This is a genomic window from Franconibacter daqui (assembly GCF_014644275.1).
Taxonomy (GTDB): domain Bacteria; phylum Pseudomonadota; class Gammaproteobacteria; order Enterobacterales; family Enterobacteriaceae; genus Franconibacter; species Franconibacter pulveris.
On record NZ_BMKJ01000002.1, the window covers coordinates 457284 to 514954 of the forward strand.

General features: G+C 57.2%; 44 protein-coding genes and 2 tRNA genes (1 of these 46 only partly in view). 34 read left to right on the top strand and 12 right to left on the bottom strand.

From position 1 onward, the window contains the following. Positions 1 to 75 precede the first annotated feature (75 nt). The 12 genes from rppH (at position 76) to recD (ending at position 18422) form a co-directional block, all read left to right on the top strand. Positions 76 to 606: an RNA pyrophosphohydrolase gene (rppH, locus tag IEX01_RS11470; RefSeq protein WP_024556454.1), complete on the top strand. Its 531-nt coding sequence runs from the start codon at positions 76 to 78 to the stop codon at positions 604 to 606. A 12-nt stretch (positions 607 to 618) separates the two neighbouring features. Continuing rightward, positions 619 to 2865: a phosphoenolpyruvate--protein phosphotransferase gene (ptsP, locus tag IEX01_RS11475; protein ID WP_024556453.1), complete on the top strand. Its 2247-nt coding sequence runs from the start codon at positions 619 to 621 to the stop codon at positions 2863 to 2865. Between the two features lie 151 nt (positions 2866 to 3016). Further along, complete coding sequence (gene lgt / locus IEX01_RS11480; RefSeq protein WP_024556452.1) at positions 3017 to 3892, top strand: prolipoprotein diacylglyceryl transferase; 876 nt, start codon at positions 3017 to 3019, stop codon at positions 3890 to 3892. A gap of 6 nt (positions 3893 to 3898) precedes the next feature. Next, positions 3899 to 4693, top strand: coding sequence for a thymidylate synthase (gene thyA, locus IEX01_RS11485; RefSeq protein WP_024556451.1), 795 nt, complete (start codon positions 3899 to 3901; stop codon positions 4691 to 4693). 177 nt (positions 4694 to 4870) lie between these two features. Then, a complete protein-coding gene (locus IEX01_RS11490; RefSeq protein ID WP_188723872.1) occupies positions 4871 to 5344 on the top strand; it encodes a prepilin peptidase-dependent protein in 474 nt (157 codons plus the stop codon). Beyond that, positions 5335 to 5895, top strand: a complete 561-nt coding sequence (locus IEX01_RS11495) for a prepilin peptidase-dependent protein (RefSeq protein ID WP_188723873.1) — start codon at positions 5335 to 5337, stop codon at positions 5893 to 5895. The genes IEX01_RS11490 and IEX01_RS11495 overlap by 10 nt, the downstream gene beginning before the upstream one ends. Further along, positions 5892 to 6320: a DUF2509 family protein gene (locus tag IEX01_RS11500; RefSeq protein WP_188723874.1), complete on the top strand. Its 429-nt coding sequence runs from the start codon at positions 5892 to 5894 to the stop codon at positions 6318 to 6320. Before IEX01_RS11495 ends, IEX01_RS11500 begins: the two co-directional genes overlap by 4 nt. Further along, positions 6296 to 6625 carry a prepilin-type N-terminal cleavage/methylation domain-containing protein gene (locus IEX01_RS11505; protein WP_071788445.1) on the top strand — a complete coding sequence of 110 codons (330 nt, stop codon included), beginning with the start codon at positions 6296 to 6298 and terminating at the stop codon, positions 6623 to 6625. The genes IEX01_RS11500 and IEX01_RS11505 overlap by 25 nt, the downstream gene beginning before the upstream one ends. A gap of 12 nt (positions 6626 to 6637) precedes the next feature. Further along, the gene (gene recC, locus IEX01_RS11510) at positions 6638 to 10009 is read left to right on the top strand and encodes an exodeoxyribonuclease V subunit gamma (RefSeq protein ID WP_188723875.1); all 3372 of its coding nucleotides are present in this window, start codon (positions 6638 to 6640) and stop codon (positions 10007 to 10009) included. Between the two features lie 153 nt (positions 10010 to 10162). Beyond that, the gene (gene ptrA, locus IEX01_RS11515) at positions 10163 to 13051 is read left to right on the top strand and encodes a pitrilysin (protein ID WP_188723876.1); all 2889 of its coding nucleotides are present in this window, start codon (positions 10163 to 10165) and stop codon (positions 13049 to 13051) included. Further along, positions 13048 to 16590 (top strand): exodeoxyribonuclease V subunit beta, encoded by a 3543-nt coding sequence (gene recB, locus IEX01_RS11520; RefSeq protein ID WP_188723877.1) that lies wholly within the window; start codon positions 13048 to 13050, stop codon positions 16588 to 16590. Before ptrA ends, recB begins: the two co-directional genes overlap by 4 nt. Continuing rightward, positions 16587 to 18422 carry an exodeoxyribonuclease V subunit alpha gene (recD, locus tag IEX01_RS11525; protein WP_188723878.1) on the top strand — a complete coding sequence of 612 codons (1836 nt, stop codon included), beginning with the start codon at positions 16587 to 16589 and terminating at the stop codon, positions 18420 to 18422. The genes recB and recD overlap by 4 nt, the downstream gene beginning before the upstream one ends. Positions 18423 to 18448: 26 nt before the next feature. On the opposite strand, the gene argA is transcribed toward recD, so the two are convergent. Beyond that, a complete protein-coding gene (gene argA, locus IEX01_RS11530) occupies positions 18449 to 19780 on the bottom strand; it encodes an amino-acid N-acetyltransferase (protein WP_024561575.1) in 1332 nt (443 codons plus the stop codon). Positions 19781 to 20012: 232 nt separating this feature from the next. Here argA and amiC point away from each other — a divergent pair, with 232 nt between their 5' ends. Further along, positions 20013 to 21260 (top strand): N-acetylmuramoyl-L-alanine amidase AmiC, encoded by a 1248-nt coding sequence (gene amiC / locus IEX01_RS11535; RefSeq protein WP_024561574.1) that lies wholly within the window; start codon positions 20013 to 20015, stop codon positions 21258 to 21260. A gap of 60 nt (positions 21261 to 21320) precedes the next feature. Here amiC and IEX01_RS11540 read toward each other — a convergent pair. Both IEX01_RS11540 and IEX01_RS11545 read right to left on the bottom strand, forming a co-directional pair. Beyond that, a tRNA-Met gene (locus IEX01_RS11540) sits at positions 21321 to 21397 on the bottom strand. A 40-nt stretch (positions 21398 to 21437) separates the two neighbouring features. Continuing rightward, positions 21438 to 21514, bottom strand: a tRNA-Met gene (locus IEX01_RS11545). A gap of 203 nt (positions 21515 to 21717) precedes the next feature. On the opposite strand from IEX01_RS11545, the gene mltA reads away from it, so the two are divergent. Continuing rightward, on the top strand, positions 21718 to 22815 hold the full coding sequence (gene mltA, locus IEX01_RS11550; protein ID WP_188723879.1) for a murein transglycosylase A: 1098 nt from the start codon (positions 21718 to 21720) through the stop codon (positions 22813 to 22815). Between the two features lie 57 nt (positions 22816 to 22872). Then, entirely contained in the window at positions 22873 to 23682 is an 810-nt protein-coding gene (gene tcdA / locus IEX01_RS11555; RefSeq protein ID WP_024556440.1) for a tRNA cyclic N6-threonylcarbamoyladenosine(37) synthase TcdA, read from the top strand. On the opposite strand, the gene csdE is transcribed toward tcdA, so the two are convergent. Beyond that, the gene (csdE, locus tag IEX01_RS11560; protein ID WP_024561572.1) at positions 23683 to 24126 is read right to left on the bottom strand and encodes a cysteine desulfurase sulfur acceptor subunit CsdE; all 444 of its coding nucleotides are present in this window, start codon (positions 24124 to 24126) and stop codon (positions 23683 to 23685) included. Continuing rightward, positions 24127 to 25332, bottom strand: a complete 1206-nt coding sequence (gene csdA / locus IEX01_RS11565; RefSeq protein WP_024556438.1) for a cysteine desulfurase CsdA — start codon at positions 25330 to 25332, stop codon at positions 24127 to 24129. 191 nt (positions 25333 to 25523) lie between these two features. Here csdA and IEX01_RS11570 point away from each other — a divergent pair, with 191 nt between their 5' ends. The 4 genes from IEX01_RS11570 to rlmM all read left to right on the top strand — a co-directional run bounded on the left by IEX01_RS11570 (position 25524) and on the right by rlmM (position 28545). Beyond that, complete coding sequence (locus IEX01_RS11570; RefSeq protein ID WP_024556437.1) at positions 25524 to 25751, top strand: YgdI/YgdR family lipoprotein; 228 nt, start codon at positions 25524 to 25526, stop codon at positions 25749 to 25751. Positions 25752 to 26093: 342 nt separating this feature from the next. Then, on the top strand, positions 26094 to 27011 hold the full coding sequence (gene gcvA / locus IEX01_RS11575; protein ID WP_024556436.1) for a glycine cleavage system transcriptional regulator GcvA: 918 nt from the start codon (positions 26094 to 26096) through the stop codon (positions 27009 to 27011). Between the two features lie 45 nt (positions 27012 to 27056). Next, positions 27057 to 27452 carry a DUF423 domain-containing protein gene (locus IEX01_RS11580; RefSeq protein WP_024556435.1) on the top strand — a complete coding sequence of 132 codons (396 nt, stop codon included), beginning with the start codon at positions 27057 to 27059 and terminating at the stop codon, positions 27450 to 27452. Beyond that, positions 27445 to 28545 carry a 23S rRNA (cytidine(2498)-2'-O)-methyltransferase RlmM gene (rlmM, locus tag IEX01_RS11585; RefSeq protein ID WP_024561570.1) on the top strand — a complete coding sequence of 367 codons (1101 nt, stop codon included), beginning with the start codon at positions 27445 to 27447 and terminating at the stop codon, positions 28543 to 28545. Before IEX01_RS11580 ends, rlmM begins: the two co-directional genes overlap by 8 nt. Positions 28546 to 28968: 423 nt before the next feature. Here the strand turns inward: rlmM and xni are convergent, their stop codons facing one another. The 5 genes from xni to queF form a co-directional block, all read right to left on the bottom strand. Continuing rightward, positions 28969 to 29724, bottom strand: coding sequence for a flap endonuclease Xni (gene xni, locus IEX01_RS11590; protein ID WP_024561569.1), 756 nt, complete (start codon positions 29722 to 29724; stop codon positions 28969 to 28971). Positions 29725 to 29852: 128 nt separating this feature from the next. Next, positions 29853 to 31220: an L-serine ammonia-lyase gene (locus tag IEX01_RS11595; protein ID WP_024561568.1), complete on the bottom strand. Its 1368-nt coding sequence runs from the start codon at positions 31218 to 31220 to the stop codon at positions 29853 to 29855. A 65-nt stretch (positions 31221 to 31285) separates the two neighbouring features. Further along, the gene (locus IEX01_RS11600; protein WP_188723880.1) at positions 31286 to 32572 is read right to left on the bottom strand and encodes an HAAAP family serine/threonine permease; all 1287 of its coding nucleotides are present in this window, start codon (positions 32570 to 32572) and stop codon (positions 31286 to 31288) included. Between the two features lie 468 nt (positions 32573 to 33040). Then, positions 33041 to 34405 carry a nucleotide 5'-monophosphate nucleosidase PpnN gene (gene ppnN / locus IEX01_RS11605; protein WP_188723881.1) on the bottom strand — a complete coding sequence of 455 codons (1365 nt, stop codon included), beginning with the start codon at positions 34403 to 34405 and terminating at the stop codon, positions 33041 to 33043. Between the two features lie 107 nt (positions 34406 to 34512). Further along, positions 34513 to 35355 carry an NADPH-dependent 7-cyano-7-deazaguanine reductase QueF gene (gene queF / locus IEX01_RS11610; protein WP_024556428.1) on the bottom strand — a complete coding sequence of 281 codons (843 nt, stop codon included), beginning with the start codon at positions 35353 to 35355 and terminating at the stop codon, positions 34513 to 34515. Positions 35356 to 35425: 70 nt separating this feature from the next. Here queF and syd point away from each other — a divergent pair, with 70 nt between their 5' ends. The 7 genes from syd (at position 35426) to gudD (ending at position 42652) form a co-directional block, all read left to right on the top strand. Then, a complete protein-coding gene (gene syd, locus IEX01_RS11615; RefSeq protein ID WP_024556427.1) occupies positions 35426 to 35971 on the top strand; it encodes a SecY-interacting protein in 546 nt (181 codons plus the stop codon). A 645-nt stretch (positions 35972 to 36616) separates the two neighbouring features. Further along, positions 36617 to 36946: a YqcC family protein gene (locus IEX01_RS11620; protein ID WP_024556426.1), complete on the top strand. Its 330-nt coding sequence runs from the start codon at positions 36617 to 36619 to the stop codon at positions 36944 to 36946. Then, a complete protein-coding gene (gene truC, locus IEX01_RS11625; protein WP_188723882.1) occupies positions 36943 to 37734 on the top strand; it encodes a tRNA pseudouridine(65) synthase TruC in 792 nt (263 codons plus the stop codon). Before IEX01_RS11620 ends, truC begins: the two co-directional genes overlap by 4 nt. 11 nt (positions 37735 to 37745) lie before the next feature. Further along, positions 37746 to 38195 (top strand): flavodoxin, encoded by a 450-nt coding sequence (locus tag IEX01_RS11630; protein WP_024556424.1) that lies wholly within the window; start codon positions 37746 to 37748, stop codon positions 38193 to 38195. A gap of 398 nt (positions 38196 to 38593) precedes the next feature. Continuing rightward, complete coding sequence (locus IEX01_RS11635) at positions 38594 to 39949, top strand: MFS transporter (RefSeq protein ID WP_024556423.1); 1356 nt, start codon at positions 38594 to 38596, stop codon at positions 39947 to 39949. Continuing rightward, complete coding sequence (locus IEX01_RS11640) at positions 39949 to 41289, top strand: enolase C-terminal domain-like protein (RefSeq protein ID WP_024556422.1); 1341 nt, start codon at positions 39949 to 39951, stop codon at positions 41287 to 41289. Before IEX01_RS11635 ends, IEX01_RS11640 begins: the two co-directional genes overlap by 1 nt. Positions 41290 to 41314: 25 nt before the next feature. Continuing rightward, positions 41315 to 42652, top strand: a complete 1338-nt coding sequence (gudD, locus tag IEX01_RS11645) for a glucarate dehydratase (RefSeq protein ID WP_024556421.1) — start codon at positions 41315 to 41317, stop codon at positions 42650 to 42652. A 131-nt stretch (positions 42653 to 42783) separates the two neighbouring features. Here the strand turns inward: gudD and barA are convergent, their stop codons facing one another. Further along, positions 42784 to 45546: a two-component sensor histidine kinase BarA gene (gene barA / locus IEX01_RS11650; protein ID WP_188723883.1), complete on the bottom strand. Its 2763-nt coding sequence runs from the start codon at positions 45544 to 45546 to the stop codon at positions 42784 to 42786. A 57-nt stretch (positions 45547 to 45603) separates the two neighbouring features. Between barA and rlmD the strand changes: the two genes are divergently transcribed. The 7 genes from rlmD to queE all read left to right on the top strand — a co-directional run bounded on the left by rlmD (position 45604) and on the right by queE (position 55325). Further along, positions 45604 to 46902, top strand: a complete 1299-nt coding sequence (rlmD, locus tag IEX01_RS11655; RefSeq protein WP_024560153.1) for a 23S rRNA (uracil(1939)-C(5))-methyltransferase RlmD — start codon at positions 45604 to 45606, stop codon at positions 46900 to 46902. Positions 46903 to 46950: 48 nt separating this feature from the next. Next, positions 46951 to 49179, top strand: coding sequence for a GTP diphosphokinase (gene relA / locus IEX01_RS11660; RefSeq protein WP_024556418.1), 2229 nt, complete (start codon positions 46951 to 46953; stop codon positions 49177 to 49179). Between the two features lie 143 nt (positions 49180 to 49322). Continuing rightward, entirely contained in the window at positions 49323 to 50114 is a 792-nt protein-coding gene (mazG, locus tag IEX01_RS11665) for a nucleoside triphosphate pyrophosphohydrolase (protein ID WP_024556417.1), read from the top strand. A 225-nt stretch (positions 50115 to 50339) separates the two neighbouring features. Continuing rightward, positions 50340 to 51977, top strand: coding sequence for a glutamine hydrolyzing CTP synthase (gene pyrG / locus IEX01_RS11670; protein ID WP_024556416.1), 1638 nt, complete (start codon positions 50340 to 50342; stop codon positions 51975 to 51977). An 82-nt stretch (positions 51978 to 52059) separates the two neighbouring features. Further along, complete coding sequence (eno, locus tag IEX01_RS11675; RefSeq protein ID WP_024556415.1) at positions 52060 to 53358, top strand: phosphopyruvate hydratase; 1299 nt, start codon at positions 52060 to 52062, stop codon at positions 53356 to 53358. Positions 53359 to 53517: 159 nt separating this feature from the next. Beyond that, positions 53518 to 54540 carry an alcohol dehydrogenase AdhP gene (gene adhP / locus IEX01_RS11680; RefSeq protein ID WP_024560155.1) on the top strand — a complete coding sequence of 341 codons (1023 nt, stop codon included), beginning with the start codon at positions 53518 to 53520 and terminating at the stop codon, positions 54538 to 54540. Positions 54541 to 54653: 113 nt separating this feature from the next. Next, positions 54654 to 55325 (top strand): 7-carboxy-7-deazaguanine synthase QueE, encoded by a 672-nt coding sequence (queE, locus tag IEX01_RS11685; protein WP_024560156.1) that lies wholly within the window; start codon positions 54654 to 54656, stop codon positions 55323 to 55325. Positions 55326 to 55370: 45 nt separating this feature from the next. On the opposite strand, the gene queD is transcribed toward queE, so the two are convergent. After that, entirely contained in the window at positions 55371 to 55733 is a 363-nt protein-coding gene (gene queD, locus IEX01_RS11690) for a 6-carboxytetrahydropterin synthase QueD (RefSeq protein ID WP_188723884.1), read from the bottom strand. A 303-nt stretch (positions 55734 to 56036) separates the two neighbouring features. Between queD and cysJ the strand changes: the two genes are divergently transcribed. Further along, a protein-coding gene (cysJ, locus tag IEX01_RS11695) for an NADPH-dependent assimilatory sulfite reductase flavoprotein subunit (RefSeq protein WP_024560157.1) crosses the window boundary here: on the top strand, positions 56037 to 57671 show its 5' portion. 165 nt of this gene lie beyond the right edge of the window; the window shows 1635 of its 1800 coding nt (coding positions 1-1635); the start codon lies at positions 56037 to 56039; its stop codon lies beyond the right edge, outside the window.

Consider the following 57671-nt stretch of genomic DNA (forward strand, 5'->3'; position numbering starts at 1 on the left):
CCCAACAGAGTGGTTTACCGTCACAAAGGAGTATGAAACAATCGTTACTATCCAGGTTTATTTTGAGGTAGTCCGGTGATCGATGATGATGGCTACCGCCCGAATGTTGGTATCGTGATCTGTAATCGTCAGGGGCAGGTAATGTGGGCCAGGCGTTTTGGCCAACACTCCTGGCAATTTCCGCAAGGTGGCATCAACCCTGGCGAATCGGCGGAACAGGCGATGTATCGCGAGCTTTTCGAAGAGGTAGGTTTACAACGAAAAGATGTCCGCATCCTCGCCACTACCCGCAACTGGTTGCGTTATAAATTACCAAAACGTTTGGTGCGTTGGGACACAAAGCCGGTTTGTATCGGCCAGAAGCAAAAATGGTTTCTTCTGCAGTTGGTGAGCAACGACACCGATATCAATATGCAGACCAGCAGCACACCTGAGTTCGACGGCTGGCGCTGGGTCAGTTACTGGTATCCGGTACGTCAGGTTGTCTCCTTTAAGCGCGATGTCTATCGTCGGGTGATGAAAGAGTTCGCAAGCGTAGTGATGCCCTTGCAGGAAGCGGCGCCGCCGAGAAACGCTTCTCCTGCCTGGCGACGTAAAAGAGGTTAAGCCACGCAAATTATGCTCACCCGGTTGCGAGAAATAGTCGAGAAGGTTGCCAGCGCCCCGCGCCTTAGCGAGGCGCTGAACATCCTGGTTAATGATATCTGTCTTGCGATGGACACCGAGGTGTGCTCGGTTTATTTAGCCGATCACGACAGGCGCTGTTACTACCTGATGGCGACGCGCGGCCTTAAAAAACCGCGCGGCCGCACCGTTGCGCTTGCCTTTGATGAAGGGATTGTCGGCCTGGTGGGACGTCTTGCGGAGCCCATCAACCTGGCGGACGCCCAGAAACATCCCAGCTTCAAATATATTCCTGCCGTTAAAGAAGAGCGTTATCGCGCTTTTCTCGGCGTGCCTATTATTCAGCGTCGTCAGCTGTTAGGCGTGCTGGTGGTGCAGCAACGCGAACTGCGCCAGTATGATGAAAGCGAGGAGTCCTTCCTCGTTACGCTCGCCACGCAAATGGCGGCGATCCTCTCCCAATCTCAGCTTACCGCGCTGTTTGGCCAATATCGCCAGACCCGCATTCGCGCGCTGCCCGCCTCGCCAGGGGTAGCGATAGCACAGGGGTGGATGGACACCACGCTGCCTTTGATGGAGCAGGTCTACGAAGCGTCCACGCTTGATACCTCTCTGGAGCGCGAGCGCCTCACGGCGGCGCTGGAAGAGGCCTCCGCCGAGTTTCGCCGCTACAGCAAACGTTTTGCCGCAGGCGCGCAGAAAGAGACGGCGGCTATTTTCGATCTTTACTCGCATCTTCTCTCCGACGCCCGACTTCGTCGGGAACTTTATAGCGAAATCGACAAAGGCTCGGTCGCGGAGTGGGCGGTTAAAAAGGTCATTGAAAAATTTGCCGAGCAATTCGCCGCCCTGACCGATGGCTATCTTAAAGAGCGGGCCGGTGATTTGCGAACGCTCGGGCAGCGCCTGCTGTTTCATCTTGATGACAACATTCAGGGGCCGAATACCTGGCCTGAGCGTTTCGTTCTGGTCGCTGATGAACTCTCCGCCACTACGCTTGCCGAATTGCCGCAGGACAGGCTGGTCGGCGTAGTGGTTCGCGACGGTGCGGCCAACTCGCATGCCGCTATTATGGTGCGCGCGCTTGGCATTCCAACCGTTATGGGCGCCGATATTCAGCCCTCAGTTTTGCATCATCGCATGCTGGTTGTGGATGGCTACCGCGGCGAACTGCTGGTGGACCCGGAACCCGTTCTGCTGCAGGAATATCAGCGGCTGGTCACCGAAGAGAACGAGCTGAGCCGCCTTGCGGAAGGGGATGTCGAACAGCCCGGCGAGCTGAAAAGCGGCGAGCGGGTACAGGTAATGCTCAATGCGGGCCTCAGCCCGGAGCACGAAGAGAAGCTCGGCAGCCGTATCGACGGCATCGGTCTTTACCGCACTGAAATTCCTTTCATGCTGCAAAGCGGTTTTCCCTCCGAGGAAGAACAGGTCGCGCAGTATCAAGGGATGCTGCAGATGTTTAATGACAAACCCGTCACGCTGCGCACGCTTGATGTCGGCGCCGATAAACAATTGCCTTATATGCCGATTAGCGAAGAGAACCCTTGCCTCGGCTGGCGCGGCATTCGCATCACGCTCGATCAGCCAGAGATCTTTTTGATCCAGGTGCGCGCTATGTTGCGAGCCAACGCGGCGACCGGCAATCTCAGCATTCTGCTACCGATGATCACCAGTATTGACGAGGTAGACGAAGCGCGTCGTTTGATCGACCGCGCCGGGCGGGAAGTGGAAGAGATGCTCGGGTACGCCATCCCTAAACCGCGCGTCGGCGTCATGGTGGAAGTGCCGTCCATGATCTTCATGCTGCCGCAGCTGGCGAGCCGCGTAGATTTTATCTCCGTCGGCACCAACGATTTAACCCAGTATTTACTGGCGGTGGATCGAAACAACACCCGGGTCGCCAGCCTTTATGACAGCCTGCATCCGGCCATGCTCCGGGCGCTCAATCTGATAGCCGCCGAGGCGCGGCGTAATAACATCGATCTCTGCCTGTGCGGCGAGATGGCGGGTGACCCCATGTGCGTGGCGCTGTTAGTGGGAATGGGATTCCACCATCTGTCGATGAACGGTCGTTCCGTGGCGCGTGTAAAATATCTGCTGCGTCATATTACGCTTGAGGAGGCGCAGAAGCTGGCGCAACGCAGCCTTGAGGCGCAACTGGCGGCCGAAGTGCGCCATCAGGTGGCGGCCTTTATGGAGCGTCGCGGTATGGGCGGCCTGATCCGCGGCGGCCTGTAACCCTTTTACTCTTACACATCTTTTACAACTTCCCACCGTCTCAAGGCGGGCTTTATGCTATGATTCGGCACTTTGGGAGCGCCCGGAATCAGGCGCGCAGCATATTACCGCTGTCCACTTTCAGCGGAATAACAACGACTTGTGGTGACAGATGAAGAGTGGCTATCTGCATTTTCCCGATTTTGATCCGGTAATTTTTTCCATCGGACCGATCTCGTTGCACTGGTACGGCTTGATGTACCTGGTAGGTTTTGTTTTTGCGATGTGGCTCGCTGTCCGTCGCGCCAATCGTCCGGGCAGCGGCTGGACGAAAAACGAAGTAGAGAACCTGCTTTACGCAGGTTTCCTGGGCGTGTTTCTCGGCGGCCGTATTGGTTATGTCCTCTTCTATAACCTGCCTCTGTTCCTCGACGACCCGCTTTATCTTTTCCGCGTCTGGGACGGCGGCATGTCCTTCCACGGCGGCCTTATCGGCGTCATCGTGGTGATGATTATCTTCGCGAAACGCACTAAGCGCACTTTCTTCCAGGTTTCCGATTTTATCGCGCCGCTGATCCCCTTCGGCCTCGGCGCCGGGCGTCTTGGCAACTTTATCAATGGCGAACTGTGGGGCCGGGTCGATCCGGGGTTCCCGTTCGCGATGCTTTTCCCTGGCTCCCGCGGCGAGGATATGGCGCTGCTGCCGGCGCACCCGGAATGGCAGTCGCTTTTCGATACTTACGGCGTACTGCCGCGTCATCCGTCCCAGCTTTACGAGCTGGCGCTGGAAGGCGTAGTGCTGTTTATTATTCTGAATCTCTTTATTCGTAAACCTCGCCCGACCGGCGCCGTTTCGGGATTGTTCCTGATTGGCTACGGTGCGTTTCGCATTATCGTGGAGTTCTTCCGCCAGCCTGACGCGCAGTTTACCGGCGAGTGGGTGCAATACATCAGCATGGGGCAGATTCTTTCCATCCCGATGATTATCGCCGGCATTATCATGATGGTCTGGGCTTACCGCCGCCCGCCGCAGCAGCAAATTTCGTGAGACGTAATGAAACAGTATCTTGAATTGATGAATAAGGTGCTCCACGAGGGCACCCCGAAAAACGATCGTACCGGCACCGGCACGCTCTCTATTTTTGGCCACCAGATGCGCTTTAACCTGCAGGAGGGTTTCCCGCTGGTGACGACGAAACGTTGCCATTTGCGCTCCATCATTCATGAGTTGCTCTGGTTCTTAAAAGGCGACACGAACATCGCTTACCTCCACGAAAATAACGTCACTATCTGGGACGAGTGGGCGGATGAGAACGGCGATCTGGGGCCGGTTTATGGCAAACAGTGGCGCGCCTGGGCAACGCCGGATGGTCGTCACGTCGACCAGCTCGCCACTGTGCTGAACCAGCTGAAAAACGATCCGGACTCTCGCCGCATTATCGTTTCCGCCTGGAACGTGGGTGAGCTGGATAAAATGGCGCTGGCGCCCTGCCACGCGTTTTTCCAGTTCTATGTGGCGGACGGCAAGCTCTCCTGCCAGCTCTATCAGCGCTCCTGCGACGTGTTCCTCGGCCTGCCGTTTAATATCGCCAGCTACGCTCTGCTGGTGCATATGATGGCGCAGCAGTGCGATCTTGAGCCGGGCGATTTTGTCTGGACCGGCGGCGATACGCACCTTTACAGCAACCATCTGGAGCAGGCGCGTTTGCAGCTTACCCGCGAGCCGCGCCCGCTGCCGAAGCTCATTATTAAGCGCAAGCCGGAATCGCTTTTCGATTACCGCTTTGACGATTTTGAGATAGAAGGTTACGACCCGCATCCCGCTATCAAAGCGCCTGTCGCGATTTAAACAGGCTGCCATAACCGGCGCATCTGCGCGCCGGTTTTTCTTCCTCTCGTTTCATTCTCCCGAGCTGTCTTCCACGTTACATGCAATAACCTGCAACAGGCTGAATTTCTTCCGGGACGCCTTCTGAAAAAGAAAAACGGCGCTCGTGATTTTTTCATCTGCTGGCAGACTGCCGTCATGAACAGAAACGAGCAGGGCTATAGCCTGATTGAAATGATGCTGGTGATAACAATTGTCGCGATAGTGAGCGCAGGCGGCCTTTATGGCTGGCAGCGCTGGCAGGAACAGCAGCGCCTTTGGCAAACGGCAGGTCAGCTAAGGAACTTTCTTGAGCAATTACGCGAAGACGCCAACTGGCATAACCGCGACCATAAACTCTGGCTTAAGCGAGAGGGGCAGACATGGTGCATCGGCAGCGAAGCCGCAGAGGAGAGAAGCTGCCGGGCAGGCATAAAGGGGTTGTTTATACCACGCTGGGCCGAAGTGGAGGTTGTCGAAGTGACGCCTGAGCTGGCTTTTTACGGCCTGCGTAATACCGCCTGGCCGGGCCATATCTTACTGCGCAGCCCGGCGGGGGAGTGGCGCGTCATTATCTCCGTCTGGGGGCGCATACGGCTTTGTCCGGCAGGCGGGAGCCCGTCATGTCAGTAAAAATAAAAGGCTTCTCGCTGCTGGAAACCCTGATCGCGCTCGGCATCAGCAGCGCTCTGCTGCTGGGAGCGGCGCGGATGCTGCCAGCCTTGCACCTTGGCGTTTTGCGCCAGACGCAGCAGGCGGCGATGCAGGAGGAGCTATGGCAGCTCGCATTCGCTGTAGGCAAACAGCTTCAGCGTGCAGGCTATTGCCATGGCGACTGTGCTGGAGAGCCGCTGAAAATTGCCCCTAACGGACAATGCGTCATCCTCCAGTGGGATGCCAACAGCAACGGCAGATGGGAATCCTCTTCCGCTGACCCGGAGCAGACAGGTTACCGCTTGCGGGATAAAAGCCTGGAAACTCAGCGCGGCGCCACTCAGTGTGAGGGAAAAGGTTGGGAGAAAATGACCGACCCGCAAAAAATGCGTTTTGATGCGTTCACCGTACAGAAGCAGGCGCGCAGCGGCTTGCCGCCGCTGTTAATTATTCGTTTTGCGGTCACGCCGCCTGACCAGGGCGGTTCGCTGGTCAACATTGAGCATAGCGTTGTCGGGTACAACTTATGACCAGTCAACAGAGAGGCGTCTCGTCGCTTTCGGCTGTTTTGCTGCTGCTATTACTGGGTTCCTTTATGCTGAGCGGCCTGCAACAGCAGCTCAGCGCCCGGTTTGCTTCTGTCGCCAGCGAAAGTCTGGCGCTGAAGCAGTTTTCCACCGCTGTCTCAACGCTCGCCTGGGCGGAAAAACAGCGCTGGGGGCTTAATCAGGAGTGGCAGTGCCAGGCCTTTTCGGCGTATAAGGGGCGCGCTTGCGCGAAGCGGACAGTAAAAGGCGAAGCCATCGTGGCGGCGCAGGCGGCAGTTGATAGCCACTCGCTCACGTTGTGGCGCTGGGCCGAGCCCGTAACCGCTGGAATAAAATACCGTGCTCGCGGCTGGATCGATTTTTGTCCGCTGGAGGCTTCGCAATGTCAGCTTCCCGTCGCGCCGTAAGCCAGGCGGGTTTTAGCCTGCCGGAAGTGCTGGTCGCTATGGTGCTTTTTATCATGGTTACCGTTTCTTTAAGTGGATTTTACCGGTCGTTGGCGATGGGGTTTCAGTCGCAGTGGCAAGCCCGCCAGCTGTGGCGTTTTGCGAGTCAGCAAACAGAAATCGCACCGCCAGCGCTACCGCAGGGATGGAAAGCAACGAGGTTGCAGACATCATCGGCGGGATGTGTCAGCATTTCGGTTATTGTTACCAGCCCAACAGGCAGGCAAGGGCAATTGGCCCGCTTACACTGCCCATCTGGTCAGTAGTCAGGAGATTTTATGTTACGGGTTTATCACTCCAACCGGCTGGATGTGCTGGAAGCGATCATGGAGTTCATTGTTGAACGCCAGCCGCTTGACGATCCCTTCGAGCCAGAAGTCGTACTGGTGCAAAGCACCGGTATGGCGCAGTGGTTGCAGATGACCCTCGCGCAGAAGTTCGGTATTGCCGCCAACATTACCTTTCCTCTGCCGGCAAGCTTTATCTGGGATATGTTTGTGCGCGTGCTGCGCGATATTCCGGAAGAGAGCGCTTTTACCAAACAAAACATGAGCTGGAAGTTAATGACGCTGCTTCCGGCGATGCTGTCGCGCCCCGAGTTTTCGATGCTGCGGCATTACCTCAATGATGACGACGATAAACGCAAGCTCTTCCAGCTCGCTTCCCGCGTGGCGGATCTCTACGATCAGTATCTGGTTTACCGCCCGGAATGGCTGACACGCTGGGAGGCGGGACAGGAGATCGAAGGCCTTGGCGATGCGCAGCAGTGGCAGGCGCCGCTGTGGAAAGCATTGGTAGAACATACCGCACAGCTGGGCCAGCCGCAGTGGCACCGCGCCAACCTCTATCAGCGCTTTATCGAAACGCTGGAAAACGCCCAGCAATGTCCGCCGGGGCTACCTGCACGCGTCTTTATTTGCGGAATTTCCGCCCTCCCGCCTGTTTATCTGCAGGCGTTGCAGGCGCTTGGCAGACACATCGACGTGCATTTGTTGTTCACTAACCCCTGCCGCTATTACTGGGGCGACATTAAAGATCCGGCATTTCTGGCGAGGCTGATGAGCCGCCAGCGGCAGCGTCACGCACAGAGCGGCACCTCACCGCTCTTTAAGGATAACGAAACCGCCTTTTCGCTCTTCAACGAAGAGGGCGAGCAGGAAGTGGGAAATCCGCTGCTTGCCTCCTGGGGCAAGCTGGGCCGCGACTATACCTATCTGCTTTCGGGCCTGGAGCACTTTGAAGAGCTGGATGTGTTCGTTGACGTCACGCCGGATAATTTGCTGCACAGCCTGCAATACGACCTGCTTGAACTGCGAAACAACGCGCTGGCGGGCGTGACGCTGGAGGAGTTTGAGCGCAGCGAAAATAAACGACCGTTAGATCCCGACGATCGCAGCGTGACCGTGCACGTTTGCCACAGCCCGCAGCGTGAAGTGGAAGTATTGCACGATCAACTGCTGCAGATGCTGGAGGCAGACCCGGAACTTACCCCGCGCGATATTATCGTGATGGTGGCGGATATCGATAGCTACAGCCCGTTCATCCAGGCGGTTTTCGGCAGCGCCAGTAACGAGCGCTGGCTGCCCTGGGCTATTTCTGACCGTAAAGCACGTCAGGCGCACCCGGCGTTGCAGGCTTTCATTACCTTGCTTTCCCTGCCGGACAGCCGCTTTGTTTCTGAAGATGTGCTTGCGCTGCTGGAAGTGCCGGCACTGGCCGCCCGTTTTTCTATCAATGAAGAAGGTTTGCTATACCTGCGCCAGTGGGTCAATGAGTCGGGCGTGCGCTGGGGCATCGACGATGACAATGTCCGTGAACTGGCGCTGCCGGCAACAGGCCAGCACACGTGGCAATTTGGTCTGACGCGCATGTTGCTTGGCTACGCCATGGAAAGTCACGTCGGCGAATGGCAGGAAGTGTTGCCTTATGATGAGTCCAGCGGGTTGATAGCCGAGCTGGTCGGGCATCTCGCCGAGTTGCTGATGCAGCTTAACCTCTGGCGTAAAGGGCTTTCTCAGCCGAGGCCGCTGGCCGAGTGGCTGCCCGTTTGCCGCGATATGCTGGAAAGCTTTTTCGCGCCGGATGAAGAGACGGAAGCCGCGCTGGCGCTTATTGAGCAGCAGTGGCAGGAGATGATAGAGCAGGGCATCGCAGGGTATTACGACGCCAGCGTGCCGCTGAACCTGTTGCGCGATGAACTGGCGCAGCGGCTTGACCAGGAGCGTATCAGCCAGCGTTTTCTGGCCGGGCCCGTTAACTTCTGTACGCTGATGCCAATGCGCTCTATTCCTTTCAAGGTGGTTTGTCTGCTGGGAATGAACGATGGCGTCTATCCTCGCACGCTTTCGCCGCTCGGGTTTGACCTGATGAGCCAGAAGCCGCTGCGCGGCGATCGCAGCCGCCGCGATGATGACCGCTATCTTTTTCTGGAGGCGCTCATTTCAGCGCAGCAGCGTCTTTATATCAGCTATATCGGTCGCTCTATTCAGGACAACAGCGAAAAATACCCTTCGGTACTGGTTCAGGAGCTTATCGACTACCTGGCGCAGAGCCATTATCTGCCCGGTGACGAGGCGCTTAACTGCGACGAGAGCGCCCGGCGGGTCAAAGCGCACCTGACGCGGCTGCATCCTCGCACGCCTTTCGATGCGGAGAATTTCCTGCCCGCCCGCGAGCTGCAAAGCTATGCGCGCGAGTGGCTGCCGGCAGCAAGCGATCAGGGCGAGGCGCACCCGGAATTTATCCAGGCGCTGGAGCCGGAGCCGGTTGAAGAGCTGCCTTTCGAGCAGTTGCAGCGCTTCTGGCGCCATCCGGTAAGGGCTTTTTTCCAGATGCGGCTTAAGGTGAATTTCCGTACTGAAGAGAGTGAACTGCCGGATGCCGAACCCTTCACGCTCGACAGCCTGGGACGTTATCAGCTTAACCAGCAGCTATTGAATACGCTGGTTGAGAAAGAAGACCCCGATTTGCTCTACCGTCGCTACCGGGCTGCGGGCGAATTGCCATACGGCGCGTTTGGCGAACTCTTCTGGGAAAGCCAGCTCATGGAGATGCAGACGCTGGCGGACAGGGTGACCGCCGAGCGCAGCAACAGCGAAAACCTTGAGATCGATCTTACGCTGAACAACGTGCAGCTTACCGGCTGGTTGCAGCATGTGCAGGAGGATGGGCTGCTGCGCTGGCGGCCATCCCTGTTAAGGGTTGAGCACGGCATGCAACTTTGGCTTGAGCATCTGGTCTACTGTGCGAGCGGCGGTACGGGAACCAGCCGCCTCTATGGACGAAAGGACAGTCAGTGGCGTTTTCCTCCGCTGGCGGCGGAGGAGGCGCGCGGTTATCTCGGCGAGCTGATTGAAGGGTATAAACAGGGAATGAGCAGTCCGCTGGTTCTGCTTTCTCAGAGCGGCGGCGAATGGCTTAAGGCCTGTTACGACCCGGCCAGCAATACCATCGCATGGGATGAAGAGACGCAGCAGAAAGCGCGCAACAAGCTATTGCAGGCCTGGGCTGGCAACCAGATGGTGGAAGGCGAAGGGGCGGATATCTGGTACCAGCGCCTCTGGCGCAACCTGGAGCCGGAATATTACGAGGCCATCATTCGTGAAGCGCAGCGCTATCTGCTGCCACTTTTCAGATTCAATCAAAAATAACGTTGCTGTATAAAAATTGCGCAACAGGATCCGTTTCCTTTATCATGCGCATCTTGCTCAGGGCTGATGCAAAAATACAAAACCATCCCGTAACGGGAAAGCTGTCGTTAATGATGAAAAGCTCAGGAGTTTTTGTGATTAAGAGGTTCGTAAATGCCTGATTGCCAGACCTGGTTTAAAGCGCTCTGTTTATCCGTCGCCCTTTGGGCTCCTCTCACTCAGGCAGATACAGGTTGGCAACCCATCAAGGAAACCATCCGTAAAAGCGAAAAAGATAACCGCCAGTATCAGGCCATTCGCCTGGATAACGGTATGGTGGTCTTGCTGGTCTCCGATCCGCAAGCGGTTAAGTCCTTGTCGGCGCTCGTGTTGCCCGTAGGCTCGCTGGAAGATCCAGATGCCCATCTCGGCCTTGCCCACTACCTTGAGCATATGACGCTGATGGGTTCGAAAAAGTATCCGCAGCCCGAAAGCCTTGCGGAATACCTCAAAATGCATGGCGGCAGTCACAATGCCAGCACCGCCCCTTATCGCACCGCATTTTATCTGGAAGTGGAAAACGACGCGCTCGATGGGGCAGTGGACAGACTGGCGGATGCGATTGCTGAACCCACGCTTGCGAAAATCTATGCTGAACGCGAGCGTAACGCAGTAAATGCTGAGCTGACGATGGCTCGCGCTCGCGACGGTATGCGCATGGCGCAGGTCAGCGCTGAAACGCTTAATCCGGCCCATCCCGGTTCGCGCTTCTCCGGCGGTAACCTTGAGACGCTGCGTGATAAGCCGGGCAGCCCGTTGCAGCAAGCGCTGGTGGCCTTTCGCGATAAATATTACTCCGCCAATCTGATGAAAGCGGTGATCTACAGTAACCGGCCCTTGCCGGAACTGGCGAAGCTTGCGGCACAAACTTACGGACGCGTGCCGAACAAAAATATTGAAAAGCCCGCCATAAACGTACCTGTGGTGACCGAGGCGCAGAAGGGCCTTATTATTCATTATGTGCCGGTTATGCCGCGCAAGGTTGTGCGCGTAGAGTTTCGCATTGATAACAATAGCGACCAGTTTCGCAGTAAAACCGATGAGCTTATCGGTTATCTCATTGGCAACCGCAGCCCTGACACCCTCTCCGACTGGCTGCAAAACGAGGGGCTTGCCGAAGGCGTACGCGCCGACTCCGATCCGGTGGTTAACGGCAACAGCGGCGTGCTCGCTATCTCTGTTACTCTCACGGACAAAGGGCTGGCTCAGCGCGACCGGGTTGTCGCCGCTGTCTTCAGCTATTTGAATAAGTTGCGTGAAAAAGGCATCGACAAACGCTATTTCGACGAACTGGCGAACGTGCTTGATCTCGATTTCCGTTATCCCTCAATCACCCGGGATATGGATTATGTGGAGTGGCTGGCGGACACCATGATCCGCGTGCCGGTTGAGCACACGCTGGATGTAGTCAACATTGCTGATCGCTACGATCCGCAGGCGATTAACGCGCGGCTGGCAATGATGACGCCGGAGAATGCCCGCGTCTGGTATATCAGCCCTGACGAACCGCATAACAAAATGGCCTATTTTGTCGATGCGCCTTACCAGGTGGACAAAATTCCTGCCGCCACGCTGAAAAGCTGGCGCGAACAGGCGGATAATATTTCCCTTAAATTACCCGAGTTGAACCCGTACATTCCGGATGATTTCACGCTTATCAAGCCGGAAAAAGCTTTCGCTCATCCAGAGTTGCTGGTGAATGAGCCAGGCCTGCGCGTGGTTTACAGCCCAAGCCAGTATTTCAGCAGCGAGCCGAGAGCGGACATCACGATGGTGCTGCGTAATCCCCAGGCGATGGACAGCGCTAAAAATCAGGTGCTGTTCGCGCTTAATGATTATCTGGCTGGGGTGGCGCTGGACGAATTAAGCAATCAGGCGGCGGTCGGCGGCATCAGCTTTTCCACCAATGCCAACAATGGACTGATGCTTAACGCTAACGGTTACACGCAGCGGTTGCCGCAGCTTTTCCAGGCATTGTTGAACGGTTATTTCTCCTACAGCGCAACGGAAGAGCAGCTGGCGCAGGCGAAATCCTGGTATAGCCGAATGCTGGAATCGGCAGATAAAGGCAAAGCCTACGAGCAGGCTATTATGCCCGTGCAGATGGTTTCTCAGGTGCCTTATTTTCAGCGCGAAGCGCGTCGGGCGCTGCTGGATAAGATAACCTTGCAGGAGGTCATGCGTTATCGCGACAACCTCAAAACTCAGGGGCGCCCGGAATTCCTGATGCTTGGCAATATAACGCCGGAGCAGGCCAGCAAGCTCGCCCATGATGTAAAGACATCACTTGGCGCGAATGGCAACGAGTGGTGCCGTAATAAAGACGTGGTGGTGGACAAAAAGCGGCAGGTTATTTTTAACAAAGCGGGCAGCAGCACTGATTCGGCATTAGCGGCGGTGTTCGTACCGAAGGGGTATAACGAAACCGTCAGCTCCGCTTACAGCGCGCTGCTTGGCCAGATTATTCAGCCATGGTTCTATACCCAACTGCGCACTCAGGAACAGCTAGGATATGCCGTTTTCGCTTTCCCGATGGGCATTGGCCGCCAGTGGGGGCTGGGTTTCCTGCTGCAAAGCAGCGATAAGCAGCCCGCTTTCCTGTGGGAGCGGTATAAAGCCTTCTTCGCCACGGCGGAAGAGCGCCTGCGTAAGCTCGACCCGCAGGAGTTTGCCCAAACGCAGCAGGGCGTTATCAACCAGATGCTCCAGGCTCCCCAGACGCTTTCGGAAGAAGCCTCTCGGGTAAGTAAAGATTTTGACCGGGGGAATATGGCTTTTGATTCACGTGATAAAGTAATCGCGGAAATTAAAACGCTGACGCCGCAAAAACTGGCCGATTTCTTCCATCAGGCTGTGATTGACCCTACCGGCATGGCCGTTTTGTCTCAGGTCTCCGGTATTCATAACGGCAAGGCGGAATACGCCGCGCCGCAAGGCTGGGAAGTGCAGGAGAGCGTCAGCGGTTTGCAACAATCTTTACCCCTGATGAGTGACAAAGAATGACCGATGAACGCGCAGAGTCCCTTGATCCCCTTCGCTTGCCGTTGTTGGGTGAACGGCTGATTGAAGCCTCTGCCGGGACCGGAAAAACCTTTACCATCGCCGCGCTTTATCTGCGGCTCTTGCTGGGGCTGGGCGGCGAGAACGCCCATCCCCGTCCGCTATCTGTTGAAGAGTTGTTGGTCGTTACCTTTACCGAGGCCGCGACGGAAGAACTACGCGGGCGTATCCGCAGCAATATCCACGAGCTGCGCGTCGCCTGCCTGCGCGAACGCACCGACGACCCGCTTTATCAGCGGCTGCTGGATGAAATCCCGGATAAGCGTCACGCGGCGCAAACGCTGCTGCTGGCAGAGCGGCAGATGGACGAAGCGGCTATCTTTACCATTCACGGCTTTTGTCAGCGCATGCTGAGCCTGAATGCTTTTGAGTCCGGTATGCCATTTGAACAGCAGCTGATTGAAGATGAATCTCTGCTGCGCTACCAGGCGTGCGCCGATTTCTGGCGGCGCCACTGTTACCCGCTGCCTAAAGCGGTCGCCCGCGCCATCAGCGAACTGTGGGACGGGCCGGAGTCGCTGCTGCGCGATATCAGCGGCTTTTTGCATGGCGAAGCGCCGCAAATTAAAGCGCCGCCGCAGGATGCGGAAACCCTGGAGGCGCGGCATCAACAAATTATCGACCGTATCGATCAGATTAAAAGCCAGTGGCGTTCGCTTGCGGATGAGATTGGCGCCATGATCGCCGGTTCCGGCGTCGATAAGCGAAGCTTCAGCAGTAAAAACCTGCCTGCCTGGCTTGATAAGGTCAACGCCTGGGCGCAGGAAGAAACGCAGTCTTACCAGTTGCCGGACGCGCTGGGCAAATTCGCTCAGTCCAACCTGATTGAAAAAACGAAAAAGGGCGAGCCGCCTCGCCATCCGCTATTTGAAGCGATCGACGAGCTGTTGCTGGAGCCATTAACCATCCGCGACCTGGTAATGGCGCGGGCGATGGCGGAGATCCGCGCGACCGTCGCCCAGGAAAAACGCCGTCGCGGCGAGCTTGGCTTCGACGACATGTTAAGTCGACTGGATGAAGCGCTGAATCAGCCAGGAGGCGACGCGCTGGCGCTGGCTATCCGTACCCGTTATCCAGCGGCGATGATCGATGAATTTCAGGATACGGACCCGCAACAATACCGTATCTTCCGTCGCATCTGGCTTGGCCAGCCTGATACCGCGCTGCTGCTGATTGGCGACCCGAAACAGGCGATTTACGCGTTTCGCGGCGCAGATATCTTTACTTATATGAAGGCCCGTAGCGAAGTTAGCGCTCACTATACTCTTGATACCAACTGGCGTTCCGCGCCGGGAATGGTGGAAAGCGTTAACCGACTTTTCAGCCTGCTCGATAATCCTTTTCTGTTTCAGGATATTCCTTTCCAGCCGGTAAAATCCGCGCCGCGCAATCAGTCGCTGCGTTTTACTATGCACGGCCAGACCCAGCCTTCCATGAGGTTCTGGTTAATGGAGGGCGAAGGCGCCGGAGTAAGCGATTACCAACAATATATGGCGCAGGTTTGCGCCCACCAGATCCGCGACTGGCTGGCGGCAGGGCTGCGCGGCGAAGCGCTGCTTTGCAAAGGCGATGAAGCAAGGCCGGTGCAGGCTTCCGATATTACCGTGCTGGTGCGCAACCGTATTGAAGCTTCGGTCGTGCGCGAGGCGCTGAATGCGCTGAATATTCCTTCGGTTTATCTCTCGAATCGCGACAGCGTCTTCGCCACTCAGGAGGCGCTGGAACTGCTCTGGCTGCTGCAGGCCGTACTGGCGCCGGAGGTGGAAACCCGCCTGCGCAGCGCAATGGCGGCCAGCATGCTCGGGCTGGACGCGCGGGCCATCGAAGCGCTTAACCGCGATGAAAGCGCCTGGGATGAACTGGTCGAAGAGTTTGACGGCTACCGACAAATCTGGCTTAAGCGCGGCGTAATGCCTATGCTGCGCATGCTGATGACAAAGCGTCAGGTTGCGGAAAACCTGCTGGCGACGCCAGGTGGCGAGCGGCGGTTAACGGACATTCTGCACCTGAGCGAATTATTGCAGGAGGCTTCCGCGCAAGCGGACAGCGAGTACGCGCTGGTGCGCTGGCTGGCGCAGCATATCGCCGAGCCGGATGCGAACGCCGCCAGCCAGCAACTGCGCCTTGAGAGCGATAAGCATCTGGTGCAGATAGTCACTATCCATAAATCCAAAGGGCTGGAATATCCGCTGGTCTGGCTGCCTTTTATCGCCGACTTCCGCGAACAAAAAATGGGTTTTTACCATGACCGCGAAACCTTTGCGGCAGTGCTGGATTTGAGCAACGACGCGAGCAGCGTGGAGCTTGCCGAGGCGGAGCGGCTGGCGGAGGATTTACGTCTGCTTTATGTCGCCTTAACCCGTTCGGTCTGGCATTGCAGTCTGGGCATTGCGCCGCTTTTTCGCAGCCGCGGAGCGAAGAATGGTGAAACCGATCTGCACCGTAGCGCGCTTGGGCGTCTTATTCAGCGAGGCGAGGCGCTGGATGCAAACGGCCTCAAACGCTGCCTGGAGGCTCTCTGCGATGATGCTATCGCCTTAAACGAGCCGGCAGAGCCGGACAACAGCCCCTGGACGCCGCCGCCCGGCGAAGCGTTGAGCCTCGCTGCGCGTGAGTTGCAGCGTCGTATCGTTGATGAATGGCGCGTCACCAGCTATTCCGGGTTACAGCAGCACGGCCCCACTTTTGCTCAGGACTGGGTACCGAAGCTTGATATCGACGCGGCAGGCGATCGCGAGACGCAAAGCGCGCCAGCGATGACGCCGCACACCTTTCCTCGCGGGGCTTCGCCAGGCACTTTCCTGCACGGCCTGTTTGAAAACCTGGACTTCACCCAGCCTGTGCGGGAGGAGTGGGTCAGCGAGCAGCTTTTGCTGGGCGGTTTTGACGAAAGCTGGCAGCCTGTTATGACGCAGTGGATAGAAAGCGTACTGCGCGCGCCGCTAAATGATAGCGGCGTATCGTTAAATCAGCTCGCTGCGAAGGACAAACAGGTGGAGCTGGAGTTTTATGTGCCGATTAACGCCACGCTCGCCCCGCAGGCGTTGGACGCGCTGATTCGCCGTCACGATCCGCTTTCCGCTGGCTGTCCGCCACTCGATTTCCGTCAGGTTCGCGGCATGCTGAAAGGCTTTATCGACCTGGTGTTTCGCTGGCAGGGGCGTTACTACCTGCTCGATTATAAATCGAACTGGCTTGGCGACAGCCCGGCGGCTTATACCCGCGACGCGATGGCGCAGGCGATGCAGTCGCACCGTTACGATCTGCAATATCAGCTTTATACGCTGGCGCTGCACCGCTATTTGCGCCACCGGCTGGCGGATTATGACTATGAGCGCCATTTTGGCGGCGTAATTTATCTTTTTCTGCGCGGGGTCACGGGTGATGACGCTTCGCAGGGCATTTTCACCACCCGCCCGGCGCTTGAGCTGGTAGAAGGTATGGATGCGTTGTTTGCCGGTGAGCAGGAGGTAGCGTCATGAAGATGCAGGAACTTATTCAACAGGCGGTCCGGCACAAGCTGCTGCGTCCGCTGGATGCGCAGTTCGCCATGATGGTAGCGAGCAATGAAGAGCCCGCGATGATGCTGGCCGCAGCGCTGGTCAGCCGCGACGCAGGTGAAGGGCATGTTTGCCTGCCTGTAAGCCGGCTTTGCGTTGAGCACTGCTTCCCCGGCAGGCCGCAGGAGCCGCTCGCGCAGGCGTTATTCGACGCCGCAGGCAATCCGCAAAACTGGCGCGAGGTGCTGCTGGCTTCAAGAGCGGTCAGCGAAGACGGCGCGCCAACGCCGCTTAAGCTGATTGGCGAACGGCTTTATCTCAACCGCATGTGGCGACATGAACAGGCGGTCGCCGCCTTCTTCCGCCAGCAAAATCTGGTCATCACGGCGGATGAGGCGAAGCTAAACCAGGTGCTTAATGAACTGTTTGCGCCAACTGACGAGGTTGACTGGCAGAAAGTCGCGGCGGCGGTGGCGTTAACCCGCCGTATCTCGGTGATATCCGGCGGTCCCGGCACCGGCAAAACCACCACCGTGGCAAAACTGCTGGCGGCGATAGTGCGGCTGGCGGGCGACAAACCTCCACGCATTCGCCTCGCCGCGCCGACCGGCAAAGCGGCGGCGCGCCTGACTGAGTCGCTCGGCGCTGCGCTGCGCCGTCTGCCGCTGGAGAAAACGCAAAAAGAGGCGCTGCCGGACGACGCAAGCACCCTGCATCGCCTGCTGGGCGCGCAGCCTGGCAGCCAGCGGCTGCGTTATCACGAGGGTAATCCGCTGCATCTGGATGTACTGGTAGTGGATGAAGCCTCAATGATCGATTTGCCGATGATGGCGCGCCTTATCGCGGCGCTGCCTTCTCATGCGCGAGTGATCTTCCTGGGCGATCGCGACCAGCTCGCCTCAGTCGAAGCCGGCGCCGTGCTGGGTGACATTTGCCACTACGTCAGCCATGGCTTTACCGCCGCCAGGGCGCAGGAGTTAAGCCGTATTACGGGCTGCCAGATAGCCGCAGGAGAGAGCGAACAGGCCGCCCAACTCCGGGATTGCCTTTGCCTGCTGCAAAAAAGCTATCGCTTCGGCAGCCATTCCGGTATCGGACGGCTGGCTTTTGCGGTCAACGGCAGCGACCACCGGGCGGCGCGCAGCGCCTTTTCCCAAAATTTTGAGGATATCGTCAAAAAGCCGCTGCAAAGCGGCGAAGATTACACGCGCATGATTGCCGAGTCGCTGGAGGGCTATCAGCGTTTTCTCGCGTCGTTGCAGGAAGGCGCCGAACCGCGAACGGTTTTGCAGGCATTCGGCGAATTTCAGCTGCTTTGCGCGCTGCGCGAAGGGCCTTTCGGCGTTGCCGGATTAAACGAACGGCTGGAGCAGGCGCTGGCGCAGCGGCGGGTTATTACGCGCGCGCCGCTTTCTCGCTGGTATGAAGGCAGGCCGGTAATGATTAGCCGTAACGACAGCGCGCTGGGGCTGTTTAATGGCGATATCGGCATTGCGCTCGACCGGGGGCAGGGGCTGCGCGTCTGGTTCCCTATGCCGGATGGCACCGTGAAGGCCGTGCAGCCGAGCCGTCTTCCGGCGCACGATACCGCCTGGGCGATGACGGTACATAAATCACAGGGGTCGGAGTTTGATCACGCGGCGTTGATCCTGCCCGGTCAGTTTGTGCCGGTTGTGACGCGCGAGCTGGTTTATACCGCCATTACCCGCGCCCGCAGCCGGCTTTCGCTTTATACCGATGACCGGGTCTTTGAGCAGGCTATCGCCACCCGTACCGAGCGACGCAGCGGGTTGATGGCGCATTTTCAGGAATAGAAGGCCGCTTACGCGCGGCCTGAGCGCTAGGTGAGGTCCGCCATCAGCACTTTGGAGCGCCGCTGGTAATTGTACATCTGCTTTTTACTCTCGGGCAGCGAGTCGATGTCCACGGGCGTAAAGCCACGCTCCTGGAACCAGTGGATGCTGCGGGTGGTGAGCACAAAAAGTTTGCTCAGCCCCATCTGCTTCGCCTGGCTTGCCACGCGCTGCAACAGCGCCTCGCCGCGCGACGAGCTGCGGTAGTCCGGATGCACCGCCACGCAGGCCATTTCACCAATCTTCTCTTCCGGGAAAGGATAGAGCGCGGCGCAGGCGATAGTCAGGTTGTCGCGCTGAATAATTGTGAACTTGTCTATCTCCATCTCCAGCTGTTCGCGGGAGCGGCGCACCAGAATGCCCTGCTGCTCCAGCGGGCGGATCAGCTCCAGAATGCCGCCGATGTCGTTAATCGTGGCGCGACGGATCTGCTCGGCGCTCTCCATCACTATCTGCGTGCCAATCCCTTCGCGTGAGAAAAGCTCCTGCAGCAACGCGCCATCTTCCTGATAGCTGATTAAATGGCTGCGGCGCACGCCGCTGCGGCAGGCCTTCACTGCGCCGCGCAAAAAGCGCACGGTGCCGGAGTGATAGTCTCCCGCCGCTTCCAGCGCTTCCACCCGCGCCTGGGCTTCGTTCGGGAAAAGTTCGGAGACGATAGCGCCGGTTTCGTCCATCACCCCCTGCGAAGAGCAGAAGCCGATCATCTTTTCTGCTTTCAGTTTGATGGCCAGCTGCGTCGCAATCTCTTCCGATGTCAGGTTAAAACTTTCACCGGTAACGGAAACCGCCACCGGCCCCATCAGCACAATCGCGCCGCTGTCGAGCTGACGATGGATCGCCTCTTCATCAATGCGGCGAATGCGCCCGCTATGGCAGTAATCCACGCCGTCATCCACGCCGAGCGGCTGGGCGATAATAAAATTGCCGCTTACCACGTTGATATGCGCGCCCTGCAGCGGCGTATTATTCAGGCTCATGGAGAGGCGCGCGGTAATGTCGAGTTGTAGAAGGCCAGCCGCCTGTTTTACCAGGTCGAGCGTGCGGGCGTCCGTCACGCGGGTATGTTTGTGATAAATCGGTTCGTGATGATGGGCCGCAAGGTTAGCGTCTATTTGCGGGCGAGCGCCATAGACGACCACCAGCCGGATGCCAAGACTATGCAGTAAGCCGATGTCATTGACGATATTAGAGAAATTCTCATGCTCAATGGCTTCGCCGCCAAGCATAATGACAAACGTTTTTCCCCGATGCGCGTTAATATAGGGAACAGAATGACGGAATCCCTGGACCAGCTCGGTTCGACGCTCCTTCACCACGGCTAAACCTCTCAATGCATGATTATTCGTGATTTATGTATTTTTATTCTTTTCCTGCCCACCATGCAAGCAACAATTTCGCGCAATGCAAGCGCTGAACATCGGGCAAAAGCCGCCCAACGTGATTGTTTACCCTTTTATAGATGACAGCTAAAGCACCATTCGCTAAAGTTTTCCGCCTGTTTTTACGATGTTATGTCAGGGTTTGGTTTTTATTCTGCTCGGGAGAGGCATGTCTGGTTCCAGTAAATCTTTAAGCCGTCGTCAGCTGTTGCAGGGGACGGGCGCCATGTGGTTATTAAGCGTCAGCCAGATTGGTTTCGCCGCGTCAAGCCAGGTGGTGGCGGTGCGCGTCTGGCCCGCCTCCGCTTATACCCGCGTTACGCTCGAATCTAACCGTGTACTGAAGTATCGCCAGTTTGCGCTGAGCAACCCTGAGCGGGTGGTGGTCGATATCGAAGGCGTACACCTCAACTCCGTGCTGAAAGGGCTTGGCAACCACATAAGCGACAACGATCCCTTTATCAAATCCGCGCGCGTCGGGCAGTTCGACCCGAAAACGGTGCGCATGGTATTTGAACTGAAAAAGAACGTTACGCCGCACCTTTTCGCCCTTGCTCCGGTGGCGGAGTTTAAAGAGCGTCTGGTGATAGATCTCTACCCGGCGGACAGCGCCAGCGAGCAGGATCCGCTGCTGGCGTTGCTGGAAGATTACAATAAAGGCGAACTCGACCAAAAAACGCCGCAGGGTGGACCGCAGCCGGGTAAAGCGGGGCGCGACCGACCTATTGTCATCATGATTGACCCCGGGCACGGTGGGGAAGACCCCGGCGCTATCGGTAAATATAAAACGCGTGAAAAAGATGTGGTGCTGCAAATCGCAAGGCGGCTCAAGGCGCTGATTGAAAAAGAGATCAACATGAAAGCCTATATGACGCGCAACGAGGATATCTTTATCCCGCTCAAAGTGCGTGTGGCGAAGGCGCAGAAGCAGCGCGCCGACCTGTTTGTCTCCATTCACGCCGATGCTTTTACCAGCCGGGCGGCGCGCGGCTCGTCCGTTTTTGCGCTCTCGACAAAAGGGGCCACCAGCGCCGCGGCGAAATATCTGGCGCAGACGCAGAATGCCGCCGACCTTGTGGGCGGCGTCAGCAAGAGCGGGGATGTTTATCTCGACCACACCATGTTCGATATGGTGCAGTCGCTGACCATTTCCGACAGCCTGAAGTTTGGCAAAGAAGTATTAAACCGCCTGGGCGGCGTGAATAAGCTGCATAAAAACAGCGTGGATCAGGCGGGCTTTGCGGTGCTGAAGGCGCCCGATATCCCTTCCATTCTGGTGGAAACCGCGTTTATTAGTAACGTGGAAGAAGAGAAAAAGCTGCGCACCGCGGCGTTTCAGCAAGAGGTGGCCGTTTCGATTCTGGCGGGGATTAAAGCCTATTTCGCCGATGGCGGAACGCTGGCAAGGCGCGGTTAACGCGCCTTTTAGCAAATTTCAGGCATAAAAAAACACCCGAAAGGGTGTTCATTTTATTGTTGGTTGCGGGGGCCGGATTTGAACCGACGACCTTCGGGTTATGAGCCCGACGAGCTACCAGGCTGCTCCACCCCGCGTCCGTCATACTTCTTCACATTGTCGCGCACGGCGCGTTATTGGTTGCGGGGGCCGGATTTGAACCGACGACCTTCGGGTTATGAGCCCGACGAGCTACCAGGCTGCTCCACCCCGCGTCCGTGGAAGCGCACTATACTCTGCTGACATCTTGATGCAACCTTTTTTTAAAACAAACCGCTATTCCTCTGCCCTGTTGCTGAAATATCCCGCCATCTGTTTATTTTTTATCCTTATTTGATTCTACTTAAGGCGAATCCGTTTCATTGACCCCGCGTGTTTGCTATCTTCGCCTGCGGAAAGCGGTAACCTGGAGAGAGTAATGAAAGGGCGTCTGGCAAGATATCTGGCGACAGGAGCGATGGTGGCTATCCTCGCGGCCTGTTCCTCTAAACCGACCGATCGCGGTCAACAATATAAAGACGGCAAGTTTCATCAGCCGTTCTCACTGGTAAACCAGCCGGATGCCGTGGGCGCGCCCATCAACGCGGGCGATTTTTCCCAGCAGGTCAGCGAAATTCGTAACGCCTCGTCGCGCTTATACGGCAGTCAGAGCAGCGTTTATAACGCCGTGCAAGAGTGGCTGCGCTCAGGCGGCGACACCCGCACGCTGCGCCAGTTCGGCATCGACGCCTGGCAGATGGAAGGGGCGGATAATTACGGCAACGTGCAGTTCACGGGCTATTACACCCCGGTCGTGCAGGCGCGCTACACCCGTCAGGGCGAATTCCAGTACCCGATTTACCGCATGCCGCCCAAGCGCGGCCGTCTGCCTTCCCGCGCCGAGATTTACGCGGGGGCGCTGAGTGAAAACTACGTGCTCGCTTACAGCAACTCCCTGATGGATAACTTCATTATGGACGTGCAGGGCAGCGGCTATATCGACTTCGGCGATGGTCGTCCGCTCAATTTCTTCGCCTATGCAGGTAAAAACGGCCACGCCTACCGCAGCATCGGCAAGGTGCTTATCGACCGCGGCGAAGTGAAAAAAGAGGATATGTCGATGCAGGCGATCCGCCAGTGGGGCGAAACCCACAGCGAAGCGGAAGTGCGTGAACTGCTGGAGCAAAACCCCTCTTTCGTCTTCTTTAAACCGCAGTCTTACGCGCCGGTAAAAGGGGCGAGCGCAGTGCCGTTGATAGGCCGCGCCTCGGTCGCTTCCGACCGTTCGATTATCCCGGCGGGCACCACGCTGCTTGCAGAAGTGCCGTTGCTGGACAACAACGGCAAGTTCAACGGACAATATGAGCTGCGCCTGATGGTGGCGCTGGATGTCGGCGGCGCTATCAAAGGCCAGCACTTCGATATTTATCAGGGCATCGGCCCCGACGCGGGGCATCGCGCGGGATGGTATAATCACTACGGTCGCGTATGGGTGCTGAAATCGGCGCCTGGCGCGGGCAACGTCTTCAGCGGTTAATCCCTGCCTTTCGCGGGCGGTTCAGCCGCCCGCTCATTCGTATTACCCGAGGTTATCATGGCAGTCGTTCTTACTGATGCCTGGCGAAGCCGTTTTGGCGGCACCGCCCGTTTATATGGCGAAACCGCGCTTGAGCTTTTCGCCAACGCCCATCTCTGCGTCGTCGGTATCGGCGGCGTCGGCTCGTGGGCGGCGGAAGCGCTGGCCCGCACCGGCATTGGCGCCATTACGCTTATCGACATGGATGACGTCTGTATTACCAATACCAACCGGCAAATCCATGCGCTGCGCGACAACGTGGGGCTGGCGAAAGCGGAGGTCATGGCGGAGCGTATCCGGCAGATTAACCCGGAATGTCGGGTCACGGTGGTGGATGATTTCATCACGGCCGACAACGTTGCGCAGCACCTGAACCAGGACTTCACCTACGTTATCGACGCCATCGACAGCGTGCGGCCTAAAGCGGCGCTTATCGCATTCTGCCGGCGTAATAAAATTCCGCTGGTAACCACCGGCGGCGCGGGCGGGCAGATTGACCCGACGCAGATTCAGGTGACGGATCTGGCGAAAACCATTCAGGATCCGCTGGCGGCGAAGCTGCGCGAACGGCTGAAAAGCGACTTTGGCGTGGTGAAAAACAGCAAAGGCAAGCTTGGCGTCGACTGCGTTTTTTCCACCGAAGCGCTGGTCTACCCGCAGGCGGACGGCACGGTGTGCGCCATGAAAAGCACGGCCGAAGGGCCGAAGCGGATGGATTGCGCCTCTGGTTTCGGCGCGGCGACGATGGTAACCGCCACGTTTGGCTTTGTGGCGGTCTCGCATGCGCTGAAAAAGATGATGGCGAAAGCGGCGCGCGAGGCGCGGTAATTACCCTGCGCGCGCCGCCTGCTTCACCGCTTCGGCCAGCGCGGTTAACCCCTGATTGCGCGACGCGCTAAGCTGCGCGCGCAGCCCCAGTTCGTCGAAGAGCGCTAGCGGGTCGTGCGCCAGCAACGCTTGCGGCGCTTTCCCTTCTACCGCCACCAGCAGCACCGCCAGCAGACCGCGCACGATGCGCCCTTCGCTGTCGCCGTAAAAGTGCAGCGTCCCGTCTGGCTGGCGGCTGTGGCCAAGCCAGACGCGGTTTTCGCAGCCTGGTATTTCAATCTCTTCGCGCTTTAGATCTTCCGGCAGGGCAGGCAACTGCTTGCCAAGCAGGATGAGTTGACGATATTTGTCTTCCCACTGCGTGAGCGGGCCAAAAGTTTGCCGCAGCGTGTCGGCGGTAATGGAAACGCCGAACGGATGCCCGGCAAGGTAACCTGTTGTCATTTAGTCCACCAGAATAGTCAGTGCGCGGTCTACCGCGGCAATCAGCGCTTCGACATCGCCCTGGGTGTTATAAGGCGCGAACGAGGCGCGCAGCGTGCCGCTGACCCCCAGCGCCGCCAACAAAGGCTGCGCGCAGTGCTGGCCCGCACGCAGCGCGATGCCATATTCAGCAAGCAGCGTCACCATGTCGCTGTGGTGTACGCCTGCAAAATCAAAGGCGAGCAGGCTCGAATCCTGACAGCGGAAAGAACGAAAACCCGGGCGCTTTGACAGCTCCGCTTCAGCAAGCGTGGCAAGCCCGCGGCTGTAGCTTTCCGCTTTCAACAAGTCTATGTCGCCAAGCCACTCCAGCGCCGCGCTCAGGCCAATCACGCCCGCCACGTTAGGCGTGCCCGCCTCAAAACGGTAAGGCACCGGCTGGGTTTTGAAACCGTCGAACGAGACGTGGGTGATCATTTTGCCGCCGCCGAGCCACGGCGACATCGCCTCCAGCAGCTCGCCTTTGCCGTAAAGTACGCCGATGCCGGTCGGCCCGTATAATTTATGGCCGGAAAAGGCGTAAAAATCGATATCCAGCGCCTGAACGTCCGGCGGGCAGTGCACCACGCCTTGAGCGCCATCCACCACGACCACGGCCTCCGCCTGATGCGCAAGCGTGATGGCGCGCGCAAGGTCCGGGCAACCGCCGGTCACGTTCGACATCTGTCCCAGCGCCAGAATACGGGTTCGCTCGTTGAGTAAGTCAGGAAGCTTTGCGAGATTGGGCAGGCGATCGGCGCCGACAGGCAGCTTCACCACCCGCGCGCCGGTTTGTTCCGCCACCATCAGCCAGGGGACGAGATTGGCGTGATGCTCCGCTTCGCTGACGATGATTTCGTCATCCGCTTTCAGCCGCGGGCGTGCATAGCACTGTGCGACGAGGTTCAGCGCTTCGGTCGCGCCTTTGGTCCAGATGATATTTTTGCTGTCCGGCGCGTTAAGCCACCGCGCCACCGCTTCGCGGGCTGCTTCATAGCGCGCCGTTAAACGCTGCGCTTCGGCGAACTGGCTGCGATGCACGTTGCCTGCGCTCAGGCTGTAAAACTGCTGCGTCGCTTCAATCACCACCTGCGGTTTTAAGGCGGTGGCGGCGCTGTCGAGATAGACGCCCGCGTCGGCCAGCGCCGGGAACTGCCCGCGAAAACGGGCGGGATTAAATGCTGTCATAATGCTCCTCGTGATAGCGCTCGATCGTCGCGCATTTATCGCGTCAGGACAAGGGAGTTCATAACCATCGGATTAGTCTGTTTATTCTGGCAAAACGGGGAGGGAGGGTTATGCTGAATAATGTTAGGTGAACATTTAAGCCTGTCAGCAGAAGAAGTTTACATAGCATTAAACTCTACAAGGAGAAGAATATGAAAAAGACAGCCGCTGTAGTATCTGCTTGTATTATGGCCTTCGCTCTGAGTGCTTGTTCTGGCCCTAACTACGTAATGCACACCAACGATGGCCGCTCTATCGTCTCTGACGGCAAACCGAAGACTGACGATGACACCGGTATGATTAAGTATAAAGACGCCAACGGCAACCAGCAGCAGATCAACCGCTCTGACGTGAAAGAGATGGTGGCGCTGGAGAAATAAGCGAGCAGGCAAAAAAAAGCACCGCAATTCGCGGTGCTACATTAATCACTATGGACAGACAGGGTAAATGTACAGGAAGTGAAATAGGGTAGCTTTGCTACCATGGTCTGAATAGCAGACCAAATGCAAACACAACAACACAACATCACAACCGTAAGCCAAAAGTCCCTCAGAACGCTCATCCCGAAAAACTTTTCGTTCCGGCTCAGGAAGTGGCGCCACTATAGGTATTTGCTGGTGCAACCTCAACGGACAATTTATAATGCCTCAGATAAAAAAAACTAATAGGTGACGTCCTGTCATCCTTTTTGTTAATGAGCGTTAACACGAAACCCGACAACCATGTCCAAGCGATTACCCCCGTTGAACGCATTACGCGTTTTTGACGCCGCCGCGCGCCATTTAAGCTTTACCAAAGCCGCTGATGAACTCTTTGTTACCCAGGCGGCGGTCAGCCATCAGATTAAGTCGCTTGAGGATTTCCTGGGGCTGAAGCTTTTTCGGCGGCGCAACCGCTCGCTGCTGCTTACCGAAGAGGGGCAAAGCTACTTTCTCGATATTAAAGAGATTTTCTCTCAGCTTACCGAAGCGACACGCAAGCTACAGGCCCGCAGCGCCAAAGGCGCGCTGACGGTGAGCCTGCTGCCAAGCTTCGCCATACACTGGCTGGTGCCACGGCTTTCCAGCTTTAACTCCGCTTATCCGGGCATTGATGTGCGTATCCAGGCGGTGGACCGCGAAGAAGATAAGCTGGCGGATGATGTCGACGTGGCGATTTTTTACGGGCGCGGCAACTGGCCTGGGCTGAGGGTAGAAAAGCTCTATGCCGAATATTTGCTGCCGGTCTGTTCTCCGCTGCTGCTCACGGGCGATAAGCCTTTGAAAACGCCGCAAGATCTGGAAAAGCACACGTTGCTGCACGACGCCTCTCGTCGCGACTGGCAAACTTATACGCGTCAGCTTGGTCTTAACCATATTAACGTGCAGCAAGGGCCGATTTTCAGCCACAGCGCCATGGTGCTGCAGGCGGCTATTCATGGCCAGGGCATTGCGCTTGCTAATAATGTTATGGCGCAATCAGAGATTGAGGCGGGCCGCCTGGTTTGCCCGTTTAACGATGTGCTGGTCAGTAAGAACGCGTTTTATCTGGTTTGTCATGACAGTCAGGCAGAACTGGGTAAAATAGCGGCCTTTCGTCAGTGGATTCTTTCGAAAGCGGCCAGCGAGCAGGAAAAATTTCGTTTTCGCTACGAGCAATAACAACATATCGCGCGCCCCGGCGCGCCTGACTTTTAGGGTTACATTATGACCAGCCGTTTTATGCTGATTTTCGCCGCGGTAAGTGGCTTTATTTTTGTGGCTCTCGGCGCTTTTGGGGCGCATGTTTTAAGCAAATCTTTAGGCGTTGTGGAGATGGGCTGGATCCAGACTGGTCTGGAATACCAGGCGTTCCACACGCTGGCTATCCTTGGTCTTGCGGTCGCGATGCAGCGCCGCATCAGCATCTGGTTTTACTGGAGCAGCGTTTTTCTCGCGCTCGGCACGGTGCTTTTCAGCGGCAGCCTCTATTGTCTGGCGCTTTCGCACCTGCGGCTTTGGGCGTTTGTCACGCCGGTAGGCGGCGTGAGTTTTCTCGCCGGTTGGGTGTTAATGTTAATTGGCGCGGTGCGTCTGAAGCGTAAAGGTTCGGTTCATGAATAAGGTCATTTTGTACTGCCGCCAGGGTTTTGAGAAAGAGTGCGCGGCGGAGATAACCGACAAAGCGGCGCAGCGTGGCGTCTACGGTTTCGCCCGCGTGAAAGAGCAGTCCGGCTATGTGGTGTTTGAGTGCTACCAGCCGCAAGAAGCGGACAAGCTGGGACGCGAATTGCCGTTCAGCTCGCTGATTTTTGCGCGCCAGATGATAGTGGCGGGCGAGTTGTTAACCGATTTGCCGCCGGAAGACCGCGTCACGCCGATTGTCGGCATGCTGCAGGGCGTGGTGGAAAAGGGCGGTGAACTGCGCGTGGAAGTGGCGGATACCAACGAAAGCAAAGAACTGATGAAGTTCTGCCGCAAGTTCACGGTGCCGCTGCGTGCGGCGCTGCGTGAGGCGAAGATCCTCGCGAGCTATGAAACACCGAAGCGACCAGTTGTGCATGTCTTCTTTATTGCGCCAGGCTGTTGTTATACCGGCTATTCGTATTCAGACAACAACTCGCCTTTCTATATGGGCATTCCGCGGCTGAAGTTTCCGGCTGACGCGCCGAGCCGCTCAACGCTCAAGCTGGAAGAGGCGTTTCACGTTTTCATCCCGGCTGATGAGTGGGACGAACGGCTGGCAAACGGGATGTATGCTGTAGACCTCGGTGCCTGTCCGGGCGGCTGGACCTATCAGCTGGTAAAACGCAACATGTGGGTTTCTTCGGTGGATAACGGTCCGATGGCGCAGAGCCTGATGGATACCGGACAAGTCACCTGGCTGCGCGAAGACGGCTTTAAATATCGCCCGAACCGCAACAACATCTCCTGGATGGTGTGCGATATGGTGGAGAAGCCTGCGAAGGTGGCGGCGCTGATGGCGCAGTGGCTGGTCAACGGCTGGTGCCGTGAAACCATTTTCAACCTGAAGCTGCCGATGAAAAAGCGTTATGAAGAGGTTTCGCAGAATATCGCCTTTATTCGCGAGCAGCTGGAAGCAAACGGCATTAACGCTGAAATTCAGGCGCGCCAGCTCTACCATGACCGTGAAGAAGTTACCGTGCATGTCCGCCGCTGGTGGGCCGCGGTGGGTGGGCGTCGCGACGAGCGGTAAGCCGTTAACCTGCAAAAGTGAAATGTGATGATGAGAGGCGGATAAGCGTAGCGTATCCGCCTTTTTTATACGCCCAACGTGCGAAGCTGCGTATGCAGAAGTGAGAAGACATTACGTTCGCCGACGCGTGAGTGCTTTACGTCACTTTTCTCACGCGAACGCGTTCAGGAGACTCGTCGCCCTCTTAACAACCCCGCCTCTCGGCGGATAATCGCCCCTACGGGAAGACCTTATCTTTTTGCCGCTGGCTTCGGGTCAGGCATGTCCCTCGGGTGCGCCCCCTTCACCGTAAAAAAGCTGAGGCGATTTTCGTCTCTCCCGTCACCGGTCGTTTCTTTATAAAGTTTATAAGCGTCACGCCGCCCCGAATGGCCGTTCAGGGGATTCACAATGCGTGCGGCGAGCGGCGTACCGCTGGCCGCTTTATCTGCCCGCCAGCCTCAACTGCTGCAGGTTGCCGTCCAGCTGTAAATCCGTTTTGAGCCGCGCGACATCGCGGCAGATAAAGGCGCTCTCTTTATGCTCCGCCAGCTTCTTGCGCCATTTCTCCGGTGCGTCGTCGAGCTGTGCATAGAGCGTGTCCAGACTGCCGAACTGGATAATCAACTGCGTCGCACTTTTGGGGCCAATGCCCGCCACGCCTGGAATTTTGCTGCTGCTGATGCCGGCAAGGCCCCAGAAATCAGGCAACTGCTGCGGCGCTACGCCAAACTCTGCGGCGATAAACGGCGCGTCCAGCCAGCGTTTCTGAAAGTAATCGCGAATGCGGATGGTGGGAGAAAGCAGCTGGCAATAGCCTTTGTCGGTAGAGACAATCGTCGCCTGCTGGCCCGCCGCCGCGACTTTTACCGCCAGCGTCGCCGCAAGGTCGTCGGCTTCGTTGCCTTCGCTTACCCAGCAGGGTACGCCGTGACGGGCGAACGCCTCGCGCAGCGCGCCCATTTCCGCCTGCAGCGCTTCCGGCATCGGCGGACGACCGGCTTTATAGTCAGGCAACAGCTGGTGCCGCCAGCCCTGGCTTCGCGCTTCATCATCAAAAACCGCCACCGCATGCGTGGGCTGGCTGTGCAAAATTAACTGGTCAAGCGCGTGCAGGCACGCTTCAACGCAGGGGGAGCCCTGCACCGCATGAATGCGCCGAATCAGGTTGAGTGCGTCGACAATTAATAAATGAGCCACTGTCTTATCCCACTGTAAAAGATGGGCTAACCCTATCATTTCAGCAGGGTGCGGGCCAGAAAAGGGCGCAAATCAGGAAGGTGTCTCGCAAAAAATTCCGCCCCGGGCGGGGCGGAAAAGCGTGTGGTTTAATCGCAGGCGACGACTTTCATCGCCAGCCCCCCGCGGGAGGTTTCGCGATACTTGGCGTTCATGTCCTTGCCGGTTTCATACATGGTTTCGATAACCTTATCGAGGCAGACGCGCGGTTCGCTGGTGCGGCGCAGCGCCATACGCGCGGCGTTAACCGCTTTCACCGCCGCGATGGCGTTACGCTCGATACAGGGCACCTGCACCTGGCCTGCTACCGGGTCGCAGGTCAGCCCCAGGTTATGTTCCATGCCGATTTCAGCGGCGATGCAAACCTGCGCAGGGCTTGCGCCGAGCAGCTCAGCCAGCCCCGCCGCCGCCATCGAACAGGCGACGCCCACTTCTCCCTGACAACCCACCTCGGCGCCGGAGATCGAGGCGTTCATTTTATAGAGCGAACCGATAGCGCTCGCCACCAGCAGGTAACGGGTGAGAGAGTTAGCGTTTACTTCGCGGATGAACTTGTCGTAGTAAGCCAGCACCGCCGGTACGATGCCGCACGCGCCGTTAGTCGGCGCGGTAACCACGCGTCCACCCGCGGCATTCTCTTCATTAACGGCCAGCGCAAACATGTTTATCCAGTCCACCACGTTCATCGGGTCAACGGTGGTTTTATCATGGCTGACCAGCATACGGCGCAGCGCGGCGGCGCGGCGCGGCACACGCAGTTTCCCGGGCAACACCCCTTCGGTGGTGATGCCGCGCTCAATGCCGCCGCGCATTACCTCCCAGACGCTCGTCAGGTGCGCTTCCAGCTCCGCTTTGCTGTGCAGCGCCAGTTCGTTTTGCATCATCAGGCCTGAGAGTGAAAGCCCGGTCTGCTGGCAGTGACGCTGCAGATCCGCCGCGTTGCTATAAGGATAAGGCACTTCAACCGGCGCGGCGCTGGTCTGGCCGAAGTTCGCTTCATCGACAATAAAGCCGCCGCCGATGGAGTAGTAAGTCTGGCTATAGAGCACGCTCTCGCCCGCCAGCGCGGTAATGCGCATGCCGTTCTCGTGCAGCGAAAGGTTGTCGGCGTGAAAATTCATGCACTGGTCTATCGGGAATTCGACTTCATGCTGACCGTTCGCCAGCATAAGGCGACCGTGAGTATTCACGTCCTGAATGAAGTGAGGGATGGCGTCTATCTCTACCGTGTCCGGCAGGTTGCCCGCCAGCCCCATAATAATGGCGATGTCGGTATGGTGGCCTTTGCCGGTCAGCGAAAGCGAGCCATAAACATCCACCACCACGCGGGTGACGTTGTGCAGTACTCCCTTCGCGATAAGGTCGTCCGTAAACTGTTTGCCCGCTTTCATCGGCCCTACGGTGTGAGAGCTGGAAGGGCCAATGCCAATTTTAAAGATATCGAAAACACTGATCATGATGCGTCCGTGGCTTGCGCAGAGAAGCGAGGTGCGCCGCCGCAGGGGGCGGCGCAGGAGAGCAATTAGCTAAACAGGGAGTAGAAAATAGCGGAGATAGCGATAAGACCCATCACAACCACAAAAATGTTGCTGATATGGCCGCTGTATTTACGCATCGCCGGCACTTTCTGAATGGCGTACATCGGCATCAGGAACAGGATCATCGCGATAACCGGGCCGCCCATTGTTTCAATCATGCCGAGGATGCTCGGGTTCAGGGTGGCGACAATCCAGGTGGTCACCAGCATGAACAGCGCGGTCATGCGGTTCAGCTTGCTGATTTCGATGGTTTTTCCGCGACCGCGCAGCGATTTAATCACCATGCCGTTAAAGCCTTCGCGCGCCCCCAGATAGTGGCCGAGGAAGGATTTGGTGATAGCGATAATCGCGATGATAGGCGCCATCCAGGCGATAACCGGCGCGTTAAAGTGGTTCGCCAGATAAGAAAGGATGGAGATGTTCTGCGCTTTCGCTTCCGCCAGGTTTTCCGGCGTCAGGCTCAGCACGCAGCTGAAGACGAAGAACATTACGGTCAGCACCATCATGATGTGCGCACGAGCCAGGATGCTGGAGCACTTCTTCTCGGCCCCTTCGGCATACTCTTCACGTTTCGCCACGGCGAACGAGGAGATGATCGGCGAGTGGTTAAAGGAGAAGACCATAACCGGGATCGCCAGCCACAGCGTCATCCACAAACCGTTGCCGGTCGTTGCGCTGCTCAGGGAGAGGGTTTCCAGCGCAGCACCGTTCCACTGCGGGATCAGATACAGCGCCAGCAGCATCAGCGCGGCGACGAATGGGAAAACCAGCACGCTCATCGCCTTAACAATCATCTGCTCGCCGAAACGCACGATGGTCATCATACCGACAATCAGGATAAGCGAAAGGATGGCGCGCGGCGGAGCCGTCATCTGCAACTGGTGCGTCATGAAGCTCTCAACGGTGTTGGTGATAGCCACGCTGTAAACCAGCAGAATCGGGTAGATAGCGAAGAAGTAGAGCAGGGTGATGAGCTTGCCTGCGCCCACGCCAAAATGTTCTTCCACCACTTCCGTAATATCTTCGCCCGGGTTTTTACCGGAGAGCACGAAGCGAGTCAGACCGCGGTGCGCGAAGAAAGTCATGGGAAAAGCGATGATTGCCATAATGATAAGTGGGATCAGGCCGCCTACGCCTGCGTTGATGGGCAGGAAAAGTACGCCTGCGCCAATAGCGGTGCCGTAAAGACCCAGCATCCACATGGTGTCGGTTTTGCGCCAGGCGCTTCGTGCTTCAACCGAAGCAACGGTGCTGGTTTGAGTGGTTTCCATCTGTATCTCCTGAAGAACGCATAAAAAGCCGGTTATTAGTCATATCCAACGAAAAATAGCCTGACTGTAAAATGAAACGCTGTTGATGACGGGTTTTTTATAATTTTTCCCCGTAACTATTGGCGGGCGGAAAGATACATTCATGTTACGAATGCATCAGTGATCCCGATCGCAATTGCAATAATCCACCTTTATTAAGGGTATTTTTTAGGGCATCTGTCTACTTTCACGGCATCAATTGGCATTAACGCACGCAAAGCCTGCCATTTGTGGATGTTGAGGTAAATATAAGGAAATCGAATAGATCATTTTTTGCTGAAAATATGGCGAGTCACAGCGTTTCACCTTGCTGATAGATAAATTCGAATGATTATTGCTGGTGAAAAATGCGTCGCAATCGTTTTCGCCTTGAGGCGGAAAGGAAATAAAAAAGGCGACCATTCGGCCGCCTTATGAAAGGGGGGTTAATCAGGTGCAAATCTCATAACATGGGATATAGGCCGATCCTGGCAGCTTCATACGATGCTGGGCGACAAAGCCCTGCAGCAGATCGTCCATTCGCTTCATCATGCGCGGGTCGCCGTGAATTTTATACGGCCCGAATTGCTCAATGGCGCGGATGCCCACCTCTTTCACGTTGCCTGCGACAATGCCTGAGAACGCCCGGCGCAGGTCAGCGGCCAGCAGCTCCGTCGGCTGGTCCGGGTAAAGCTTCAGGTTGGCCATGTTGGCGTGCGACGGTTCGAAAGGCACCTGTAAGTCTGGCGCAATGCGAATCGACCAGTTAAAGCTGTAAGCGTCGCCGGTCTCACGACGGTTTTCTTTCACCATCGGCATCGCTTTTTTCATCTGGCGCGCCACTTCGGCGGCATCGTCGATGATTATCCGATAATGCTCGCGCGCCTGATGTCCCAGCGTATTGACGATAAACTCATCCAGCACGCGGAAGTAATCGGCGCTCTCTCTCGGACCGGTGAGAATAAGCGGCAACACCTGTTCGCGGTTGTGCGGGTTCATCAGGATGCCGAGCAGATAAAGCAACTCTTCCGCCGTGCCGACGCCACCCGGGAAAATCACAATGCCGTGGGCGATACGCACAAAGGCTTCAAGGCGTTTTTCGATATCCGGCATGATGATAAGTTCGTTGACCAGCGGGTTAGGCGGCTCGGCGGCGATAATAGAAGGCTCGGTCATGCCGATAAAGCGCCCGTCCTTATAGCGCTGCTGGGCATGGCCAACCGCCGCGCCTTTCATTGGCGCTTCCATCGCGCCCGGGCCGCAACCGGTGCAGATATTCAGCTCCCGCAACCCAAGCTGCGTGCCGACACGGCGAGCATACAGGTATTCGGTTTCATTAATGGAGTGACCGCCCCAGCAAACCACCATATTCGGCGCTTCGCCAACGTGCAGCGCCCGGGCGTTGCGCAGAATGGAAAAGATCAGGTTGGTGATGTGGATAGAATCATCCAGATCCAGATGCTGGAAGCGCCCGGCGTTAGAGATTTGACCATTAACGAACAGGATATCGCGCAGCACGGCAAACAGGTTGGCCTGAATGGAACGGATGATGCGCCCGTCCACAAAAGCTTCTTCCGGCGGGTTGATCAGCTCAAGCTTGACCCCGCGTTCGCGACGCAGCACGTTGATATCAAAATTCTCAAAACGTGACAGCAATTCCTTGCTGTTGTCGGTCTGACTCCCCGAATTAAGCACCGCAAGCGAACAATTGCGAAAAAGTTGATAAAGATCGCTGCTGGCGGTGCGTTTGAGCATGTCCACTTCCAGCTGCGACAATAAATCCATTGAGCCAAGAGGGCTAATATGTGTAATCAAGTGAGCTCCTTACGGGGCGAGAATCGCCGCTCCCTCTGATTACAATAGCCCCGGCCTGTTCGGTTTAACAACCCGCCGGGAGAAAATGTCCCGGCGGGCGGCTTCGTTTACTGGCGCACCAGACGGCCCGTGGCGGGGTGAAAAACGGTATTGGCGCGCCAGGGGTTGATATCCAGGCCGCCGCGGCGGGTGTAGCGGGCGTAGACGCTCAGTTTCTCAGGCCCGCAGAAGCGCTGAATGTCATTAAAAATGCGCTCCACGCACTGCTCGTGAAATTCGTTATGGTGACGGAAAGAGACCAGATAGCGCAGCAGCTTTTCGCGGTCGAGTTGCGGGCCGCGGTAGCTAATCTGCACGGAGCCCCAGTCCGGCTGATTGGTGATAAGGCAGTTGGATTTAAGCAGGTGGCTGACCAGCGTCTCTTCCACAATCTTTTCGCCCGCCGCCCCCTTCAGGTAGTTGGCGTCGAACTCATAGTTATCAATCGAAATATCCTGCTCGTCGATACACTCGCCGTGGAAGTGCGCAACGGGTTCGCCTTCAAGTTCGCTCAGGCGATAAAGCCGTACTTCAACGTCGCCTTCCGCGCAGGCGGTTAAATCGCGCTGTAGCGTTTCCCGCACGTTTTCCCAGGATGAGAAACGCGTCTGATTGAAGCTATTAAGATAAAGCTTGAAGCTTTTTGACTCGACCAGGTTCCGGCTGCGAGCATCCAGGGAGACTTCGCCCACGGCGACCTGCGGCAGGCCGTTTTGGTTAAGCCAGGAGAGCTCATAGAGCGTCCAGATATCTGCGCCGTGGAACGGCAGGCTTTCGGCGCTCAGGCCGAGCGGGTCGCGGTTCAGGCTGCGCGGAACAGGTTGCAGCAGGGCGGCGTCATATTCGTCGCGGTAATCCGTGGTTTTACCCAGCGTCAGGCCGCTCAGCGCCTGGTGGTTTTCGTAAGACATGCGTCACCATCAATAATACGGGTACAATATGACGTTAAGTGTACCGTACCTGGTAGAGAGAGAGAATCTGGTGGATAACGAAGTACAACTGGCGCTCGCCGCTTTTACCGACCTTTATTGTGAAGCCTGGCGGCAAAAAGCGGGCACCGGCCCGCAAAGTGAAGCGCTTTATGGCGTACCGTCGCCCTGTGTTGTCGCCACGCGGGGCGAAACCGTAGAGTGGCAGCCGCAGCGTTTTTCCTCGTCGGCCACGCTGGAAGCGGTAGAGCGGGCGCTGGAGATTCAGATTCAACCAGCGGCGCATGCGTTTTATGCCTCGCAGCTTGCAGGCGACATGCCGGCGCGGTTCAACGATATGACGTTAACCCTGCTGCAGGCCTGGAGCGAAGATGATTTTCAACGCGTTCAGGAAAATTTAATTGGCCATCTGGTTATGCAAAAGCGCCTGAAGCTGTCGCCGACGGTTTTTCTCGCCACGCTGGAAGATGAAATGGAAGTGGTTTCGCTCTGTAATCTCACCGGCGAAGTGGTGCGTGAAAGAGTGGGCACGAAGCAGCGAAGCGTGCTGTCGCCGGGTCTCGCCGCATTTTTGCAAGCGTTGAGGCCTGATGTGTAAGACAATTTTGCTCCTCAATTTGTAAGAGATGTCTCACAAGTCTGTAAGACATCAGCGTCATATTTCGGGATTTCCTTAAAAGCCAGTATTTACATTTCCTTAATTATTAACGGCTTATAAAGCGATCTCATACTTACGAATGAAACTAAAGTGAAATCATAATCAAACAGTGCCTTGTAAGACTTCAGTGAATAGGCGATTCTATCTGCGTCGACAAGGAGTCGCACAGTGAAGCGGCTGTCAGGATGATAGGGCTTCACAACAGGACACGCCGGAGTGCGTTGCAAGGAAGGCTTCAGGAACGAAGCGAAAGGAGAGCGCAGGAGCGCTAAGGGACACCTCCAGGAAGGAGAATGAGAGCCGATCAGGATGAACGGTGGGTCAGGATGACTAAGGACGATGCGTCAGGGGGGCGCAAAGTAAACGTCAGGATGATGTGCTGCAGGATGCATTAAAAAGGATGACAGGTCGAAAGGCCGCTGGAAAAGTTGTCACGGACGAGCAGGGAGCATTAAGAAGTAGCCGGACTGCTGCGAAACGAACCGGGAGCACTGTTTTTACAGTGCTCCCTTTTTTTATGCTTTTTTCCTCCGCCCCGCACAATGCTATGCTTCGCCCCCACGCTTTTACCCAGTCGAGGTCTTCATGAAACGCGAAGAACAACTCCGTGAGCAGCTATTGCGCGTTGAAGCAGCGCTCCGCCAGCATCAGCTCTGGCAAAGCACGCCACCGGATGCTGCCGCATTCAGCAGCACGCAGCCTTTTTGCATGGATACGCTGGAGCCTTACGAATGGCTGCAGTGGGTTTTGATCCCGCGTATGCACGCTTTGCTGGATGCGGGCGGCGAACTGCCGGGCGCCTTTGCGGTGGCGCCTTATTATGAGATAGCTCTGGAGGCGCAGCACCCGGGCCGTGAGGCCGTGCTGGCTGAATTACTGGAGCTTGATGCGCTGTTCACGGGTGACGACGCGTGAGCCTTGAGATTATCTACCAGGACGAGTGGCTGGTGGCGGTGAATAAGCCCTCCGGCTGGCTGGTGCATCGCAGTTGGCTGGATCGCGATGAGAAAATCGTGGTGATGCAGACGGTGCGCGACCAGATAGGCCAGCACGTTTTTACCGCCCATCGCCTCGACAGACCCACTTCCGGCGTACTGCTGATGGGGCTTTCCAGCGAGACGGGGCGCCTGCTGGCGCAGCAGTTTGAGCAGCACCAAATCCAGAAACGTTATCACGCCATTGTGCGAGGCTGGTTGCAGGCTGAGGGCGAACTGGACTACGCGCTTACCGAAGAGCTGGATAAAATCGGCGATAAATATTCCCGCGCCGATAAAGCGCCGCAACCCGCCGTCACCCACTACCGTGGACTTGCCGTTACCGAAATGCCGGTCGCAGTGGGGCGTTATGCTACGGCGCGCTACAGTCTTGTGGAGATGTTGCCGAAGACCGGACGCAAGCACCAGTTACGTCGTCATATGGCGCATCTTCGCCACCCGATTATTGGCGATTCAAAGCACGGAGACTTGCGCCAGAATCGCGCGGCGGCGGCGCAGTTTGGCTGCGACAGGCTGATGCTGCACGCAAGCGAACTGTCGCTCGCGCATCCGGTTACCGGCGAGCCGTTAACGCTGCGGGCGCGCTTTGACGCCACCTGGATGCAAGCACTGTCACATTTCGGCTGGCGGGGAATTCTCCCGATGAATGAAGACCTTGAGTTTAACGCGCCTGACGTCCAGGATGAGCTAAACGAGCCTGACACTTAAGAGGTACAACGATGGCGAAAGTAGGGATTTTTGTCGGCACCATGTATGGAAACTCGCTGCTGGTGGCGGAAGAGGCGGAGGCTATCCTTAAAGGCCACGGCCATGACGCCGCCGTCTACGAAGACCCGGAACTGGCGGACTGGGAGAACTATCGCAACGCGTATGTTCTTGTCGTCACCTCCACCACCGGGCAGGGCGATCTTCCGGACAGCATCGTGCCGCTGTATGAAGGAATTAAAGATAAAATCGGCTACCAGCCGGAACTACGCTATGGGCTGATTGCGCTCGGCGACAGCACTTACGCTAACTTCTGCGGCGGCGGTAAAAAATTCGACGCGCTGTTGCAGGAGCAGGGCGCGACCCGCACAGGCGAAGTGCTGACTATCGACGCAAGCGAGTACCCGGAGCCGGAAACGCTCTCCAATCCCTGGGTTGAGAACTGGAGCGCCTTGCTCAAGTAACCCTTTGCTGCCCGGTTCGCCGGGCAGTTTTCCCTGTATCATCCTCTCTTATTTCACCGCCGCTGCGGCGTCAAGCGACACACCTCACACTCCTTCAACCAGCCTTGCCTCTCTCTGCAAATAAGCCACTTTCATTTACGGTTGTGTGAAATATCTCCCATTCGCCTGGGCGAATGCCAAAAATAGACAGTTAATCGTGCCTGTAATGTTAGGGCGCTGCACGATGAGAGCCTGAAAACCCGCCGATATACTCAGACCGTCAGATAAAAAAGCAGCAGCAAAGGGGCGATTTCCCGGCGCCAGAACTGCGACAACCCTTACCCCGTCATTCTGATTACCCTACAGGTTGTGCTGTTCAGAATGAATGTAGCCAACCGCTATGATTCAGGAGTGCAACAATGAATACATTAAGCCAGGCGGCGAGCGTGGCGGAAAAACGCACAAACGCCCGCTATTGGATTGTGGTGATGTTGTTTATCGTCACCTCGTTTAACTACGGTGACCGCGCCACCTTATCCATCGCCGGTTCGGAAATGGCGAAAGAGATCGGGCTTGATCCGGTGGGCATGGGCTACGTCTTCTCCGCGTTCTCCTGGGCCTATGTCATCGGCCAGATCCCGGGCGGCTGGCTGCTCGACCGCTTCGGCTCTAAACGCGTCTACTTCTGGTCTATCTTTATCTGGTCGCTCTTTACCCTGCTGCAGGGCTTCGTCGATATCTTCAGCGGTTTCGGCATTATCGTTGCGCTCTTTACGCTGCGCTTCCTGGTCGGGCTTGCCGAAGCGCCTTCCTTCCCCGGCAACAGCCGCATCGTCGCGGCCTGGTTCCCGGCCCAGGAGAGGGGCACGGCGGTCGCGATTTTCAACTCCGCGCAATACTTCGCGACCGTTATCTTCGCGCCCATCATGGGCTGGCTGACGCACGAGGTGGGCTGGTCGCACGTCTTCTTCTTCATGGGCGGCCTTGGCATCGTTATCAGCTTTATCTGGCTGAAAGTCATTCATGAACCGAACCAGCATCCGGGCGTGAATAAACGTGAGCTGGAATACATCGAGCAGGGCGGCGGCCTGATCAACATGGATCAGAAAAAGGCACAGACCACAGTGCCGATGCGCCAGAAATGGGGGCAGATTAAACAACTGCTGGGTTCGCGCATGATGATTGGCGTTTATATCGGCCAGTACTGCATCAACGCGTTGACCTACTTTTTCATCACCTGGTTCCCGGTTTACTTAGTGCAGGCGCGCGGCATGTCGATTCTGAAAGCGGGGTTTGTGGCCTCTGTTCCCGCCGTCTGCGGTTTCATCGGCGGCGTGCTGGGCGGCGTGATTTCCGACTGGCTGATGCGCCGCACCGGCTCGCTCAACATCGCCCGCAAAACGCCCATCGTGCTGGGCATGCTGCTCTCCATGACCATGGTTTTTTGTAACTATGTCGATGTGGAATGGATGATTATCGGTTTTATGGCGATGGCTTTCTTCGGCAAGGGCATCGGCGCGCTGGGCTGGGCGGTCATGGCGGACACGGCGCCGAAAGAGATAAGCGGTCTATCTGGCGGCCTGTTCAACATGTTCGGCAACATCTCCGGCATCGTCACGCCTATCGCCATCGGCTATATCGTCGGTGTCTCCGGATCTTTTAACGGCGCGCTGATTTACGTTGGCGTCCATGCGCTGGTGGCGGTGCTGAGCTACCTCTTCCTGGTGGGCGATATCAAACGTATTGAGCTCAAACCGGTTGCGGAGACGAAATAATGACAACGCAAGCAAGCCCGATTATTACTGACATGAAGGTTATTCCGGTGGCGGGCCGCGACAGCATGCTGCTGAATATCGGCGGCGCGCACAGCGCCTGGTTTACCCGCAACATTGTTGTACTCACCGATAACGCCGGGCACACCGGCGTGGGCGAGGCGCCCGGCGGTGAAACCATCCTGAAAACCTTGCGGGACGCGATCCCTCAGGTGGTAGGACAGGAGGTCGCGCGCCTGAACAAGGTGGTGCAGAACGTTCATAAAGGGAACCAGGCCGCCGATTTCGATACGTTCGGCAAAGGGGCCTGGACATTTGAACTGCGTGTGAACGCAGTAGCGGCGCTGGAAGCGGCGCTGCTCGATCTCCTCGGCCAGACGCTTGGCGTGCCGGTTTGCGAGCTACTCGGTCCGGGCAAACAGCGCGACGCGGTGACCGTGCTGGGTTATCTCTTCTACATTGGCGACAGACGCAAAACCGATCTGCCCTACCTCACGGGCGAGCAGGCAACGCACCCGTGGTATGCGCTGCGTCATCAGGAAGCGCTCAGCAGCGAGGCGGTGGTAAAGCTTGCCGAGGCGGCGCAGGATAAATATGGCTTCAAAGATTTTAAGCTGAAGGGCGGCGTGCTGCCGGGCGAGCAGGAGATTGAGACGGCGCAGGCGTTGAAAAAGCGCTTCCCGGACGCCCGCATTACCGTAGACCCGAACGGCGCCTGGCTGCTGGATGAAGCCATCGCGCTCTGTAAAGGCATGCAGGATGTGCTGACTTACGCCGAAGACCCATGCGGCGCGGAGCAGGGCTATTCCGGGCGTGAGGTGATGGCGGAGTTTCGCCGCGCCACCGGCCTGCCAGTCGCTACCAATATGATAGCCACCAACTGGCGCGAGATGGGCCACGCCGTCATGCTGAACGCAGTGGATATTCCGCTGGCGGACCCGCACTTCTGGACGCTTTCCGGCGCGGTGCGCGTGGCGCAGCTGTGCGACGACTGGGGATTAACCTGGGGCTGCCACTCCAACAACCATTTTGATATTTCGCTCGCCATGTTTACCCATGTGGGCGCCGCGGCACCTGGCAACCCTACCGCCATCGACACCCACTGGATCTGGCAGGAGGGCGATGCGCGGCTCACGCGTGAACCGCTGCGCATCGAAGGCGGCAAAATCGCCGTGCCGGATGCGCCGGGGCTTGGCATTGCGCTGGACTGGGACCGCGTGCAGCAGGCGCATGAGGCCTACAAATCATTGCCGGGCGGCGCGCGCAACGACGCGACTGCGATGCAGTATCTGGTGCCTGGCTGGACATTCGACCGCAAGCGACCCGCTTTTGGCCGTCATTGATTGAACGAAGAAAAGGATTGAGATCATGAGTACACAACAGACCCCCATTGTGACGTCCATGCAAGTGATCCCGGTTGCCGGGCACGACAGCATGCTGATGAATCTGAGCGGGGCGCACGCGCCTTTCTTCACCCGTAACATCGTCATTATTAAGGACAACGCGGGAAACACGGGCGTGGGCGAGATCCCGGGCGGCGAAAAAATCCGCCAGACGTTAGAAGATGCTGCGGCGCTTGTGACGGGCAAAACCCTCGGCGAATACAAAAATGTGCTGACGGCTGTTCGCAACCAGTTCGCTGACCGCGACGCGGGTGGACGCGGCCTGCAAACGTTCGACCTGCGCACCACCATTCACGTGGTGACCGGCATTGAAGCGGCGCTGCTCGATCTGCTCGGCAAACATCTTGGCGTTAATGTCGCAAGCCTGCTTGGCGACGGCCAGCAGCGCGATGAAGTCGAGATGCTCGGCTATCTTTTCTTTGTCGGCAATCGCAACCTCACTAACCTGCCTTACCAGAGCCAGCCGGATGAGCGCTGCGACTGGTACCGCATTCGCCACGAAGAGGCGATGACGCCGGACGCCGTGGTGCGCCTCGCCGAAGCGGCGTATGAAAAATATGGCTTCAACGACTTCAAACTCAAAGGCGGCGTGCTGGCGGGCGAAGAAGAGGCCGAGGCGATTACGGCGCTGGCGAAGCGCTTCCCGCAGGCGCGCGTGACGCTCGACCCGAACGGCGCCTGGTCGCTGGAAGAGGCTATCCGTATCGGCAAGCAGTTGAAGGGCGTGCTGGCTTATGCGGAAGATCCGTGCGGCGCCGAACAGGGTTACTCCGGTCGCGAAGTGATGGCGGAGTTCCGACGCGCCACCGGCCTGCCGACCGCCACTAACATGATAGCCACCGACTGGCGGCAGATGGGGCACACCCTGTCGCTGCAATCTGTCGATATTCCGCTGGCGGACCCCCATTTCTGGACCATGCAAGGCTCGGTGCGCGTGGCGCAAATGTGCCATGAGTTCGGCCTTACCTGGGGCTCGCATTCCAATAACCACTTTGATATTTCGCTCGCCATGTTCACCCATGTGGCCGCCGCCGCGCCGGGCGACATTACCGCCATCGACACCCACTGGATCTGGCAGGAAGGAAACCAGCGCCTGACCAAAGATCCGTTGCAGATCACGGGCGGCAAGGTGCAGGTGCCGAAGACACCGGGCCTTGGCGTTGAACTGGACATGGACCAGGTGATGAAAGCGCACGAGCTTTATCAAAAACATGGCCTTGGCGCGCGCGACGATGCGTTGGCGATGCAGTCGCTGATCCCGGGCTGGACATTCGATAACAAGCGCCCTTGCATGGTGCGTTAAGGTTTTTCAGCAGGTTCGAAGCGGCGCCCTCAGGCGCCGTTTCTTTTTTAAAACGTCGGGGTGGTTTTGAAAGCGTTCGCATGACTGAAGCTTTTTGTGCGCGTGCTGCCGCCTGAAGAGGAACTTAAACGCTAGCCGAGAATGCGCCGCGCCTCCCGCGCCACGTTATCCATCTCGTCCAGCAATTCCAGAAACTCAGGCTCCAGCGCTTGCGCCGCCACGCCGCTGCGCATCTGCTGCTCAATCAACAGGCAGAGATTCTTCAGACGCGGCACGCCGCTGTAGCCGCAGCTGCCGTGCAGCTTGTGAATAATCTCCAGCAGGCCTTCCGGGTTTTCTCCTACCAGCTGCTCTTTCACGGTGTTTCGCACCTGCGGCAAAAACTCGAGCAGCATGTTCAGCATGTCGCGCGCGAGGTCGGTTTTATTGGCTGCCTGGCGCAGCGCCAATGGCCAGTCAAGCGTCACGTCGTGGCGGACTTCAGGCGTGACGGGGGAAACCGGCGTGGAAAGCGCGCCAGGAACGAGGGGCATCCCCTGCTGATAACGTAAGAGCAGGGAATGCAGCTTCTCTTCTTCAATCGGCTTGGCGAGGTAATCGTTCATGCCGGCCGCGAGCAGTTTTTCTTTCTGCCCGGCCAGCGCATGCGCGGTCACCGCGATAACCGGCGTCTGCTGATGATGTGGAAGCAGACGGATAAGCTCGCAGGCGCGAATACCGTCCATCTCCGGCATCTGAATATCCATGAGGATAATGTCGAGCTGCTGTTGCTTCGCGCAGTCCACCGCCTGCTGGCCGCTTTCGCACAGCACCACGCTCTGCACCTGGTCTTCCAGCAGCGCGCCGATAAGCTTGAGGTTGGCCGGGTTGTCGTCCACCGCCATCACCTTCATCGGCAGCCTGCCGCGCGCGTCGGCAAGACGGTGGGGCGCTTGCTGCATCTGGCAATGTTCAATCAGCAGCGGCAGCAAGCGCGCCGAGGTAACGGGTTTGATCAGGCAAGCCGCCGCCCCCTCTTTCTTCAGCGCTTCGGCATCCACCTGCGCGTGGCAGGGCAGCGCCAGCAGCAGACAGTCGGTAAGCGTCGCCGCCTTCGCCAGCATGTCATGCTGCATGGAGAGCGGCTCACGCTGGTTTACCGGCACCGCCAGCAGCAACATGTCGTAATGCTCATCGGGTAGGGTGGCGAACGTGGCGCTGTAGATAACTTTCAGCGGCGTGGCGGCCAGCAGGTCGAGCGTGCTTTGCGCCGCCGCCGCGTTCGCTTCGACATAGGCGAGGCGTTTCCCCGCCAGGCTGTCGGTCGCGTGGCCATCGACCATGGCGTTCGGGTTCAGATCCAGACTGATATGGAACCAGAAGGTCGAGCCGCGGTTCGGTTGGCTGTGGAAGGAAATATCACCGCCCATTTCGTGAACCAGTTTCTGCGTAATGACCAGCCCAAGCCCGGTGCCGCCGTGGCGGCGCGAAATGCTGGCGTCCGCCTGGCGAAACGCCTGGAAGAGCCGCGACTGGTCGCGTTCCGGAATGCCGATGCCGGTATCGCGGATCTGCACTTCAACCTGCACTTTGTTGTTGCTGATAGAGCGTTTTTCCACAAAGAGATCGATATTGCCGCTTTCAGTAAACTTAATGGCGTTGCCCACGAGATTCGTGATGACCTGCTGAAAGCGCAGCGGGTCGCCTATTACGCTGTCCGGGACATCGTTTTTAATGTTCAGCGTCAGCTCAAGCCCTTTGTCGTGAGCCGAATGCGCCAGCAGCGTCACCACTTCGTCAAGCGTGGTGCGCAGCGGGAAGGGAATGCTCTCCAGCATCAGCTTGCCGGCTTCCAGCTTGGAGAAGTCCAGCACGTCGTTAATGATGGAAAGCAGGTTGTTCGCCGAGCGCTCAATGGTGGTTAAATGGTCGCGCTGGGTCGGAGTCAGCCCCGTTTTCAGCGTCAGGCGAGTAAAGCCGATGACGCCGTTAAGCGGCGTACGCAGCTCGTGAGACATGTTCGCCAGAAATTCCGATTTGATGCGCGCTGCCTCCTGGGCCCGCTTTTTGGCCAGATCCAGCTCAACGTTCTGGATCTCCATCTGCTCCAGCGTTTCCCGCAGGTCGGAGGTCGCCTGATCAATATTGTGCTGCATCTCTTCGTGATAGGCGGCAAGCGACATCGCCATTGAGTTGATGCCGTTTTTCAGCATATCCAGCTCGCCGAGCATAAAGCCTTCCACGCGGCTGTCGAGCTGGCCGCGGCGGATGCGGTCGACCGTGTTGACCATATTGCGGATAGGGCCGGTTACGTCGCGCATTAGCCGCCAGGCGAAGAGCAGGGCGCAGGCGATGCAGATCATTATCAACATCACCGAGATAAACATCTCTTTATACTGCTGCAAACGGACGGATTTGAGATCCAGCTCCAGCGCCACGTAGCCAAGCATATTGCCTTCCGGCTTGGCGTCGGTGACTTCTGATTCATCCGGCGAATAGCTTTCAGCGATTATCGGCGTGCGCAGGATCATCTGCTCGCCGTCGCGGGCGACGCTCATTCCCCGCGGCAGCGGCTTGCCCGACGGGAGCTGCAATTCATCAGGGCTCAGATGAAAGTTGGAGGTGACAAACAGCCGGTTCTGGTCGTCGTAAATAGAAATGGCGCGCACGATATCGGAGTGGCGACGGTGAAGGACGCTGATGAGCTGGCGGATAGACTCGCGATTTTGCTGGCTCATGCCATATTCGCTCGCCACCGCCAGCGGTTCGATAATGCTCGCGCCTGCGTCTTCCAGCTGGCGCTGGAGGTCATGGTAGCGGTGAACCACAAAGAAAATACTGAGCAGCAGGCCAATAAGAACGGTGGGGGCCAGTATGAGGATCATCATGCGTGCCCGCAGGCTGTAGTTGGTCATGGGGTTCCGTTATGGGACAATCAGCGTCAATATGGTTGATTGAGAAAAATCTCGGCGATGGCGCAATTCTACTCTGCAAAGCGACGCGTGACGACGCGTCAGATCATAACCGTTAACGTAACCGATCTCGATCCTTTCGGGCAGGGGGTGGCGCGTCACGAAGGCAAAGCGCTGTTCGTGCCGGGCCTGCTGCCGGGCGAAACGGGCGAAGTGACGCTGACGGAAGAAAAACGGCAGTTCGCCCGCGGCGCGGTGAAAAAACGGCTTTCCGACAGCCCGGAGCGGGTGCCTCCGCGCTGCCCGCATTTTGGCGTGTGCGGCGGCTGCCAGCAGCAGCACGCCAGCGTCAGCCTGCAACAGCAGAGCAAATCCCAGGCGTTAAGCCGCCTGATGAAGCGCGATGTGGACGAGGTGATAGCCGGGCCGGAGTGGGGTTATCGCCGCCGCGCCCGGCTGAGCCTTGCGTTTTCCCCTCGCGACCAGACGTTGCAGATGGGCTTTCGCAAAGCCAGTTCGAATGAGCTGGTGGATGTTCACCAGTGCCCCATTCTGGCGCCCCGCCTTGAGGCGTTGCTGGCGCCGCTGCGCGCCTGCCTGAGCGAACTGGAAACTATCCGCAACCCGGGACATGTCGAACTGGTGCTGGCGGATAACGGGCCGCTGCTGGTGCTTCGTCATCTCGCTCCGCTCAGCGCCGCAGACCGACAAAAACTGGAACGCTTTTCGCATTCCGAAGGCGTTGCGCTGTACCTTGCCGCCCAAAGCGATACCCTTGAACAGGTAAGCGGCGAAGCGCCCTGGTATACCTCGGACCAGCTACGCTTAAGCTTCAGCCCGCGCGATTTTATCCAGGTGAACGACGCGGTAAACCAGCAGATGGTGGCGCGCGCGCTGACGTGGCTTTCGGTTGAGCCCGGCGAGCGGGTGCTCGATCTTTTCTGCGGCATGGGCAATTTCACGCTGCCGCTGGCAAAACGGGCGCAGAGCGTGGTCGGCGTGGAAGGCGTAGCTGCGCTGGTGGCGAAAGGCGACTATAATGCCCGCCTTAACTCGCTGAAAAACGTCACTTTCTTTCACGAGAACCTGGAAGAGGACGTCACCCGTCAGCCCTGGGCGAAAGCGGGGTTTGACAAGGTGCTGCTCGACCCGGCGCGAGCGGGCGCGGCTGGTGTCATGCATCATATTGTGAAATTACTGCCCAAACGTGTGGTCTATGTATCCTGTAACCCCACCACGCTGGCGCGCGACAGCGACGCGCTGCTGGCGGCGGGTTACCAGATCAGACGGCTGGCAATGCTGGATATGTTCCCGCACACTGGCCACCTGGAATCGATGGTGCTGTTTGTTCGAGAGTAATGGCCGCTCGCCTGCGGGCGCGGCGGCTGGTCCCTTAAGGAGAGGACGATGGTTGCGGTAAGAAGTGCGCATCTCAATAAAGCTGGCGAATTTGACCATGAAAAATGGGTGGCGAGCCTTGGCATCGCCAGTCAGCAGTCTTGTGAACGCTTAACCGAGACCTGGCGTTATTGTGAACAGCAAACCAGCGGTCATCCGCAGGCGGAGGCGGTGCTGTGGCGCGGCGTTGAGATGGTCGAAATCCTCTCGATGCTCAGCATGGATATCGATACCCTGCGCGCCGCGCTGCTCTTCCCGCTGGTGGACAGCGGAGTCGTCAGCGAAGAGGTGCTGACGGAAAGCGTGGGCAAACCGGTCGTCACGCTGATTCATGGCGTGCGCGACATGGCGGCGATTCGCCAGTTGAAAGCCACGCATACCGACGCCGTCTCTTCCGAACAGGTCGATAACGTGCGTCGCATGCTGTTGGCGATGGTCGACGACTTCCGCTGCGTGGTCATTAAGCTTGCCGAACGTATTGCGCATCTGCGCGAGGTTAAAGACGCGCCGGAAGATGAACGCGTGCTGGCGGCGAAAGAGTGTACGAACATTTACGCGCCGCTCGCCAACCGCCTCGGCATCGGCCAGCTCAAATGGGAGCTGGAAGATTACTGCTTCCGCTATCTGCACCCGGCGGAGTACAAGCGCATCGCTAAGCTGCTGCACGAGCGGCGTATCGATCGCGAGCATTACATCGATGAGTTCGTCGCGCACCTGCGCAAGGCGATGAAAGAAGAGGGCGTGAAGGCGGAAGTCTACGGGCGCCCCAAACATATCTACAGTATCTGGCGCAAGATGCAGAAAAAGCATCTCGCCTTTGACGAGCTGTTTGACGTGCGCGCCGTGCGTATCGTCGCCGAGCGCTTGCAGGATTGCTACGCCGCGCTGGGGATAGTACATACGCATTATCGCCATTTACCCGATGAGTTCGACGACTATGTCGCCAACCCGAAGCCGAACGGCTACCAGTCTATTCACACCGTGGTGCTGGGCCCTGGCGGCAAAACGGTAGAGATTCAAATTCGCACCAAACAGATGCACGAGGACGCCGAGCTCGGCGTGGCGGCGCACTGGAAATATAAAGAGGGCGCCACCAGCGGCGGTCGCACTGGGCATGAAGACCGTATTGCCTGGCTGCGTAAGCTTATCGCCTGGCAGGAAGAGATGTCCGACTCCGGCGAAATGCTCGACGAACTGCGCAGCCAGGTCTTCGACGACCGGGTTTACGTCTTTACGCCCAAAGGCGATGTGGTGGATCTGCCTGCGGGCTCCACGCCGCTCGATTTCGCCTATCACATCCACAGCGATGTAGGGCACCGCTGCATCGGCGCGAAAATTGGCGGACGCATTGTGCCGTTTACCTACCAGCTGCAGATGGGCGACCAGATAGAAATCATCACCCAGAAACAGCCAAACCCGAGCCGCGACTGGTTAAACCCGAACCTTGGCTATGTCACCACCAGCCGCGGGCGCTCGAAGATCCACGCCTGGTTCCGTAAGCAGGACAGGGATAAAAACATTCTCGCCGGACGGCAGATTCTGGATGATGAACTGGCGCATCTGGGCATCAGCCTGAAAGAGGCGGAAAAACATCTGCTGCCGCGCTATAACTTCAATGAAATCGACGAGCTGCTGGCGGCGATTGGCGGCGGCGATATTCGCCTCAACCAGATGGTGAATTTCCTGCAGGCGCAGTTCAACAAGCCGAGTGCGGAAGAGCAGGATGCGGCGGCGCTGCGCCAGCTCACGCAGAAAAGCTATACGCCGCAGGGGCGCAGCAAAGACAACGGCCGCGTGGTGGTAGAGGGAGTCGGCAACCTGATGCACCATATCGCCCGTTGCTGCCAGCCGATTCCGGGCGACGATATTGTCGGCTTTATCACCCAGGGACGCGGCATCTCCATCCACCGCGCCGACTGCGACCAGCTGGCGGAACTGCAATCGCATGCGCCGGAGCGCATTGTCGACGCGGTATGGGGCGAGAGCTATTCCGCGGGCTACTCGTTGATTGTGCGCGTAACTGCCAACGACCGCAGCGGCCTGCTGCGCGATATCACCACGATCCTCGCCAACGAGAAGGTGAACGTGCTTGGCGTCACCAGCCGCAGCGACACGCGCCAGCAGCTCGCCACCATCGATATGGAAATTGAGATATACAACCTGCAGGTACTGGGCCGCGTGCTCGGCAAACTCAACCAGGTGCCGGATGTAATCGACGCCCGGCGGCTGCACGGTTAACCGCGACGGACAGGGGCGCTGTGGGCGCCCCTGCGCTTTCGTGGGAGGCCGCCTCCCTTGACATCCAAAGCCGCAGAGCGGACCTTACCTCTCTTTTCTCCTTCTCGCAGGAGAAGAAATCCCCGAATTTGCAAGGATTAACCATGAATCAGATCGACCGCCTGCTTGGCATTATGCAGCGCCTGCGCGACCCGCAAAACGGCTGCCCGTGGGACAAAGAACAGACTTTCGCCACTATTGCGCCCTATACGCTGGAAGAGACCTATGAAGTGCTGGACGCTATCGCGCGCGAGGATTTTGACGACCTGCGCGGCGAGCTGGGCGACCTGCTTTTCCAGGTTGTGTTTTACGCCCAGATGGCGCAGGAAGAGGGGCGCTTTAACTTTGACGATATTTGCCGCGCCATCAGCGACAAGCTGGAGCGTCGTCACCCGCATATTTTCGGCGAAGCGAATTTCAGCGACAGCGCACAAGTGCTGGCTAACTGGGAAAAGACCAAGAGCGCCGAACGCGCCGAAAAAGCGCAGCACTCCGCGCTGGACGATATCCCGGAGAGTCTGCCTGCGCTGATGCGCGCGCATAAAATTCAGAAACGCTGCTCGGCGGTGGGGTTTGACTGGACCTCTCTTGGCCCTGTTGTGGAAAAGGTGCATGAAGAAATCGATGAGGTGATGCATGAAGCGCAGCAGGCTGTCGTGGATGAGGCGAAGCTTGAGGAAGAGATTGGCGATTTGCTGTTCGCCACGGTGAATCTTTCTCGTCATCTGGGCAGCAAAGCGGAGATCGCGCTGCAAAAAGCGAACCGGAAATTTGAACGCCGTTTTCGCCAGGTTGAGTCAATCATCCACGCGCAGGGCGTGAAAATGGAGCACGCCACGCTCGAGCAAATGGAAGCGGCCTGGCAGGAAGTAAAACGCCAGGAAACTGATCGCTAAGGCTTTTTCTTATTAAGCGCTTGTTGTGGGAAAACTTAATTAACAAGCGCTTGATTTGCGTCAAAAACATTTCGCGCAAAGCCGCTATTTTCTCACGGCTTGAGATTGGCAAGACCTGGCGCTGAACGCACAGAATGAAAGTTTGTGAGCCCTGTCGTGTTCGGGTATACTACTTTCCCGTCCTGGTTATTCCATCGTCTTTAAACCTAACTTCTCAGGTTCAGCATGACAACGAACTATATTTTTGTGACCGGCGGGGTCGTTTCCTCTCTGGGTAAAGGCATTGCCGCAGCCTCCCTCGCAGCCATTCTCGAAGCCCGTGGCCTCAACGTAACTATCATGAAACTGGATCCGTACATTAACGTCGATCCGGGCACCATGAGCCCTATTCAACACGGGGAAGTGTTCGTTACTGAAGACGGCGCTGAAACCGACCTGGACCTGGGTCACTACGAGCGTTTCATCCGTACCAAGATGACCCGTCGCAACAACTTCACCACGGGTCGTATCTATTCTGACGTATTGCGTAAAGAACGCCGTGGCGATTATCTGGGCGCGACCGTACAGGTTATTCCGCACATCACCAACGCCATTAAAGAACGCATCATTGAAGGCGGCGAAGGCCACGATGTGGTGCTGGTTGAAATCGGCGGCACCGTGGGCGATATCGAATCCCTGCCGTTCCTCGAAGCGATTCGTCAGCTGGCGGTTGATATCGGTCGTGAACACGCGCTGTTTATGCACCTGACGCTGGTGCCTTACATGGCGGCGGCGGGCGAAGTCAAAACCAAGCCGACTCAACATTCCGTAAAAGAACTGCTCTCTATCGGCATTCAGCCGGACGTGCTGATTTGCCGCTCCGATCGCGCCGTGCCGGCGAACGAACGCGCCAAGATTGCGTTGTTCTGTAACGTACCGGAAAAAGCGGTTATTTCTCTGAAAGATGTCGATTCCATCTATAAAATTCCGGGCCTGTTGAAATCGCAGGGGCTCGACGATTATATTTGTAAACGATTCAGCCTCAGCTGCGCGGAAGCGAACCTGTCAGAATGGGAACAGGTGATTTATGAAGAAGCTAACCCGGCAGGCGAAGTGACGATTGGTATGGTCGGCAAGTACATTGAACTGCCGGACGCCTACAAATCCGTTATTGAAGCGCTGAAACACGGCGGGCTTAAGAACCGCGTGACCGTCAACATTAAGCTTATCGATTCGCAGGATGTGGAAACGCGCGGCGAAGAGGTGCTTAAGGGACTGGACGCTATCCTTATCCCTGGCGGCTTTGGCTATCGCGGCGTGGAAGGCAAAATCGCCACCGCGCGTTACGCTCGCGAGAACAATATTCCTTACCTCGGCATTTGCCTCGGTATGCAGGTTGCGCTGATTGAATATGCCCGTCACGTTGCGGGAATGGACAACGCCAACTCCACTGAATTTGTGCCAGACTGTAAGTATCCAGTCGTTGCGTTGATCACTGAGTGGCGCGACGAAAATGGCAACGTTGAGACGCGTACGGAAAAAAGCGATCTCGGTGGGACGATGCGCCTTGGCGCGCAGCAGTGTCAGCTCAGCGACGATAGCCTGGTGCGCCAGCTGTATGGCGAGCCGACCATTGTCGAGCGTCACCGCCACCGTTACGAAGTCAACAATATGTTGTTGAAACAAATTGAAGCAGCAGGTCTGCGAGTTGCGGGCCGTTCCGGCGATGATCAGTTGGTCGAGATCATCGAAGTGCCGAATCACCCGTGGTTTGTCGCTTGTCAGTTCCACCCGGAATTTACTTCCACCCCGCGCGATGGTCATCCGCTGTTCGCAGGCTTTGTGAAAGCCGCGAGCGATTACCAGAAGCGTCAGGCGAAGTAAGCAGAGTTAGAACGGCAACGCGCGAATTTTTCGCGCGTTGTTTGTCTGGAGTTTTAGTTTAACTTGTACTGAGGAAAACCTAATGTCCAAAATCGTTAAAGTCATCGGTCGTGAAATCATCGACTCCCGTGGTAACCCGACTGTTGAAGCCGAAGTTCACCTGGAAGGCGGTTTCGTAGGTATGGCCGCTGCACCGTCAGGTGCTTCTACGGGTTCCCGCGAAGCGCTGGAACTGCGCGATGGCGACAAATCCCGTTTCCTGGGTAAAGGCGTAACCAAAGCTGTTGCTGCGGTAAACGGCCCAATCGCTCAGGCTGTAGTAGGTAAAGACGCTAAAGACCAGGCTGCCATCGACAAAATCATGATCGACCTCGATGGTACTGAAAACAAATCCAACTTCGGTGCAAACGCCATTCTGGCTGTTTCTCTGGCTGCCGCTAAAGCTGCCGCTGCCGCTAAAGGCATGCCGCTGTACGAGCACATTGCTGAGCTGAACGGCACCCCGGGCAAATTCTCTATGCCGGTTCCGATGATGAACATCATCAACGGCGGCGAGCACGCTGACAACAACGTTGATATCCAGGAATTCATGATTCAGCCGGTTGGCGCGAAGACCGTTAAAGAAGCCATCCGTATGGGTTCTGAAGTCTTCCATCACCTGGCGAAAGTTCTGAAAGCCAAAGGCATGAACACCGCTGTTGGCGACGAAGGCGGCTACGCGCCGAACCTGGGTTCTAACGCTGAAGCGCTGGCGGTTATCGCTGAAGCGGTTAAAGCGGCTGGCTATGAGCTGGGCAAAGACATCACTCTGGCGATGGACTGCGCGGCTTCTGAATTCTACAAAGACGGTAAATACGTTCTGGCTGGCGAAGGCAACAAAGCTTTCACCTCTGAAGAATTCACCCACTTCCTGGAAGATCTGACCAAACAGTATCCGATCGTTTCTATCGAAGACGGTCTGGACGAGTCTGACTGGGACGGTTTTGCTTACCAGACCAAAGTGCTGGGCGACAAAATCCAGCTGGTTGGCGACGACCTGTTCGTAACCAACACCAAGATCCTGAAAGAAGGCATCGAGAAAGGCATTGCTAACTCCATCCTGATCAAATTCAACCAGATCGGTTCTCTGACCGAAACGCTGGCTGCTATCAAGATGGCGAAAGATGCAGGCTACACTGCCGTTATCTCTCACCGTTCTGGCGAAACCGAAGACGCGACCATTGCCGACCTGGCAGTAGGTACCGCTGCAGGCCAGATCAAAACCGGTTCCATGAGCCGTTCTGACCGCGTTGCTAAATACAACCAGCTGATTCGTATCGAAGAAGCGCTGGGTGAAAAAGCGCCGTACAACGGTCGTAAAGAGATCAAAGGCCAGGCGTAATGCTGACCCTGTAAAGTAATTGAAACCCGCTTCGGCGGGTTTTTTTATGGGCGCTTTTTGCGCTCATTTGTGCTTCCTCCATACTTAACGGCGAGATGTAACGCTTGATGCTTAAAAGCAATAAATAACAAAGTCCTGTCCATGCTATGAGGAGAGACTATGAAAGCCGCCGTTGTCAGCAAAGACCATTCGGTTGAAATCATCGATAAAACCCTGCGCCCGCTGGAACATGGCGAAGCCTTGCTCGCCATGGAGTGCTGCGGCGTTTGCCACACCGATCTGCATGTAAAAAATGGCGACTTTGGCGATGTCACTGGCAGGACGCTGGGGCATGAAGGTATTGGGGTCGTCAAAGCCATCGGCCCGGGCGTCACTTCGCTTAAGCCTGGCGATCGCGCGAGCGTCGCCTGGTTTTTTCAGGGATGCGGGCATTGCGAATATTGTGCCAGCGGCAATGAAACGCTCTGTCGTAATGTGAAAAACGCCGGCTACAGCGTGGATGGCGGTATGGCGGAAGAGTGCATCGTGGTGGCGGATTACGCGGTTAAAGTGCCGGATGGCCTGGATTCCGCCGCAGCCAGCAGCATCACCTGCGCAGGCGTCACGACTTACAAAGCGGTGAAAAGCTCGAATATCCGTCCCGGCCAGTGGATTGTGATTTACGGCCTTGGCGGGCTTGGCAACCTGGCGTTGCAATACGCTAAAAATGTGTTCAATGCGAAAGTCATCGCCGTGGATGTAAATGATATGCAGCTTGAGTTTGCTAAAGAGAGCGGCGCTGAGCTAACTATCAACTCCCGTAACGACGATGCGGCTAAAATTATTCAGGAAAAGACAGGTGGGGCGCACGCGGCAGTGGTAACGGCGGTGGCGAAAGCGGCGTTCAACTCCGCGGTGGATGCGGTTCGCGCCGGCGCGCGCATTGTGGCGGTAGGCTTGCCGTCGGAATCGATGAGCCTCAATATTCCTCGCCTGGTGCTGGATGGCATCGAGGTGGTCGGTTCGCTGGTGGGCACGCGTCAGGATCTGGCGGAGGCGTTCCAGTTCGCTGCCGAGGGTAAGGTGGTGCCGAATGTTACCCTGCGTCCTCTGGAAGATATCAACGCTATCTTCCATGAAATGGAAGAAGGGAAGATCAAAGGCCGAATGGTGATTGATTTCAAGCGTAAAACCGCGTTGTAAGCCAGCCTGAGCATCGCTACCGGCGCCTGTGTTCATCGCGCAGGCGCCGCAACACATGACCCCGACCGTAACTTCTGCGATAATTACGGTTTACACCATTTGCAGAGAGTATCATGCAGTACCCGATTAATGAGATGTTCCAGACCCTGCAGGGCGAGGGTTACTTTACCGGCGTTCCCGCCATTTTTATTCGATTGCAGGGATGCCCGGTTGGCTGTGCCTGGTGCGACACCAAACACACGTGGGATAAGCTCGCCGATCGGGAAGTGTCGCTTTACAGCGTGATCGCCAAAACCAAAGAGAGCGATAAATGGGGCGCAGCCAGCAGTGAAGATCTGCTGGCGGTCATTAGCCGCCAGGGGTATACCGCGCGCCATGTCGTTATCACTGGCGGCGAGCCGTGCATTCACGATCTGCTGCCGCTCACTCACCTGCTGGAGAAAAACGGCTTTAGCTGCCAGATTGAAACCAGCGGCACACATGAAGTGCGCTGTACGCCCACCACCTGGGTAACGGTGTCGCCAAAAGTGAATATGCGCGGCGGTTATGAGGTGCTGGACCAGGCGTTGCAGCGCGCCGATGAGGTGAAACACCCGGTGGGGCGCATGCGTGATATAGAAGCGCTGGATGAATTGCTGGCAAGGCTGCATGACGATAAGCAGCGCGTGATTGCGCTCCAGCCTATCAGCCAGAAAGAGGATGCCACCCGTTTGTGCATTGAAACCTGTATCGCCCGCAACTGGCGGCTTTCCATGCAAACGCATAAATACCTGAACATTGCATGAAAAAAGGGGCGTAAGCCCCTTTTTTATTTCTCGCTGACGCCGCGCTTATTCGCCGCGGTATACGCAGCCCGCCGTGCAGGTCTCTTTAATCATTACCGTGCTCAGCAACGGCATCTTCGGCTTCATCTGGTCCCAAATCCATTTCGCCAGCACTTCGCTGGTCGGATTCTCAAGCCCCGGAATATCGTTGAGATAATAGTGATCCAACTGGTCGTAAACCGGCTTGAAGGCCGCCTTCAGTTCGGCAAAATCGATGATCCAACCGGTATGCGGATCCACCTCGCCTGTTACTTCCAGGCGCACCATAAAGGAATGCCCATGCAGACGTCCGCATTTATGGCCTTCCGGTACGTGTGGCAGGCGGTGGGCGGCTTCGAACATGAAATCTTTAAACAGGGTGGTAGGCATAACGCAGTCTCAGTCTGGCAAAAAACCGCCGCATAGTACCGGAATTGACCGTTTTTAGCATTAACTAAAACCGTCGTTAACGATAAGCGGCAGGATGGCGTTTCGCTGGTGAAATTAATCCTTTGTAATCAAAAAGATGATTAACCACTTTTGCCGCTTAGTCTTAGTGATAAAAGCGGTTAGTGCTTTTGGTTATTTATTATTTCCATCCCTTCTTTAATTGTTACTATGCCGCCCGTTAACCTTACTTTCTCTTCTGTTTTTACAATAAAAAACAGCTTTGCTACTGGAACATAACGACGCATGACGACGCAGGCCCCACCAAGCGCTTTGCTCCCGCTGAGCCCGGAGCAGCTGGCTCGCCTTCAGACGGCGACCCACGATTTAACGCCCACCCAGCTCGCCTGGCTTTCAGGCTATTTCTGGGGGATCTCCAACCAGCCGGGTGCCGCGGCGCAAGCTGCCGCCCCTGTCGCCGAAGCGCCAGCCATTACGCTTATCTCGGCTTCTCAGACCGGCAATGCGCGCCGGGTGGCGGAGGCGCTGCGCGACGATCTGCTCGCGGCGAAGCTGAACGTTAAGCTGGTTAACGCCGGTGACTATAAGTTTAAGCAAATCGCTTCTGAAAAGCTGTTGGTGATCGTCACCTCTACCCAGGGGGAAGGGGAGCCGCCGGAAGAGGCCGTCGCGCTGCACAAATTCCTGTTCTCGAAAAAGGCGCCGAAACTCAATGGCGCCGCTTTCGCCGTTTTTGGTCTGGGCGATACCTCTTATGAGTTCTTCAGCCAGGCGGGGAAAGATTTCGACAGCAAGCTGGCGGAGCTGGGCGCTGAGCGTCTGCTCGACCGCGTGGATGCGGATGTGGAATACCAGGCGGCTGCGCAAGAGTGGCGCGCGCGCGTGGTAGAAGTGCTGAAAGCCCGCGCGCCGGCTGCGCCTGCGCAGGCAAGCATTGCCGCCCAGGGCGCTGTCAACCTGGTAGACTCCACGCCTTACACCAAAGAAGCGCCGCTGACGGCGACGCTTGCCGTTAACCAGAAAATCACCGGCCGCGACTCCGGGAAAGACGTTCGTCATCTGGAGATCGATCTGGGCGATTCCGGCTTGCGCTATCAGCCGGGCGACGCGCTGGGCGTCTGGTATCAGAACGACCCGGCTCTGGTGCAGGAGCTGGTGGAGTTGCTGTGGCTGAAAGGCGATGAGCCTGTTGAGGTGGAAGGGAAAACCCTGCCGCTTAGCGAAGCCCTGCAGTGGCACTTTGAGCTGACCGTGAATACCGCCAACATCGTGGAAAACTATGCGACGTTGACCCGCAACGAACAATTGCTGGCGCTGGTGGGCGATAAAGCGAAGCTTCAGCACTATGCCGCTACGGTGCCGATTGTGGATATGGTGCGTTTCGCGCCTGCGCAGCTGGACGCCGATAAACTTCTCGGCCTGCTGCGTCCGCTGACGCCGCGTCTTTACTCCATCGCCTCTTCACAGGCGGAAGTGGAGAGCGAAGTGCACATCACCGTGGGCGTGGTGCGCTACGATATCGAAGGCCGTCCGCGCGCGGGTGGGGCGTCAAGCTTCCTCGCGGACCGTCTGGAGGAAGATGGCGAAGTGCGCGTATTTATCGAGCATAACGACAACTTCCGTCTGCCAGCCAACCCGGATACGCCAGTGATTATGATTGGCCCCGGCACCGGCATCGCGCCGTTCCGCGCCTTTATGCAGCAGCGTGCGGCAGATGGCGCGCAGGGCAAAAACTGGCTCTTCTTCGGCAACCCGCACTTTACTGAAGATTTCCTCTACCAGGTGGAGTGGCAGCGCTACGTTAAAGAGGGCGTGCTGAGCCGCATCGATCTTGCCTGGTCGCGGGATCAAAAAGAAAAAATTTACGTACAAGATAAACTGCGCCAGCAGGGCGCGGAGCTGTGGCGCTGGATTAACGAC

Excerpts from the sequence above, each read along its gene's own strand:
- ptsP (WP_024556453.1), top strand. The coding sequence starts at position 619 with ATGCTCACCCGGTTGCGAGAAATAGTCGAGAAGGTTGCCAGCGCCCCG.
- lgt (WP_024556452.1), top strand. The coding sequence starts at position 3,017 with ATGAAGAGTGGCTATCTGCATTTTCCCGATTTTGATCCGGTAATTTTT.
- thyA (WP_024556451.1), top strand. The coding sequence starts at position 3,899 with ATGAAACAGTATCTTGAATTGATGAATAAGGTGCTCCACGAGGGCACC.
- IEX01_RS11490 (WP_188723872.1), top strand. The coding sequence starts at position 4,871 with ATGAACAGAAACGAGCAGGGCTATAGCCTGATTGAAATGATGCTGGTG.
- IEX01_RS11495 (WP_188723873.1), top strand. The coding sequence starts at position 5,335 with ATGTCAGTAAAAATAAAAGGCTTCTCGCTGCTGGAAACCCTGATCGCG.
- IEX01_RS11500 (WP_188723874.1), top strand. The coding sequence starts at position 5,892 with ATGACCAGTCAACAGAGAGGCGTCTCGTCGCTTTCGGCTGTTTTGCTG.
- IEX01_RS11505 (WP_071788445.1), top strand. The coding sequence starts at position 6,296 with ATGTCAGCTTCCCGTCGCGCCGTAAGCCAGGCGGGTTTTAGCCTGCCG.
- recC (WP_188723875.1), top strand. The coding sequence starts at position 6,638 with ATGTTACGGGTTTATCACTCCAACCGGCTGGATGTGCTGGAAGCGATC.
- ptrA (WP_188723876.1), top strand. The coding sequence starts at position 10,163 with ATGCCTGATTGCCAGACCTGGTTTAAAGCGCTCTGTTTATCCGTCGCC.
- recB (WP_188723877.1), top strand. The coding sequence starts at position 13,048 with ATGACCGATGAACGCGCAGAGTCCCTTGATCCCCTTCGCTTGCCGTTG.
- recD (WP_188723878.1), top strand. The coding sequence starts at position 16,587 with ATGAAGATGCAGGAACTTATTCAACAGGCGGTCCGGCACAAGCTGCTG.
- amiC (WP_024561574.1), top strand. The coding sequence starts at position 20,013 with ATGTCTGGTTCCAGTAAATCTTTAAGCCGTCGTCAGCTGTTGCAGGGG.
- mltA (WP_188723879.1), top strand. The coding sequence starts at position 21,718 with ATGAAAGGGCGTCTGGCAAGATATCTGGCGACAGGAGCGATGGTGGCT.
- tcdA (WP_024556440.1), top strand. The coding sequence starts at position 22,873 with ATGGCAGTCGTTCTTACTGATGCCTGGCGAAGCCGTTTTGGCGGCACC.
- csdE (WP_024561572.1), bottom strand. The coding sequence starts at position 24,126 with ATGACAACAGGTTACCTTGCCGGGCATCCGTTCGGCGTTTCCATTACC.
- csdA (WP_024556438.1), bottom strand. The coding sequence starts at position 25,332 with ATGACAGCATTTAATCCCGCCCGTTTTCGCGGGCAGTTCCCGGCGCTG.
- IEX01_RS11570 (WP_024556437.1), top strand. The coding sequence starts at position 25,524 with ATGAAAAAGACAGCCGCTGTAGTATCTGCTTGTATTATGGCCTTCGCT.
- gcvA (WP_024556436.1), top strand. The coding sequence starts at position 26,094 with ATGTCCAAGCGATTACCCCCGTTGAACGCATTACGCGTTTTTGACGCC.
- IEX01_RS11580 (WP_024556435.1), top strand. The coding sequence starts at position 27,057 with ATGACCAGCCGTTTTATGCTGATTTTCGCCGCGGTAAGTGGCTTTATT.
- rlmM (WP_024561570.1), top strand. The coding sequence starts at position 27,445 with ATGAATAAGGTCATTTTGTACTGCCGCCAGGGTTTTGAGAAAGAGTGC.
- IEX01_RS11595 (WP_024561568.1), bottom strand. The coding sequence starts at position 31,220 with ATGATCAGTGTTTTCGATATCTTTAAAATTGGCATTGGCCCTTCCAGC.
- IEX01_RS11600 (WP_188723880.1), bottom strand. The coding sequence starts at position 32,572 with ATGGAAACCACTCAAACCAGCACCGTTGCTTCGGTTGAAGCACGAAGC.
- queF (WP_024556428.1), bottom strand. The coding sequence starts at position 35,355 with ATGTCTTACGAAAACCACCAGGCGCTGAGCGGCCTGACGCTGGGTAAA.
- IEX01_RS11620 (WP_024556426.1), top strand. The coding sequence starts at position 36,617 with ATGAAACGCGAAGAACAACTCCGTGAGCAGCTATTGCGCGTTGAAGCA.
- IEX01_RS11630 (WP_024556424.1), top strand. The coding sequence starts at position 37,746 with ATGGCGAAAGTAGGGATTTTTGTCGGCACCATGTATGGAAACTCGCTG.
- IEX01_RS11635 (WP_024556423.1), top strand. The coding sequence starts at position 38,594 with ATGAATACATTAAGCCAGGCGGCGAGCGTGGCGGAAAAACGCACAAAC.
- IEX01_RS11640 (WP_024556422.1), top strand. The coding sequence starts at position 39,949 with ATGACAACGCAAGCAAGCCCGATTATTACTGACATGAAGGTTATTCCG.
- gudD (WP_024556421.1), top strand. The coding sequence starts at position 41,315 with ATGAGTACACAACAGACCCCCATTGTGACGTCCATGCAAGTGATCCCG.
- barA (WP_188723883.1), bottom strand. The coding sequence starts at position 45,546 with ATGACCAACTACAGCCTGCGGGCACGCATGATGATCCTCATACTGGCC.
- rlmD (WP_024560153.1), top strand. The coding sequence starts at position 45,604 with ATGGCGCAATTCTACTCTGCAAAGCGACGCGTGACGACGCGTCAGATC.
- relA (WP_024556418.1), top strand. The coding sequence starts at position 46,951 with ATGGTTGCGGTAAGAAGTGCGCATCTCAATAAAGCTGGCGAATTTGAC.
- mazG (WP_024556417.1), top strand. The coding sequence starts at position 49,323 with ATGAATCAGATCGACCGCCTGCTTGGCATTATGCAGCGCCTGCGCGAC.
- pyrG (WP_024556416.1), top strand. The coding sequence starts at position 50,340 with ATGACAACGAACTATATTTTTGTGACCGGCGGGGTCGTTTCCTCTCTG.
- eno (WP_024556415.1), top strand. The coding sequence starts at position 52,060 with ATGTCCAAAATCGTTAAAGTCATCGGTCGTGAAATCATCGACTCCCGT.
- adhP (WP_024560155.1), top strand. The coding sequence starts at position 53,518 with ATGAAAGCCGCCGTTGTCAGCAAAGACCATTCGGTTGAAATCATCGAT.
- queE (WP_024560156.1), top strand. The coding sequence starts at position 54,654 with ATGCAGTACCCGATTAATGAGATGTTCCAGACCCTGCAGGGCGAGGGT.
- queD (WP_188723884.1), bottom strand. The coding sequence starts at position 55,733 with ATGCCTACCACCCTGTTTAAAGATTTCATGTTCGAAGCCGCCCACCGC.